This is a genomic window from Delftia sp. ASV31 (assembly GCF_016428765.1).
Classification (GTDB): Bacteria; Pseudomonadota; Gammaproteobacteria; order Burkholderiales; family Burkholderiaceae_C; genus Comamonas; species Comamonas acidovorans.
Map to the genome: position 1 here is coordinate 1 of NZ_JAELTK010000053.1, position 44,014 is coordinate 44,014.

General features: G+C 68.6%; 41 protein-coding genes. 18 read left to right on the forward strand and 23 right to left on the reverse strand.

The features are described 5' to 3' along the window. The 3 genes from JHD82_RS18475 to JHD82_RS18485 all read left to right on the forward strand — a co-directional run. The coding region (locus tag JHD82_RS18475; RefSeq protein WP_199138009.1) for a VRR-NUC domain-containing protein at positions 1 to 1,191 on the forward strand (1,191 nt) is incomplete at its 5' end. After that, on the forward strand, positions 1,188 to 3,560 hold the full coding sequence (locus tag JHD82_RS18480; protein ID WP_199138011.1) for an ATP-dependent DNA helicase: 2,373 nt from the start codon (positions 1,188 to 1,190) through the stop codon (positions 3,558 to 3,560). The genes JHD82_RS18475 and JHD82_RS18480, both read left to right, overlap by 4 nt. Positions 3,561 to 3,627: 67 nt before the next feature. Then, on the forward strand, positions 3,628 to 3,981 hold the full coding sequence (locus JHD82_RS18485; RefSeq protein WP_133073880.1) for an energy transducer TonB: 354 nt from the start codon (positions 3,628 to 3,630) through the stop codon (positions 3,979 to 3,981). 162 nt (positions 3,982 to 4,143) lie between these two features. On the opposite strand, the gene JHD82_RS18490 is transcribed toward JHD82_RS18485, so the two are convergent. After that, on the reverse strand, positions 4,144 to 5,862 hold the full coding sequence (locus JHD82_RS18490; protein ID WP_199138013.1) for a PQQ-binding-like beta-propeller repeat protein: 1,719 nt from the start codon (positions 5,860 to 5,862) through the stop codon (positions 4,144 to 4,146). A 382-nt stretch (positions 5,863 to 6,244) separates the two neighbouring features. Between JHD82_RS18490 and JHD82_RS18495 the strand changes: the two genes are divergently transcribed. After that, positions 6,245 to 6,634: a VOC family protein gene (locus JHD82_RS18495; RefSeq protein WP_199138015.1), complete on the forward strand. Its 390-nt coding sequence runs from the start codon at positions 6,245 to 6,247 to the stop codon at positions 6,632 to 6,634. A gap of 33 nt (positions 6,635 to 6,667) precedes the next feature. On the opposite strand, the gene JHD82_RS18500 is transcribed toward JHD82_RS18495, so the two are convergent. Then, complete coding sequence (locus JHD82_RS18500) at positions 6,668 to 8,452, reverse strand: monovalent cation:proton antiporter-2 (CPA2) family protein (protein WP_199138017.1); 1,785 nt, start codon at positions 8,450 to 8,452, stop codon at positions 6,668 to 6,670. A gap of 142 nt (positions 8,453 to 8,594) precedes the next feature. Between JHD82_RS18500 and JHD82_RS18505 the strand changes: the two genes are divergently transcribed. The 4 genes from JHD82_RS18505 (at position 8,595) to JHD82_RS18520 (ending at position 11,933) form a co-directional block, all read left to right on the forward strand. Next, positions 8,595 to 9,449: an ATP-binding cassette domain-containing protein gene (locus tag JHD82_RS18505; RefSeq protein ID WP_199138019.1), complete on the forward strand. Its 855-nt coding sequence runs from the start codon at positions 8,595 to 8,597 to the stop codon at positions 9,447 to 9,449. Positions 9,450 to 9,454: 5 nt separating this feature from the next. Beyond that, the gene (locus JHD82_RS18510) at positions 9,455 to 10,306 is read left to right on the forward strand and encodes an ABC transporter permease (RefSeq protein ID WP_199138021.1); all 852 of its coding nucleotides are present in this window, start codon (positions 9,455 to 9,457) and stop codon (positions 10,304 to 10,306) included. 5 nt (positions 10,307 to 10,311) lie between these two features. Beyond that, complete coding sequence (locus JHD82_RS18515) at positions 10,312 to 11,127, forward strand: ABC transporter permease (protein ID WP_199138023.1); 816 nt, start codon at positions 10,312 to 10,314, stop codon at positions 11,125 to 11,127. 335 nt (positions 11,128 to 11,462) lie between these two features. Further along, positions 11,463 to 11,933 (forward strand): RidA family protein, encoded by a 471-nt coding sequence (locus tag JHD82_RS18520; RefSeq protein ID WP_012207603.1) that lies wholly within the window; start codon positions 11,463 to 11,465, stop codon positions 11,931 to 11,933. 29 nt (positions 11,934 to 11,962) lie between these two features. Here the strand turns inward: JHD82_RS18520 and JHD82_RS18525 are convergent, their stop codons facing one another. The 7 genes from JHD82_RS18525 to JHD82_RS18555 form a co-directional block, all read right to left on the reverse strand. Next, entirely contained in the window at positions 11,963 to 12,172 is a 210-nt protein-coding gene (locus JHD82_RS18525) for an oxidoreductase-like domain-containing protein (RefSeq protein WP_013800552.1), read from the reverse strand. A 97-nt stretch (positions 12,173 to 12,269) separates the two neighbouring features. Continuing rightward, the gene (locus tag JHD82_RS18530) at positions 12,270 to 16,529 is read right to left on the reverse strand and encodes an IPTL-CTERM sorting domain-containing protein (RefSeq protein ID WP_233174791.1); all 4,260 of its coding nucleotides are present in this window, start codon (positions 16,527 to 16,529) and stop codon (positions 12,270 to 12,272) included. A 29-nt stretch (positions 16,530 to 16,558) separates the two neighbouring features. Then, entirely contained in the window at positions 16,559 to 17,101 is a 543-nt protein-coding gene (locus tag JHD82_RS18535) for a phage tail protein (protein ID WP_012207600.1), read from the reverse strand. Between the two features lie 28 nt (positions 17,102 to 17,129). Next, on the reverse strand, positions 17,130 to 17,630 hold the full coding sequence (locus tag JHD82_RS18540; RefSeq protein WP_012207599.1) for a phage tail protein: 501 nt from the start codon (positions 17,628 to 17,630) through the stop codon (positions 17,130 to 17,132). Positions 17,631 to 17,648: 18 nt separating this feature from the next. Beyond that, on the reverse strand, positions 17,649 to 18,170 hold the full coding sequence (locus tag JHD82_RS18545) for a phage tail protein (protein ID WP_012207598.1): 522 nt from the start codon (positions 18,168 to 18,170) through the stop codon (positions 17,649 to 17,651). Next, a complete protein-coding gene (locus JHD82_RS18550) occupies positions 18,167 to 19,009 on the reverse strand; it encodes an N-acetyltransferase (protein ID WP_199138025.1) in 843 nt (280 codons plus the stop codon). Before JHD82_RS18550 ends, JHD82_RS18545 begins: the two co-directional genes overlap by 4 nt. Positions 19,010 to 19,300: 291 nt before the next feature. After that, on the reverse strand, positions 19,301 to 20,221 hold the full coding sequence (locus JHD82_RS18555) for a LysR family transcriptional regulator (RefSeq protein WP_016452669.1): 921 nt from the start codon (positions 20,219 to 20,221) through the stop codon (positions 19,301 to 19,303). 83 nt (positions 20,222 to 20,304) lie between these two features. Between JHD82_RS18555 and JHD82_RS18560 the strand changes: the two genes are divergently transcribed. The 5 genes from JHD82_RS18560 to JHD82_RS18580 all read left to right on the forward strand — a co-directional run bounded on the left by JHD82_RS18560 (position 20,305) and on the right by JHD82_RS18580 (position 25,403). Continuing rightward, positions 20,305 to 21,540: an alpha-hydroxy acid oxidase gene (locus JHD82_RS18560; protein WP_199138027.1), complete on the forward strand. Its 1,236-nt coding sequence runs from the start codon at positions 20,305 to 20,307 to the stop codon at positions 21,538 to 21,540. Between the two features lie 59 nt (positions 21,541 to 21,599). Then, positions 21,600 to 22,277, forward strand: coding sequence for an RraA family protein (locus tag JHD82_RS18565; RefSeq protein WP_199138029.1), 678 nt, complete (start codon positions 21,600 to 21,602; stop codon positions 22,275 to 22,277). Beyond that, on the forward strand, positions 22,277 to 23,341 hold the full coding sequence (locus JHD82_RS18570) for a hydroxyacid dehydrogenase (protein WP_199138031.1): 1,065 nt from the start codon (positions 22,277 to 22,279) through the stop codon (positions 23,339 to 23,341). The genes JHD82_RS18565 and JHD82_RS18570 overlap by 1 nt, the downstream gene beginning before the upstream one ends. Positions 23,342 to 23,406: 65 nt before the next feature. Further along, positions 23,407 to 24,402 carry a tripartite tricarboxylate transporter substrate binding protein gene (locus tag JHD82_RS18575; protein WP_063328435.1) on the forward strand — a complete coding sequence of 332 codons (996 nt, stop codon included), beginning with the start codon at positions 23,407 to 23,409 and terminating at the stop codon, positions 24,400 to 24,402. 44 nt (positions 24,403 to 24,446) lie between these two features. Continuing rightward, positions 24,447 to 25,403, forward strand: a complete 957-nt coding sequence (locus tag JHD82_RS18580; protein ID WP_034363353.1) for a tripartite tricarboxylate transporter substrate binding protein — start codon at positions 24,447 to 24,449, stop codon at positions 25,401 to 25,403. 90 nt (positions 25,404 to 25,493) lie between these two features. On the opposite strand, the gene JHD82_RS18585 is transcribed toward JHD82_RS18580, so the two are convergent. From JHD82_RS18585 to JHD82_RS18625, 9 genes are all read right to left on the reverse strand, one after another. Next, entirely contained in the window at positions 25,494 to 26,498 is a 1,005-nt protein-coding gene (locus tag JHD82_RS18585; protein WP_233174792.1) for a fimbrial protein, read from the reverse strand. A 272-nt stretch (positions 26,499 to 26,770) separates the two neighbouring features. After that, positions 26,771 to 28,669, reverse strand: a complete 1,899-nt coding sequence (locus JHD82_RS18590) for a family 2A encapsulin nanocompartment cargo protein cysteine desulfurase (RefSeq protein WP_199138033.1) — start codon at positions 28,667 to 28,669, stop codon at positions 26,771 to 26,773. 12 nt (positions 28,670 to 28,681) lie between these two features. After that, positions 28,682 to 29,614 carry a family 2A encapsulin nanocompartment shell protein gene (locus JHD82_RS18595; RefSeq protein WP_013800566.1) on the reverse strand — a complete coding sequence of 311 codons (933 nt, stop codon included), beginning with the start codon at positions 29,612 to 29,614 and terminating at the stop codon, positions 28,682 to 28,684. Positions 29,615 to 29,697: 83 nt separating this feature from the next. Further along, positions 29,698 to 29,970, reverse strand: a complete 273-nt coding sequence (locus tag JHD82_RS18600; protein ID WP_012207587.1) for a helix-turn-helix transcriptional regulator — start codon at positions 29,968 to 29,970, stop codon at positions 29,698 to 29,700. Beyond that, entirely contained in the window at positions 29,967 to 30,881 is a 915-nt protein-coding gene (gene epsC, locus JHD82_RS18605; RefSeq protein WP_012207586.1) for a serine O-acetyltransferase EpsC, read from the reverse strand. The genes JHD82_RS18600 and epsC overlap by 4 nt, the downstream gene beginning before the upstream one ends. Positions 30,882 to 30,893: 12 nt before the next feature. Then, entirely contained in the window at positions 30,894 to 31,373 is a 480-nt protein-coding gene (locus JHD82_RS18610; RefSeq protein WP_199138035.1) for a rhodanese-like domain-containing protein, read from the reverse strand. A gap of 149 nt (positions 31,374 to 31,522) precedes the next feature. Continuing rightward, positions 31,523 to 32,893, reverse strand: coding sequence for an Nramp family divalent metal transporter (locus JHD82_RS18615; protein ID WP_199138037.1), 1,371 nt, complete (start codon positions 32,891 to 32,893; stop codon positions 31,523 to 31,525). 45 nt (positions 32,894 to 32,938) lie between these two features. After that, on the reverse strand, positions 32,939 to 33,181 hold the full coding sequence (locus tag JHD82_RS18620) for a hypothetical protein (RefSeq protein ID WP_192368338.1): 243 nt from the start codon (positions 33,179 to 33,181) through the stop codon (positions 32,939 to 32,941). Between the two features lie 91 nt (positions 33,182 to 33,272). Then, positions 33,273 to 34,244: a ferritin-like domain-containing protein gene (locus tag JHD82_RS18625; protein WP_012207582.1), complete on the reverse strand. Its 972-nt coding sequence runs from the start codon at positions 34,242 to 34,244 to the stop codon at positions 33,273 to 33,275. A gap of 311 nt (positions 34,245 to 34,555) precedes the next feature. On the opposite strand from JHD82_RS18625, the gene JHD82_RS18630 reads away from it, so the two are divergent. Further along, positions 34,556 to 35,119: a fasciclin domain-containing protein gene (locus JHD82_RS18630; protein WP_012207581.1), complete on the forward strand. Its 564-nt coding sequence runs from the start codon at positions 34,556 to 34,558 to the stop codon at positions 35,117 to 35,119. A 41-nt stretch (positions 35,120 to 35,160) separates the two neighbouring features. Here JHD82_RS18630 and JHD82_RS18635 read toward each other — a convergent pair whose 3' ends face one another. The 4 genes from JHD82_RS18635 to JHD82_RS18650 form a co-directional block, all read right to left on the reverse strand. After that, entirely contained in the window at positions 35,161 to 36,120 is a 960-nt protein-coding gene (locus JHD82_RS18635; RefSeq protein ID WP_233174793.1) for a DMT family transporter, read from the reverse strand. 13 nt (positions 36,121 to 36,133) lie between these two features. Continuing rightward, on the reverse strand, positions 36,134 to 36,754 hold the full coding sequence (locus tag JHD82_RS18640) for a GlxA family transcriptional regulator (RefSeq protein ID WP_013800573.1): 621 nt from the start codon (positions 36,752 to 36,754) through the stop codon (positions 36,134 to 36,136). Between the two features lie 93 nt (positions 36,755 to 36,847). Then, on the reverse strand, positions 36,848 to 37,651 hold the full coding sequence (locus tag JHD82_RS18645; RefSeq protein ID WP_199138041.1) for an AraC family transcriptional regulator: 804 nt from the start codon (positions 37,649 to 37,651) through the stop codon (positions 36,848 to 36,850). An 8-nt stretch (positions 37,652 to 37,659) separates the two neighbouring features. Continuing rightward, positions 37,660 to 38,187, reverse strand: coding sequence for a helix-turn-helix domain-containing protein (locus JHD82_RS18650; RefSeq protein WP_012207577.1), 528 nt, complete (start codon positions 38,185 to 38,187; stop codon positions 37,660 to 37,662). 160 nt (positions 38,188 to 38,347) lie between these two features. Between JHD82_RS18650 and JHD82_RS18655 the strand changes: the two genes are divergently transcribed. The 3 genes from JHD82_RS18655 to JHD82_RS18665 all read left to right on the forward strand — a co-directional run bounded on the left by JHD82_RS18655 (position 38,348) and on the right by JHD82_RS18665 (position 40,229). Further along, positions 38,348 to 39,154 carry an SDR family oxidoreductase gene (locus tag JHD82_RS18655; protein ID WP_123695739.1) on the forward strand — a complete coding sequence of 269 codons (807 nt, stop codon included), beginning with the start codon at positions 38,348 to 38,350 and terminating at the stop codon, positions 39,152 to 39,154. A gap of 64 nt (positions 39,155 to 39,218) precedes the next feature. Further along, positions 39,219 to 39,635 (forward strand): tautomerase family protein, encoded by a 417-nt coding sequence (locus tag JHD82_RS18660; RefSeq protein ID WP_043824385.1) that lies wholly within the window; start codon positions 39,219 to 39,221, stop codon positions 39,633 to 39,635. Between the two features lie 99 nt (positions 39,636 to 39,734). Beyond that, on the forward strand, positions 39,735 to 40,229 hold the full coding sequence (locus JHD82_RS18665) for a GNAT family N-acetyltransferase (RefSeq protein WP_199138043.1): 495 nt from the start codon (positions 39,735 to 39,737) through the stop codon (positions 40,227 to 40,229). On the opposite strand, the gene JHD82_RS18670 is transcribed toward JHD82_RS18665, so the two are convergent. After that, the gene (locus JHD82_RS18670; RefSeq protein WP_012207573.1) at positions 40,202 to 41,191 is read right to left on the reverse strand and encodes a tripartite tricarboxylate transporter substrate binding protein; all 990 of its coding nucleotides are present in this window, start codon (positions 41,189 to 41,191) and stop codon (positions 40,202 to 40,204) included. The two genes, JHD82_RS18665 and JHD82_RS18670, sit on opposite strands and share 28 nt — an antisense overlap. 234 nt (positions 41,192 to 41,425) lie before the next feature. On the opposite strand from JHD82_RS18670, the gene JHD82_RS18675 reads away from it, so the two are divergent. Continuing rightward, a complete protein-coding gene (locus JHD82_RS18675) occupies positions 41,426 to 43,636 on the forward strand; it encodes a rhodanese-like domain-containing protein (RefSeq protein ID WP_199138045.1) in 2,211 nt (736 codons plus the stop codon). The last annotated feature ends 378 nt before the right edge of the window (positions 43,637 to 44,014 follow it).

Below are 44,014 nucleotides of genomic sequence, written 5' to 3' on the forward strand. Positions count from 1 at the left end.
GAGCGCTTTCGGCTGATGTTCTTCGGCAACCTCTACCAGGACTGGTCGGAATTCGTGCTGGCCGACCTGGGCGTGTTCCGCTACGAGGCCGTGGCCTTCGATGCGGCGTCGCGGGCCTTCCAGTCGCGTGCCGATGTCGATGGCTACCTGGCCCTGCAGGCCTGCCGCGCGGCGCTGGATGAAGGCGTGGAGATCGATGCGCTGCTGCAGCAGGTGGCCGGCTGCGCCAGCGGCAATGCCTGGCTGGAGCAGCGCCGCGCCAAGGTGCTGCTGCGCATAGGCCAGGCCTGCGAGCGCATGCAGGACTGGGAGCGTGCCGAGCAGGCCTATGCGCAAAGCCGCTACCCCGGCGCCCGCCACCGGCGCATGCGTGTGTACGAGCGCATGGAGCGCTTTGCCGATGCCATGGCGCTGGCCCAGGCCGCCCAGGCCCAGCCCGAGAGCGACGAGGAACTGCAGCGCGTGGCGCGCATGCTGCCGCGCCTGCGCCGCAGCCTGGGGCAGGGCGCACGCGGGCGTGCGGCGGCGCTGGCGCCCGTGGTGGCGCAGATGCGCATGGACGTGGAGCTGGACCTGCCGGCGCGGCCCGCATCGGTCGAATACGTGCTGCGCGACCATTGGCACAGCGACGCCGCGCCGGTGTTCTACGTGGAGAACGCGCTCATCAACTCGCTGTTCGGCCTGCTGTGCTGGCCGGCCATCTTCGCGCCGCTGCCGGGCGCCTTCTTCCACCCGTTCCAGAGCGGCCCGGCCGACCTGTCCGCGCCCGACTTCGTGCAGCGCCGCGCAGCCTTGTTCGAGGAATGCCTGGCGCATCTGGACGATGGCAGCTGGCGCGAGGTCATCGTGCAGCGCCATGCCGACAAGCAGGGCCTGCAGTCGCCCTTCGTGTTCTGGGGCACGCTGAGCGCGCCGCTGCTGGCGCTGGCGCTGGACTGCATTCCGGCCGCCCACCTCAAGCTGTTCTTTGCGCGGCTGCTGCGCGACGTGCAGGCCAACCGCACGGGCTTTCCCGATCTGGTGCGTTTCTGGCCGGCCGAGCGCCGCTACGAACTGGTCGAGGCCAAGGCCCCCGGCGACAAGCTGCAGGACAACCAGATCCGCTGGCTGCAGTACTGTGCCGAGCACGGCATTCCCGTGCGCGTGTGCCATGTGCAGTGGCGCTGCCAGCCGCTGGGAGAGGCCGCGTGAGCTACACCGTGGCCGTGCGCGCGCTGTGCGAGTTCACGGCACGCGCGGGCGACCTGGACCTGCGCTTCACACCCGCGCCCAGCGCGCTGGAGGGCATGGCCGGCCACAGCCTGGTGCAGTCGCGCAGGGGCAAGGACTACGAGACCGAGATCAGCCTGGCCGGTGAATACGGCGACCTGCGCGTGCGCGGCCGCGCCGACGGCTTCGACCCCCAGGCCGGCCAACTGGAGGAAATCAAGACCTACCGGGGCCAGATCGAGGGCGTGCGCGCCCATCACCGCGCCCTGCACTGGGCCCAGGCGCGCATCTACGCCCATCTGCTGTGCCAGGCGCGCGGCCTGCAGCGGCTGCGGGTGGCCCTGGTGTATTTCAACGTGGGCAACTCGGAAGAAACCGTGCTGGTGCAGGAGGAAGACGCGGCCACTCTGCGCGCCTTCTTCGAGCAGCAGTGCGCGCTGTTCCTGGACTGGGCGCGCAGTGAGGCCGCCCACCGCGCGGCGCGCGAGGCGGCGCTGGCCGCGCTGCGCTTTCCCATGCAGGGCTTTCGCGCGGGCCAGCGCGAGCTGGCCGTGGCCGTCTACCGCGTGGCGCGCGCGCAGCAGGGCGGCCAGTGCCTGATGGCGCAGGCGCCCACGGGCATCGGCAAGACGCTGGGCACCATCTTCCCCATGCTCAAGGCCATGCCGGACCAGGGCCTGGACCGCCTGTTCTTCCTCACGGCCAAGGGCACGGGCCATGGCCTGGCGCTGCAGGCGCTGGCCAGCGTGAACCGGCAGATCGCCGAGCAGCACCAGCCACCGCCGCAGGAACCGGCTGCGCCACAACCGCTGCCCTCGCCACCCGCACCGCCCACACCGTCCGCGCCACCCGCAAGGCTGCGCGTGCTCGCCATCCTGGCGCGCGACAAGGCCTGCGAGCATCCCGACAAGGCCTGCCACGGCGACTCCTGCCCGCTGGCGCGCGGCTTCTTCGACCGGCTGCCCGCCGCGCGCGCCGCCGCGCTGCAGCAGGCGCCCTGGGACCCGCCTGCCGTGCGTGCCGTCGCCCTGGCGCACGACATCTGCCCCTACTACCTGTCCCAGGAACTGGTGCGCTGGAGCGACGTGGCCGTGGCCGACTACCACTACTTCTACGACAGCGCCGCCATGCTGTACGCGCTCACCCAGGCCCAGCAATGGAAGGTGGGTGTGCTGGTGGACGAGGCCCACAACCTGCTCGAGCGCGCGCGCCGCATGTACACGGCCGAGCTGTCGCAGTTTGCCCTGGCCGCCGCCCGCAAGGCGGCCACCGGCGCGGTGCGCAAGGCGCTGGACCGGCTCAGCCGCAGCTGGAGCGCGCTGAACAGGGAGCAGACCGCCAGCTACCAGGCCCATGAGGAAGTGCCCGCAGGCCTGCTGGGCGCCGTGCAGCGCGCCGTGGCGGCCATCGGCGATGCCAATGCCGACAGCCCCATGCTGCCCGGCGACCCCGTGCTGGAATTCTACTGGGAGGCGCTGCAGTTCATGGCGCTGGCCGAGCAGTTCGGCGGCCATGCGCTGTTCGACGTCCATGTGCTGCCGGGGCGCAGCGGCCCGAACAGGACGCCGGCCTCCACGCTGTGCATACGCAACGTAGTGCCTGCGCCCCACCTGACGGCGCGCCATGCGGCGGCCCATGCCTCGGTGCTGTTCTCGGGCACGCTGAGCCCGCCGCACTTCTACCGCGACATCCTGGGCCTGCCCGAAGGCACGCACTGGCTGGAGGCCGACTCGCCCTTCCAGGCCGACCAGCTCGATGTGCAGGTGGTCGGCCACATCTCCACGCGCTACCGGGACCGCGATCGTTCGCTGCGGCCCATCGCCGACCTCGTGGCCGCGCAGTACGCGCGCCGGCCCGGCAACTACCTGTGCTTTTTCAGCAGCTTCGACTACCTGCAGCGCGTGGCCGAATGCCTGCAGCGCGCCCATCCCGATCTGCCGGTCTGGCTGCAGACCCCGTCCATGGACGAGGAGGGTCGCGCGGCCTTCCTGGCCCGCTTCACCGAAGCCGGGCAGGGCGTGGGCTTCGCCGTGCTGGGCGGGGCGTTCTCCGAGGGCGTGGACCTGCCCGGCGAGCGCCTCATCGGCGCCTTCGTGGCCACGCTGGGCCTGCCCCAGGTCAATCCCGTGAACGAAGAGATGAAGCGCGCCATGGACCGCCAGTTCGGCGCGGACAAGGGCTATGACTACAGCTATCTCTACCCGGGCCTGCGCAAGGTGGTCCAGGCCGCAGGCCGCGTCATCCGCAGCGAGCGCGACCGCGGCGTGGTCTTTCTCATCGACGACCGCTATCGGCGCGGCGAGGTGCAGGCGCTGCTGCCGCGCTGGTGGCGGGTGGAGGGCATGCGATGATCCGGGGCCGCACCAGTCCACGACTGCCATCCCATACCCATCCCGTCCCCATCCAGGAGCCTTCCGAATGCCCCGCATGCGCTGCGCCATCCTTGCATTGACCCTGGGCCTGCTGGCCGGCGGCCCGGCTGCGGCAGGCGTGGTGCAGCCTGTGCCTGACAGGCAGGCCAGCGAGAACAAGATGCCGGCCTATCCCAAGGAAGCCAGGCGGCTGGAGCAGGAAGGCAAGGTGGTGCTGCGGGTTCTGGTGGGCGCCAGCGGAAAGGCACTGGCCGTGGATGTGGCAGACAGCAGCGGCTATCCTCTGCTCGACCAGGAGGCGCTGGACGCCGTGCGGACGTGGCGCTTTGTCCCCGGCACGCGCGACGGCGTGCCGGACAGCATGTGGACGCGCGTGCCCGTCGTCTTCCTGCTGAAATAGCGGGCCTGCCAAGTGTGTGCCGGGTCTGAGCCATGCGGGGGCTGATGTTGTAGAGGGTGCAAGCCTCAACAAGGGTTGTCGCTTCCCGGGCATTCACTGCATGGCCCACTGCATTGCTCCCTGCAGCGTCCGCCTGTTCGGCGCTGTAGGTTCACCTTTACCTCACTGCAGATTGATGGCCAGCAGGCTCTTATTGGGTCTGGCGATGTAGAGCAGGCCGTTGTCGGATACGGCCAAGCGTCCGCTGGCCGGCAACTGCCAGACTATCTTGCGGGTCGCTGGGTCCACTGCGTGGGTGTAGTTGCCCTTTTCGGCTGACAGATTGGATATGAAAATCAGGTTGTTGACGGCAACGACTTGGTAGGTGAGGCCGTTGATGTTGATGGGATTGTTGTCGCCCGTCAGCGGCATGGACCACAGCAGAGCTCCGCTATCGCCCGCATAGGCGTGCAATTGCCTTGGCTCGCCTGATCTGAACGGATCGAAGACCAGATAAACCACTCCGTTGGCCACGATCGGGACGCTGAGGAAGTTCTTCTTCATGGTCCACAGGCGCTTTTTCTGTGAGATTGAAAAGCTGCTGATCGTGATTTCGCTGTAGCCGTAGCGCGCGGCGAGTACCCGGTCAGCGCCATCCAGCACCGTGGTGCTGGGGGCTTTCTCCGTGAAGGCGTACGGGATGTTCTGGGGATCGTCCAGCACGATGGCCCGACCGCCGTCCTCGCGCCGCTTGATCACCAAGCTGGCTTCCGCTTGAGCCGAGACATTTTTCTGCATCGAATAGACATGCTGGGCATCGACGGCGTCCACGCGCTCGCCTTGATAGAAGATGGGAAGCTCAGGCTCCATCCAGCGCACCGTGGCGGTCGCGGCATCCACACGGCGCTGCTGCTCGCCAACATAGACGGAATCGGCATCTCCGGTAAGCCAGAGGCTGGATTCACGGCCGGTTGTCACCGGCTTTTCCTCTGCCACGATGGCTCCGGTAGCGGCATCCAGAGTCTTCAGTGACGATTGGAACGACCGCACCTGGGACACGACATGGCCGGCGGAAAGCACCGGATTACCGAAAAAGGGGAGAGGCCGTGTCCAGGCGACGTTGCCGTCGGCCTCGTTCAGCGCTACGACGGCCTCGTCAGCGCCTGAGCCGCCGTTGAAGACCACGTGCGAACCGGTGGTCAGCATTTCACTGCTGGAGCCATCCGCTCCCGTGGACTTGGCCCGCATCCAGCGCAGGCTGAAGTTCGCAGGATCAAGCCACTTGCTCGTTGCGACATAGCCTGTGTGCCCCGCATTGCCTTGGAAATTGGACCAGGTCGAGGCGCCATCGAGCTTGCTCAGCGGCTTCAGATTATCTGAAGTCGAGATGATGTTGAGTTGGTAGGGCAGCTTCCAGGGCGATCCTGGATAGGGGGAGGCGCAGACAGTGGGGTCATCGCGGCAGAGAGATACGTTGATGAAGCCTGAGCGCTTGCCGCTGGCTGCGCTCTCGGAGATCTTGAGTCGGGCCCGATACTGGCGGGCACCCAACTGCTCCAACGCCACTTCGGGAGAGAAGTCAGCCGTGACTTCCAGCCGCAGATTCAATTGTTCCTGGATGCTGGAGGAGGCGGTGCCGACGACTTGCAGCGTCAGCGACTCTGCCTGCATGACAGTAGCCTCCAGCCGGGGAGGGTCGAATGTCAGAATGCCATTGCCGCCATTGCCGCCATTGCCGCCATTGCCGCCATTGCCGCCATTGCCGCCATTGCCGCCATTGCCGCCATTGCCCGGCTCGGTGGGTGGATTGACCACGGGAGGTGGATTCTCGGTGCTGCCTCCGCCTCCACCACCACAAGCCGTCAGAATCAGGGCAATCAAGATACCTATTGCATTTTTCATTTCATTTGCCTTCGTCGCTCACGCCAAGTCGTCCCTAGGTCGCTACTTTCGGGAATGAAAACACGGTCATGGCGCAAAGCCGCGATTGTGCCTCGATATTGCCGAGTGGCCTCCCTCCAGACTGCCCCAGGCGTCCAGGCCGGCGCTGGGCATCGCGTCGTTGATTAGCGGTTGGCGCCGACCTGCTTTCAGTTCAGGCTGGTCGAGGACCAGAAGCGGGTCAAGCTGTCGGGAGCAACGATTGACTGATGCCCAAGCCCCGGTGACCCTCTCTGCTTGCGTGGGGACGGGTCAGTGCTGTTGGAGCACTCCGCATGATGAAAGGCCGGTCCACTACCATAGTCCCCGTCGGTCGCCCCGCGTGCGACATAAGGACTGCCCCATGAAGATCGTCATCACCAGCGTGCTCGTCGACGACCAGGACAAGGCCCTGGCCTTCTACCGCGACGTGCTCGGCTTCGTTCTCAAGCACGACATTCCCATGGGCGGCGATGCGCGCTGGCTCACCCTGACATCGCCCGGCGATGCCGATGGCGTGGAGCTGCTGCTCGAATCCGACATGCACCCGGCCGCCAGGCCGTTCAAGACCGCCCTGCATGCCGACGGCGTGCCGGCCACCTTCTTCGGAGTGGACGACGTGCAGGCCGAGTACGAGCGCCTGAGCGCGGCCGGTGTGCGCTTCACCAGGCCGCCGACGCATCTGGGGCCGGTCACGATTGCGGTGTTCGACGACACCTGCGGCAATCTCATACAGATCAACCAGCGGCATTGAGCGGGGCCTGCGGCCCCTGCAGCCCTTTCGCGCTCAGTCCCTGGCGGTGGGCTTGTCGTGCCGGGGCGGATCGATGCGCTCGATGTTGCCCAGCAGCAGTGCGCGCCCCGCAAAGTTGCCGCCGGCGGTCTCCAGCGCAAAGCGCTCGGTGTCGCGGCCGCGCACTTCGGCCTCCAGCGTCTGGGCCTCGTCCTCGGTGGCGCCCAGGGCCAGCACGGCATGGCGGCCCATGAGCAGGGCGGACTCGAAGCTTTCGCGCACGACATGGTCGGCGTCCTTCTGGATGAGCTCCAACGCGTGCTCGCGGTCATAGGCGCGCACGATGAGGCGGGCGTGCGGGCATTCGTGGCGCACGTTCTCCACGATGCGCGTGGCGGCGGCCTTGCTGTCCACGCAGACCAGGATGGCGCTGGCATGGCTGGCGCCGGCCGCATGCAGGATGTCGGCGCGCGCGCCGTCGCCGAAGTAGACCTTGAAGCCGTAGGGCTCGGCGTTGCGGATCACGTCGGGGTCGTTGTCGATGATGGACAGCTTGGCGCCACGGGCCAGCGGCCCTTGGCTGGCGATCTGGCCCACGCGGCCGAAGCCGATGACCAGCACGTTGCCGCGCAGGTCCTGCGGCGCCTCCACGCCGTCCAGCGACACGGCCTCGGCGCCTGCCAGGCGCTTGTGCAGCACCACCACCAGCGGCGTGATGGCCATGGACAGCACGACGATGGCCGTCATGTTGGCATGCACCTCGGGGTCGAGCACGCCGAGCTTGAGCGCCTCGGCAAACAGCACGAAGGCGAACTCCCCGCCCTGGGCCATGAGGATGGCGCGGTCCAGCGCATCGGCATGGCTGCTGCGTGCCACGCGGGCCACGGCGTAGATGCACAGCGCCTTGCCCAGCATCAGAGCGACCACGCCCAGGCCCACGATGCGCCAGTTCAGCGCCACCACCTCCAGGTTCAGCGCCATGCCCACGCCCAGGAAGAACAGGCCCAGCAGCAGGCCGCGGAAGGGCTCCACATCGGCCTCCAGCTGGTGGCGGAACGAGGATTCGGACAGCAGCACGCCCGCCACGAAGGCGCCCATGGCCATGGACAGGCCGCCCATCTCCATCAGCAGGGCGGCGCCCAGCACCACCAGCAGCGCGGCGGCCGTCATCACCTCGCGCGCCTTGGCCTTGGCCAGGATGCGGAACAGCGGGTTCAGCAGCCACAGGCCCGCGCCCACCAGCGCGCCCAGCGACAGCAGGGCCACGCCCGCGCGCTGCCACAGCGGCGAAGTCGCCACGGGCGCCGCATCGGCCGGCGCAAGAAAGGCCACCACGGCCAGCAGCGGCACGATGAGCAGGTCCTCGAACAGCAGGATGGAGACGATGCGCTGGCCGCGCGGCGCCAGGATGTCGCCACGCTCGGCCAGCACCTGCATGACGATGGCCGTGGAGGTCAGCACGAAGCCCGCGCCGCTGACGAAGGCCACCTGCCACGGAAAGCCGAAGGCCATGCCCACGCCCGTGAGCAGCAGCGCGCACACCACCACCTGCAGGCTGCCCAGCCCGAAGATCTGGCCGCGAAGGTCCCACAGGTGCGAGGGCTTCATCTCCAGCCCGATGACGAAGAGGAACATCACCACGCCCAGCTCGGCCACGTGCAGGATGGTCTGCGCGTCCGTCACCAGGCCCAGCCCGTAGGGGCCTATGGCCAGGCCAGCGGCCAGGTAGCCGAGCACGGCGCCCAGGCCCAGCCGCTTGAACAGCGGCACAGCCACCACGGCGGCCCCCAGCAGCGTGACGATTCCTACGAGCTGGCTTGCATTGCCTTCAGCTGCCATGTTGTGTTTCCTTTGTGTGAGCGTGCGTGCGGCAAGGCGGATTTCCATCCGCGAATTTGCGCGCAGGATAGCAAAGCCCGGTCCTGTGTAGAATCGCGCCCCCTCTGTGCCCCCCTCTGCGCTTACCTCACCGCCCAGCGCCATGCCCCAGATCCTCGTCCACGACCTCCGCAAGACCTACCGCATCCATGAACGCGACCCCGGCGTGATGGGCGCGCTGCGCGCGCTGGTGCGTCCGCGCCATCGCACGGTGCAGGCGCTGGATGGCGTGTCGTTTGCGCTGGAGCGCGGCGAGCTGCTGGGCTTCATCGGCCCCAACGGCGCGGGCAAGTCCACCACCATCAAGATCCTGTCGGGCATCCTGCGGCCCGATGGCGGGCGCGTGGAGGTGGACGGGCGCGACCCCTTCGCCGACCGCCAGCGCCATGTGGGCCGCATCGGCGTGGTCTTCGGGCAGCGCTCGCAGCTGTGGTGGGACCTGCCCGTGGGCGACGGCTTCAACCTGCTGCGCGACCTGTACCGCGTCGATCCGCTGCGCTTTGCGCGCACCCGCGACGAGCTGGTGGCCATGCTGAACCTGGAGCGGCTGCTGGACCAGCCCGTGCGCCAGCTGTCCCTGGGCCAGCGCATGCGCGCCGAGATCGCTGCGGCCCTGCTGCACGAGCCCGAGATCCTGTTCCTGGACGAGCCCACCATCGGCCTGGACGCACCCTCCAAGCTGTCCGTGCGCGACTTCGTGCTGCGCGCCAACCGCGAGCGCGGCACCACGGTGCTGCTGACCACGCATGACATGCACGACATCGAGGCGCTGGCCCGGCGCGTCATCGTCATCGGCCATGGCCGCGTGCTGGCCGACTGCGCGGTCGATGCGCTGCGGGCACAGGTGGTGGCGGCGCAGCGCGATGGCACGGGTGAAGGCGAGGGCGAGGGGCAGGACATGGCCATCGAGGCCGTGATCGCCCGCTTCTACGCCATGCATGGTGCCTCGGAGGTCTGAGCGCCATGGGACCGCGCCACCGCCTGCGACACCTGCTGCGCCCCTACAAGGCCGCCTTCGCCTCGCGCTTTCTGCTGATGCTGCAGTACCGCACGGCCGCCTACGCGGGCTTTGCCACGCAGTGCTGGTGGGGCGCCATCAAGACCATGGTGCTGGCGGCGTTCTACGGCAGCGCCTCGGCATCGGCCGGCGCGCCCATCTCGCTGGAGCACGCCATCACCTACACCTGGCTGGCGCAGGGCCTGTTCGCGCTGCTGCCCTGGAGCGGCGACCCCGACGTGGCCCTGGCCGTGCGCACGGGTGCCGTTGCCTATGACCGGCTGCGGCCCGTGGATGCCTATGCGCTGTGGTTCGTGCGCTCGGCTGGCTGGATCGCCGCGCGCGTGCTGCCGCGCGTGGCGCTGATGGTGGCGTTTGCAGGGCTGGCCCTGCCGCTGACGGGGCTGGGCGCCTGGGGCTGGCAGCCGCCGGCCGGCTGGGCCGCAGGCCTGGGCTTTGCCGCCTCCATGCTGCAGGCGCTGCTGCTGTCCACGGCACTGGTCATGCTGCTGAACGTTGCCGCCGCCGCCGCGCTCAATGAAAAAGGCATCAACACGCTGGCCGCGCCCGTGGTCATCGTGCTGTCGGGCAACCTGCTGCCGCTGGCGCTGATGCCCGACGCCTGGCAGACCGCGCTGCTGCTGCAGCCGCTGGCCGGCGTGATGGACATTCCTGCGCGCATCTATTTCGGCCAGATGGCCGGTGCGCAGATGCTGGCCTGCCTGGCGCTGCAAGCCCTGTGGATTGCCGTGATCGTGGCCCTGGGCCGCGTGGCCATGGCGCGCACCATGCGCGGCCTCGAAGTGCAGGGCGGGTGAGCGCCATGGCCAAGCAAAAAGGATCGCTGTCCATGTTCCTGCGCCTGGCGCTGGCCTCGCTGGGCGGGCAGGCGCGCTACCCGGCCTCGGCGCTGATGCTGACCCTGGGCCAGTTCCTGGTCACGGGCATCGAGGTCATCGCCGTCTGGGCGCTGTTCCACCGGTTTGGCGAGGTGCAGGGCTGGCGCATCGGCGAAGTGGCCGTGTTCTATGGCCTGGTGAACTGCATGTTCGCCCTGGCCGATGCGCTGGGCCGGGGCTTCGACGTGCTGGGCACGCAGTTCCTGCGCACCGGCGCCTTCGACCGCCTGTTGCTGCGTCCGCGCCCCGTGTGGCTGCAGCTCATGGGCCATGACGTGCGCATCAGCCGCCTGGGCCGCCTGCTGCAGGGCCTGCTGGTGCTGGGCTTTGCCACGGCCCAGGGCGCCGTGGCGTGGACGCCCCAGGCCGTCGCCGTGGCGCTGTTCGCCGTGGCGGGTGGCGTGACGCTGTTCCTGGGCATCCTGGTGCTGCAGGGGGCGCTCTCGTTCTGGACCGTGGAAAGCCTGGAAGCCGCCAATGTGCTGAGCTACGGCAGCGTCGAGGCCGCCCAGTACCCGCTGGCCCTGTACGCACAGTGGTTCCGCCGCCTGCTGACCTTCGCCGTGCCGCTGGCCTGCGTGGCCTACTACCCGGCGCTGGCCGTGCTGGGCAAGCCCGACCCGCTGGGCGCGCCGGCCTGGCTGGGCTGGGTCTCGCCGCTGGCCGGCTTTGCCTTCCTCTGGCTGGCCTCGGGCGCCTGGCGCATGGGGGTGAGGCATTACGCGTCCACGGGCAGTTGAAGCCGCTGCAGGCGCCGGTGCACCACAGGCTCTAGAGCGTGTTATGCACTTTTAAGTACCCGCGTTGGTTCTGCGCGCTGGTGATCGCAAGGCGCAGTGCGCAGCCAAGGCTCATGCCTTGGCAAGCGCTGCAACGCCGCGAGCGCCTGCGCGCAGAGCCAACCCGAAGGGAAAGCCGGGAAAGGGGCCCGGCCCTTCGTTGCAGCCCGCTTGCGGTGTGGCAACCGCGGCGCGTGCTACGCCTCGTTCCGGGCCCCTTTCCCGGCTTTCGCGGGCACGTAAAAGTGCATAACACGCTCTAGACTGCGCGCTTGCCTTACTCCGGACACCAGACCATGACAGCAGATGAACGCTTCGCCCAGGCCGCCCTCGAGCTCGGCCACCGCTTCGATGGCGAGATCAAGATAGGCGGCAACTACAGCCCCGTCGTGCGCGACGGCCAGCAGCTGTTCGTCAGCGGGCAGATTCCCCGCGTGGGCGATGAAGTGCTCTACGTGGGGACGGTCGGCGCCGGGATCGACCTGGCATCGGCCAGAACGGCCGCCGCCATCTGCGCCATGCGCGCCCTGGCCTTCGTGCAGCGCGCGGCCGGCTCGCTCGATGCCGTGCGCGCCGTTGCACGCATCACCGTCTATGTGCGCTCGGCGCCCGATTTCACCCAGCAAAGCGAGGTGGCCGATGGCGCCTCCGACCTCATCGCCCGGGTGCTGGGCCCCGTGGGTGCCCACACGCGCACTTCGGTGGGCGTGCTGCAGCTGCCCAAGGGCGCAGCCGTGGAGCTGGACCTGATCGCCCGCGTGGACTGATCTCGCTACCCCGATCCCTATTCCTATTCCTACCCCTGGCCCGCTGGCGTTTCGTTGCGCGCCTTCCAGGCCCGCAGCGCCTGGCGGTACTCGTCCATGGCCAGGTCATAGCTGTCGAAAATGCAGGGGTCGCAGCCATTGCCGCAGCAGGCGTCCAGGTCGGGCTGCTCGGGCGGCTGGGGCATGGGGTCGGCGGAGGCGGCGGGATCTGCGGAAACGGGAATCGGCGCGGTGGTCATGGGGGCGATTGTCTCGCGCCACGGGGCTTTCTGTAGAGCACCAAAAGCAAACCCGCGCTGCCGACATGCAGCAGCGCGGGTTGCTTGTTGACGCGTATTAACGTCCGGTACGCTGCCTGCGCGCCATGCCCATGAAGCCGGCGGCTCCCGCCATCAGCGACAGCAGCAGCAGGCCCCAGCGGTCCAGCGTGGGAATGCTCTGTGCCGATGGGGGAGCCGGCACGGCCAGGATCACGGGGTCCACGAACTCGCCGTTGACCGTCTTGTCGTCATCGCGCAGGCCGCCGTCCACGATGGTGTAGCTGACCTGGTTGCCACTGATGGTGGGCGTGAAGGGCTGCCACTTGGGCGTTGCGGTGGCGTCGTACTTCATCAGCTGCGCGTTGGCGGGCACGGGGGACGTGAAGGTGAGGGTCACGGTCAGCGTGCTGCTGGGGGCGCACTGCTTGGCCGTGAAGTCCACGGCGGCCTGCGGGTAGGCGAAGGCCGCCGGCAGCGGGCCCAGCGAGCCGGCCACGGCAGAAGGCGAGGTGAAGTTGGCCGCAGTCAGCGTGCAGGTGGGGCTGCTGTTGGCAATGCCCAGATCCACACCCGAGCCCGAGGCGCTTTGCCTAGCCTCGCGCGTCACCGTCACCACATAGGTTTTCTTGGTCGTGCCGTCCTGCGCCGTGACTTCGATGGACACGGTATTGCTGCCCACATTCAGCGCCACCGGGGTGGAAGCCGCTGCGCCGTTGACCAGGATCGTGGCGCCCGCATCGGCTGCGGTGGCCGTCACTGTGACGGTGCTGCTGCTGTTGGGCACGGTGGCCGTGTAGGCCAGGGTGCCTGCACCAAAGCCCGGTGCGAGCGTGCCGCTGCTCAGTGCCAGGGCGCTGAGGTCGGCGTTGGTGGAGTTCACCACCAGGGTGTAGCTGGTGCTGCCCGAGGTGAACGGAGCGCCCGTGCCCGTGGAGGAGTCCGTGGCCGTGATGGTGAAGGTGAAGCTTCCCGCAGCGGTGGGCGTGCCGCTCAGAACACCGGTGCTGGCGTTGAACGTCATTCCGGTCGGCAGCGTGCCGCTGCTGGCGTAGGTGTAGGGCGCCGTGCCTCCGCTGGCAGTGAAGGTCTGCCCTGCATAGGCCGTGTTCAGCCTGGCAGCCGGCAGCGTGGAAGCTGCAGGCGTCAGCACCACCGTGGCTGCCGTCACGCTGCCACTGTAGGTGCGCTGGCCGCTGATGCTGCTGTTGTCGGTCGCCTGCACCGTGAAGCTGAAGGCTCCGGCCGCCGTGGGCGTGCCGCTGATCACCCCGGCGGGCGACAGCGACAGGCCTGTGGGCAGCGTGCTGCCGCTGGCCATTGCAAAGGTGTAGGGGGTTGCGCCGCCGCTGGCGGTCAGGGTCTCGTTGAACGAGACGCCTACCTTGGGCGTGCCGGCCAGCGTCGCGGGCGTCACCGTGATGGCCACATAGGTGAATTGGCCTGCCGCGCCGGTGGCGCTGGTGCCGCCAGTCGTTGTGACGCGCACATCGACCGTGCCCGCCGATCCCGCAGGCGCTGTGGCCGTGATCTGCGTGGCGCTGTTGACCGTGAAGCCCGTGGCGGCCGTGCCGCCGAAGGTCACGGCCGTGGCGCCGGTGAAGTTCGTGCCGGTCAGGGTGACCGTGGCGCCACCAATCGAAGAACCGCTTGCGGGCGAGACCGAAGTCACCGTGGGTGCGGGCACATAGGTGAACTGGTCGGCCGCGCTGGTGGCGCTGGTACCGCCTGCGGTGGTGATGCGCACGTCTACCGTGCCCGTGCCGGCAGGCGCGGTGGCCGTGATCTGCGTGGCGCTGTTGACCGTGAAGCCCGTGGCGGCCGTGGCGCCGAAGGTCACGGCCGTGGCGCCGCCCAGGTTGGTGCCGGTCAGGGTCACCGTGGTGCCGCCCGCTTGTGGGCCGCTGGTGGGCGAGATGGACGTCACCGTGGGCGCAGGCACATAGGTGAACTGGTCGGCCGCGCTGGTGGCGCTTGTACCGCCCGCGGTGGTGATGCGCACGTCTACCGTGCCCGTGCCGGCAGGCGATGTGGCCGTGATCTGCGTGGCGCTGTTGACCGTGAAGCCCGTGGCGGCCGTGGCGCCGAAGGTCACGGCCGTGGCGCCGCCCAGGTTGGTTCCGGTAAGAACCACCGTGGTGCCGCCTGCCTGCGGGCCGCTGGTGGGCGAGATGGAGGTCACCGTGGGCGTGGCCACGTAGGTGAACTGGTCTGCCGCGCCGGTGGCGCTGGTGCCGCCAGTCGTTGTGACGCGCACATCGACCGTGCCCGGCGACCCTGCAGGCGCGGTGGCTGTGATCTGCGTGGCGCTGTTGACCGTGAAGCCCGTGGCGGCTGTGCCGCCGAAGGTCACGGCCGTGGCGCCGGAGAGGTTGGTGCCGGTGATGACCACCGAGGTTCCTCCTGCGGTGGGCCCTGCCGTGGGCGAGACGGAAGTCACCGTGGGCGTGGCCACGTAGGTGAACTGGTCTGCCGCACTGGTGGCGCTGGTGCCGCCCCCCGTGGTCACGCGCACATCGATCGTGCCCGCGGCCTGGGCAGGCGCGGTGGCAGTGATCTGGGTGTTGCTGTTGACCGTGAAGCCGCTGGCGGCCGTGCCGCCGAAAGTCACGGCCGTGGCGCCGGAGAAGTTGGTGCCGGTGATGGTCACCGTGGTGCCCCCACTGGTCGGGCCGCTGGTGGGCGAGATGGAAGTCACCGTGGGTGCGGGCACATAGGTGAACTGATCGGCTGCGCTGGTGGCGCTGGTGCCGCCCACCGTGGACACCGTCACATCGACCGTGCCGGCGCTGCCCGCGGGCGTGGTGGCGGTGATCTGGGTGTTGCTGTTGATGGTGTAGGTGGCGGTCGTGGCGCCGAAGCGCACGGCGCCGGTGCCAGGTGCTGCGGCGAAGCCGGTGCCCGTGATGATGACCGTGGTGCCGCCGCCGGTGGGACCTGCCGTGGGCGAGATGGAGGTGACCGACGGTGCCGCCACATAAGTGAACTGGTCAGCGGCAACGGCGGGACTGGTGCCGACGGAGTTGCTGACGCGGATGTCCACGGTGCCCGTTCCGGGCGGCGCCGTGGCCGTGATGCTGGTGGCGCTGTTGACCGTGAAGCCGGTCGCTGCCGAGGCGCCGAAGTTCACGCCCGTGGTGCCGATGAAGTTCGTGCCTGTGATGTTGACCGCCGTGCCGCCCGCCTGAGGGCCTGCCGTGGGCGAGATGCTGGTGATCGTGGGCGTTGCCAGGTAGCTGAATTGATCGGCCCCGCTGATGGCGCTGGTGCCGCCCGCCGTTGTGACGCGCACATCGACCTGGCCTGTGCCCGCAGGCGAGATGGCGGTGATCTGGGTGGCGCTGTTGACAACATAGCTGGTGGCGGTTGTCGCGCCGAATAGCACGGCGGTGGCGCCGGACAGGTCGGTGCCGGTGATGGTCACGCTGGTGCCGCCTGCCTGCGGGCCAAAGTTGGGCGAGACGGATGTCACCGTGGGCGCGGGCAGATAGGTGAACTGATTGGCTGTGGCAGTGACGCTGGTGCCGCCTGCCGTCGTGACGGTCACGTTCACCGTGCCCGATCCTGCCGGTGCCGTGGCCGTGATCTGGGTGGCGCTGTCGACCGTGAAGCTGGTCGCCGGCGCGCCGCCGAAGCTCACGGCGGTCACGATGGAGCTGCCGATCACGTTGGTGAAGTTGGCTCCGGTGATGGTGACCGGATATCCGCCAGCGGCCAGGCCGCTCGCGGGCGACAGCGCCGTCGCCGTGGGTGTGGCTGGGGGATAGACATCGACGGCCAGATCATCGAAGGCGAAGTTGAATGGTTCCGTGGCGCCGTTGTTGGACACGCGCACTTCATCCACGTCCACCAATGCGCCGAGGCTGACCGTGACGAATTGCGTGGTCATTTCGGGCGTCCTGGGGACGTTCACGACTGCGCTAGGTGCAGGGCTGCCGCTCCGATAGCCGGTGAACGTGAATGAAGTCATGTCACCGTACGCAAAGATGCGCACCTGGGCGAGGCTGAAGCGGTCCGTGCCATTGACTGCCATGATGCGGGCTTTGCCGTCCAGGGCGGTGGCTGTGATCGCATCGCCAGAGGTGACGATCCCCGGAGAGCCTGTTGTCAGGTCCACTTCAGCGAAATAGGACCAGTCGCTGATGAAGTCCAGCCCGTTGTAGTTAGAGGTGACCGCAGGGTAGCCAGAGGCGGCGCCGGTCCCGAAGCCGATGATCCCCGAAGTCACTGCGGCATGGGCCGGAGCCGCCAGCGCCATCACCAACCCTATGAACCACGCAAACCACATGGACAGCATGCGTGAAGCGGACTTGGGCCTGGGGGTGTGGTTGGTGGGCATGGCGGGCAATGGCTGGAGGTGGAAGAACGTCAGGACCTGACGGGGAATTCGCCGTACAGGCAGATGCAGAAATTCAGCGCCAGAACGGGTTGCATATTGCTGTGGGCCTGGTTGCCGCCGACGGGCAGCAGCGCTGTCGGCGCCATGGCCGAAGTGGCCGGTCCCGCTGCATAGGTGGGCCTGGCGCTGCCCCGGGGCGGTACGCCTTGCATGCCCTGCGCCAGCAAGTTGCCGCTGGGGATGGCGGTCGTGGCGCCGGCCCCCTGGGCGCTGATGCCGTGGCTATGCGGCGGTATCTGCGCAATGGTCAGCGTTTCGGTGGCTGTGCCCATGGTTTCACCGATGTCGCGGGGGCTCAGTCCAGGTCCCGTGCCGGCGCCCATGGCGGCCCTGCCTTGCAGATTGGGCAGCATGAAATTGGTGGTTCCGTTACCGCCGAACCGGTTTCCGATGACCGCAAAAAGTGCCTGATTCTGCTGCAGCAGGATGGTCTGGCCTGCGCAAAAGGCCCAGTTGACAGGGGCGAAGGAGAAGCCGAATGCGCGGACCTCGCCGTAGAAGGGATCTGCCATATGGATGTTTCCTTGGGGGGAGGCTTGTTCAGTTGCGGGGCGGGAAGATCCCGGAGCTGGCGATGCACCAGTTGATGACCAGCGAGGGCTGCATGTTCTCGTGAGGCTGGCTGCCGCCGCTGGTGCTCACGGCGGGGGCAGCCATGAAGGAATTGGTGGGCGCGCCATAGGCAGACAGGCCATTGGCGGCCTCGGCCATCACATTGCCGCCGGGGACATTGGTGGTGGCCACCGCGGCGCTGGACAGCAGCTGGTGGGTGTGCAGGGGCATCTGGCTGGGGATCAGCGTGACGCTTTCCGTGCCGTCGATCAAGCCGAGCACAACGCCGCCGCCGTATCCAATGGGCGCGCGACCACGCAGATCGGGCAGGGCGAAGTTCGAGGTGCCATTGCCGCCGTATTGGGTGCCCAGCAGCGCAAACAAGGCCTGGTTCGTACTGATCGGCAGAATCGCTCCGTTGCACAGCAGCCAGCCCCTTGGGACCTGGCCAAAGGCGAATGCGCGGATCTCTCCGAGAAAAGGGTCCATGAAGTGCTCCTGTCCGTGCTATGCGAAGCTGGGGAAAATGCCGAAGAGGCAGATGATGTAGCTCAGCACCAGGCTGGGCATGACGTTGTTGTGCGGCTGCCCGCCGCCGACGATCTGCATCGAGCTGGGTCCCAGGGTGGCGGCAGTCGTGGCGGGTGAGGGGGCGTAGAGGTTGAACCCCGTGACGGCTGCCGGTACCTGCTGTTGTGGCTTGCTGGTGCTGGCGGCGCCAGCCACCGAGAACTGGTGGGTGTGCCCGGGCAACTGGCTGATGCTCAGCGTTACGTCTTCCGCACCCATGTGCTGGCCCAGAACGCGGTTGCTCCCGCCCGGCAACTGGCCTTGGCCAATAGGAAGTCGGCCCTGCAGGTTGGGCAGTGCGAAGTTGGTGACGCCGTCGCCGCCATAGGTGGTACCCAGCAGCGCGAAGAGTGCGTCGTTCTCGCTGATGGCAATCAGCCTGCCGTCGCACAATGCCCAGTTCTGGGGGGCATAGTTGCCCGCAAAAAGACGGATTTCTCCAATATATGCCTCGCTCATGGCGTCTCCTCCTCCTTGATCGACGTGTTCATGCGTGTGATGAGTGCCTGGTAGCTGGTTTGCCCCGGCTCCGCATCCACGACGGGCCCCAGAAAAAGAGCAAAGCGTCCCAGGCGTTCGTGGGAAAGCAGGTAGGTGTCGTGGGCCGGACGGCCGATGTCAGGCCCCTTGAAGCGCAGCGAGCAACGCGAGGCCAGCAATCCCTGCGTGACCGTGGCCTTTTCCAGGCGCAGCGCCACGGGGGCGGCACCGGGAAGCTGCAACGCGAAATCGGTGCCGACCAGGCCGGTGAAATCCTCAGGGCCGGGCATGCGCGCAGGCTGCGGCGCACGGCGCATATACCAGTACACGCCGCGATCGGCCTCGGTGACAAAGCCCAGGCGCTGGTAATGACCGAGGATGGGGTTGTTCTTCTCCACATGCAGGCCCAGGTCAATGCCCAGGGCATCTGACTCATCCGTCAAAGCCTGCAGCAACTGCCGCCCCACGCCCTGGCGACGGTGCCTGGGAAGCAGGGCGATATCCACCACGCGGATTTCCTGCGGGCTGCGGTCCACATACAGCCGGCCCGCTATCTCGCCATCGCGCAGCACCAGATCGAAACTGGGGTTGGCGTAGGCCGTCGAATACTGGGTGTGCTGCGCCATGAACTGCTGGCGAATGAAGGCATTCCATTGCTCCTCGGGCCAGCCGAATTGTTCGCGCTCCTGCTCGCGTGTGGAGGCGAAGATGGCCAGGAGAGCGGCTTCGTCGCCGGAACCAATGGGTTGAAGCGCCAGCGCACCGCAGGATTCGGCGTGAGGGCTGCGGAGACTGGTATGGGCAGGCGCAGTGCTCATGAATGGAAATCGACTGGAAACGCAGAAGTTCCAGTCGGGAACAATAGAAAAGAGTTGTTAAATCATAGGCAGATTTTGCAAAGGATTGTCAAATTTCTTTGAGAAAGGATTTTCAGTATGCCAAGAAATTCATGCGAAAGATGAGTGTTCCCATAGGGAAGGAACTGAATCGATTGATATTTGAAATTGACAATGCCCTATCAATGCATTGAAGTCGTTTATTGTTGATATTGATTGTTCATTCAAATACTACAGGATTGCTATTTTGAATATCCCTGAAATCAGTGATATTCAACTCAAACAGCGCGGCGCCGGGAAATCGATCACGCTGCGGATGATCTCGCGCATTTCCGTGATTAGCGGCCGGGCATCGTCGCGGCGCCATTGCACGGTGTAGGTCAGCGGGGCCAGCGCGCTGTGCTTTGCGGCCTCGGCGCTGCCGTCCAGCACGCGCAGGCGGCCGCGTTGCTGCAGGGCCAGGGCCCATTGCTCGGGCATGTAGGTGAAGCCCAGCCCGTCCACCACCATGCCCACCACGGCGCCCCAGCTGTTGCAGGAAAGGCGCCGCTCCACGGCCAGGCCGTGGCGGCCCAGCCAGTCGTCCAGCGTGCGCGTGGCGCCCGAGCCGGTGGGCAGGGCGATCAGCAGTTGCTCGCGCACCAGGCGCCGGGGCAGGCCGGTGCCGGCGCGGGCGATGAAGTCGTCGCTGGCGGCCCAGACGAAGCGCACCTGGGCGACCTGCTCGAAGGCCAGGCTGCTGCGCGATGATGGCCCGGCAATGACCACGCAGTCCAGCTCGCCATCGACGATGCGCTGCTCCAGCACCTGGCCGATGTCGGTGTGGGGCTCCAGCTGCAGGTCGGGGTGCAGCTCGGCCACCTTCTGCACCAGCCGGGGCAGCCAGGTCAGGCCGCTGAGCTCGCCAAAGCCGATGCGGCAGCGGCCCTGCAGGCCCACGCTGCGGCCCGCCGCCTCGCGAAGCTGGGCGGCGCCGTGCAGCAGCTCGCGGATGCGCGGCAGCAGCTGCTCGCCCTGGGGCGTGAGTTCGGCGGCGCGGCCGCTGCGGTCGAACAGCTGCACGCCCAGCGAGGCCTCCAGCTCCGCAATGCGCTTGGACAGCGATGAGACCGACAGGTGCACGCGGTCGGCGGCCACGCTGAAGTTCAGGCAGGTGGCGGCCCAGTAGAAGGCTTCGAGCTGTTTGAGGGTCATGGTGACATTCTTCCAAAATCGAAATATCGATTCCTATTTATTTCGCTTTTCTTTGCAGGTTGGCGCTTCTACATTGGCCGGCAATGCCTGCCAACACCGTCCCCTCCACCACCGCTCCTGCAGCCGCTGCACCAGCCCCTGCCCGGCCGCCGCGCCGCCTGCGCCAGGTGCTGTCGCTCGATGATTTCGAGCGGCTGGCGCGGCGCCATCTGCCGCGCCCCATCCATGCCTACATCAGCGGCGCGGTGGAGGACAACGCCTCGCTGGCGGACAACCGCCGCGCCTTTGCCGAGCTGGCCTTCGTGCCGCGCGCGCTGGTGGGCGTGGCACAGCGCGACCCCTCCTTCGAGCTGTTCGGGCGCCGCTACGGCGCGCCCTTCGGCGTGGCGCCCATGGGCATTGCCGCGCTGTCGGCCTACCGAGGCGATCTGGTGCTGGCCCGGGCCGCACAGCAGGCGGGCGTGCCGGCCATCATGAGCGGCTCCTCGCTGATCCGGCTGGAGGAGGTGATGGCGGCCGCGCCCCATACATGGTTCCAGGCCTACCTGCCGGGCGACCAGGGCCAGATCGATGCGCTGCTGGACCGCGTGGCCGCCGCCGGCGTGCAGACCCTGGTGATCACGGTGGACACGCCCGTGGCCGCCAACCGCGAGAACAATGTGCGCGCCGGCTTTTCCACGCCGCTGCGGCCCGGGCCAAGCCTGGCCTGGCAGGGCATCAGCCACCCGCGCTGGCTGTTCGGCAGCTTTCTCAAGACCCTGTGGCGGCACGGCATGCCGCATTTCGAGAACAACTATGCGCACCGGGGCGCGCCCATCCTGTCGGCCAGCGTGATGCGCGATTTCTCGGACCGCTCCCACCTGGCCTGGCCGCATCTGGCCGCCATCCGCCAGCGCTGGCAGGGGCAGCTCGTGGTCAAGGGCATTCTTTCGGCCGCAGACGCCGTGCTGGCGCGCGACCACGGCGCCGACGGCCTCATCGTCTCCAACCACGGCGGGCGCCAGCTCGATGGCGCCGTGGCACCGCTGCGCGTGCTGCCCGGCATCGTGCGCGCCGTGCCCGGCCTGCCCGTGATGCTGGACAGCGGCGTGCGCCGGGGCACCGACGTGCTCAAGGCCCTGGCCCTGGGCGCGCGCTGCGTGTTCGTGGGCCGGCCCTTCAACTACGCGGCCTCGGTGGGCGGACCTGCGGGCGTGGCCCACGCCATGGCCCTGCTGCGCGAGGAGGTGCTGCGCGACATGGCCATGCTGGGCGCCACGCGCCTGGACCAGGTCACGCCGGCCTGCGTGCGCCATGCGCAGGCCTGGGATGCGTTCTGAGCGGCAAGACAACGGTATCGACACAGACAACAGACACAGACACAGACGGAGACACAGCAGTGAGCAAGATTCCCGGATTCCATATCCACGCCCGGCCCGAGGCCGCCCTTGGCGATGCGCTGCTGCAGCGCTACCGCGGCTTTCCGGTCGCCAATGTCAGCGACGCCATGAGCCGCACCACGGGCACCTCGGCGCTGCGGCCCTTCCATCGCCGCCAGGGGCCGCTGGTGGGCCGTGCGCTGACCGTGCGCACGCGGCCCGGCGACAACCTCATGGTGCACCAGGCCATCGACATCTGCGGCCCCGGCGACGTGATCGTGGTGGACGCGGGCGGCGCCGGGCCCAACGCCATCATTGGCGAGATCATGCTGGCGCTGATGATGGCGCGCGGCGCGGCAGGCATCGTCATCGACGGGCTGATCCGCGACAGCGACACCATCGGCCAGCACGGCCTGCCCGTGTATGCCCGCGGCGTCTCGCACCGTGGCCCCTACAAGGACGGCCCCGGCGAGCTGCACGTGCCCGTGAGCATCGACGGCATGGTCGTCCACCCGGGCGACCTGGTGCTGGGCGACGGCGACGGCCTGCTGGCCGTGCCCGCCGCCGATGCCGCCGCCATTGCCGACCGCGTGGAGGCCATACAGCGCGACGAGGCCGATGTGCTCGCCGCCATTGCCGCAGGCCGCGCCGACCGTTCCTGGGTGGTGCGCACGCTGGCCGCCAAGGGGGTGCTGTGATGGATCGCCGCGTTGTCCGCTTCGACTACTGGCTGGACGCGGCCTTTGACCGCATCGTCTCGGCCGCGCCCGGTGTGCAGCTGCTCACCTGCCGGCGCGAGGGCGATGATGCCGCCGCCTGGCAGGCCCTGGCGGGCGCCCAGGTCTACCAGATCACGGCCGCCAAGGACGAGCTGCCGCGCCACTGGTTCGCCACGGCGGATCTGCTGGCGCGCTGCCCCGATCTGCTGGCGGTATCTTCCAGCGGATCGGGCTGCGACACCGTCGACATCGAGGCCTGCACGCGCGCCGGCGTGGCCGTGATGAACCAGTCGGGCGGCAACGCGGATTCGGTGGCCGAGATGGCCATCGGCCTGATGCTGTCCGTGCTGCGCCGCATCAACGAATCCGACCGCCTGCTGCGCGCCCCGGCCAGGGGCTTCAGCCGGGAAGACGTCATGGGCCACGAGCTGCGCGGCCGCACCCTGGGCCTGGTCGGCGTGGGCGAGGCCGGCAGCCGCGTCGCGGCCCTGGGCCGGGCCTTCGGCATGCAGGTGATCGGCTGCGACCCGGCCTATGACGCAGCCGGCCTGGCGGCGCGCGGGGCCGAGGCCGTCGGTTTCGACGAGCTGCTGCAGCGCGCGGACATCGTCTCCCTGCACTGCCCGCGCGATGCCTCCACGCTGGGGCTCATGGACGCCGCTGCCTTTGCGGCCATGCGGCCGGGCGCCGTTTTCGTGAGCACGGCGCGCGGCGGTATCCATGACGAGGCCGCCCTGCACGCCGCCCTGGCCAGCGGCCACCTGGCCGGCGCCGGGCTCGATGTCTGGGACCAGGAGCCGCCGCCCGCCTCCCATCCGCTGCTGGCCCTGCCCCAGGTGGTGGCCACCTTCCACACCGCCGGTGTCACGCACGAGGCCCGGCGCAACAACGCCGAGCTGGCCGCCACCCAGATCGTGCAACTGCTGGCCAATGGCCAGCGGCCCGCGCGCCTGGTCAATCCCGAGGTCTGGCCGCATGCGCGCGAGCGCATCGCCAGGGCCTTGGACCCGTCCCGTTCCCCGTCCTTTTCCCCATCCCGTTAGCCGCTTCCTTCACCATGACTAAAAAGCCTCTCAGACCACTGCAAGAGGCGACCCAGGAGACAAAGATGACACAGCAAGCAAGGCGCGCATTGTGCGCAGGCCTGGCCGCCGCCTGCATGGCGCTGCCGGCCCTGGCCCAGGCCCAGGCGCAGAGCGAGGCTCCCTATCCCTCGCGCAACATCGAGATGATCGTGGCCTACGGGCCCGGCGGCGGCACCGACCTGGTGGCGCGGCTGCTGGCCCGCCATCTGGAAAAGAAGCTGGGCGGCAGCGTGGTCGTGCTCAACCGCCCCGGCGCGGGCGGCGGCATCGGCTTTGGCGAACTGGCGCGGGCCAAGCCGGATGGCTACACCATCGGCTTCATCAACACGCCCAACGTGCTGACCATCCCCATCGAGCGCAAGAGCAGCTTCCACTGGAGCCAGTACGACCTGCTGGGCAACCTGGTGGACGACCCGGGCGGCTTTGCCATCCACAACAGCAACGCCATCACCACGCTGGCCGGCCTGGCCGCCTACGCCCGGGCCAACCCCGGTGCCGTGACCGTGGGCACCACGGGCACGGGCTCGGACGACCACCTGGCCATGCTGCTGTTCGCCAAGGCCACCGGCACGCAGCTCACCCATGTGCCCTACAAGGGCGCGGGCGAGGTGCGCGCCGCCGCCACGGGCCAGCAGATCACCATCGGCGCCATCAACGTGGGCGAGGTGCTGGCCTACCAGAAGGGCGGCACTCCCATCCGCCTGCTGGGCCAGATGTCGGCCGCGCGCAGCTCGCTGGCGCCGCAGGTGCCTACGTTCAAGGAGCAGGGCATCGATATCGAGCTGGCCTCCCTGCGCGGCCTGGCCGCGCCCAAGGGCTTGCCCGAAGGCGTGCGCAAAAAGCTGGTCGATGCCGTGGCCGCCATCGCGGCCGACCCGCAGTTCAGGCAGCAGGCCGAGGCCATGTACGCGCCGCTGCGCTACCTGGCGCCGCCCGCCTACGCGGCCGAGCTGGAGCGCACCGAGGCCGGCTTTCGCAAGCTCTGGACCGAGATGCCCTGGCAGGACGGCAAGCCCTGAAGGCCATGCCCATGCCAACCTTTGAATTCACAAGGACGACCGCCATGCACTGTCTGCCGCGCCGCAGCCTGGCTGCGCTGGCCCTGTGCGCCCTGGCCCTGCCGGCCCTGGCGCAAGGCCCCATCACCCTCATCGTGGGCTGGCCTGCGGGCGGCCCCTCCGACAACGTGGCGCGGCTGGCGGCCACGCGCATGAGCGAGGCCCTGGGCCAGCCCATCACCATCGACAACCGGGCCGGCGCGGGCGGCAACCTGGGCAGTGACGCGGCGGCCCGCGCAAGGCCCGATGGCAACACCATCATGCTGGCCACCGTGGCCTCGCACGGCCTGAACTCCGCGCTCTACGCCAAGCTCAACCACGACCCGCTCAAGGACTTCGCGCCCATCGGCATGATCACCACCTCGCCCAGCGTGCTGCTGGTGCCCGTGGCCTCGCCGCTGCGCTCGGTCAACGATCTGCTGGAGGCGGCGCGCGCCAGGCCGGGCCAGCTCAACTACGGCTCGGGCGGCGTGGGCTCCAGCCAGCACCTGGCCGGCGCCAGCTTCAAGCAGCTCACGGGCGTGGATGTCACCCACATCCCCTACAAGGGCACGGCCCCGGCCATGACCGACCTGATGGCGGGCCGCGTGGACTTCGTGCTCACCACGGGTGCCATCCCCTTCATCCGCTCAGGCAAGCTGCGCGCCCTGGCCGTGGCCTCGCGCCAGCGCCTGCCGGCCCTGCCCGATGTGCCAACGTTCGAGGAAGCAGGCGTCAAGGGCTTCTACACCGACTCCTGGTACGGGCTGGTTGCCCCGGCCGGCACGCCGCGCGCGGCGCTGGAGCGCCTGAACGGCGCACTGGCCACGGCGCTGCGCAATCCCGAGGTGCAAAAGCAGTTCATCGACCAAGGCTCGCTGCCCGTCAAGCCCATGGGCGTGGACGCGTTCTGGCGCTTCGTGCGCGAGCAGATGCCCGTGGCGGCCGAGCAGGTGCGGGTGTCGGGGGCCAGAGCCGAGTGAGCGCAGCCGGGTGCGGCAGTGCAGGATCGGCGCGGGGGCGACTGCACAGCCGCAATGCAGCCAGCGTGTCACTGGCAGGTCACTGGTAGGTCACTGGTAGTTGAGCGTGAAGGTGGCCCGTCCGTTGGCCAGGCCTGTGGTGACGGAGGGCTGGGTCTGGACATAGCGCGCCGTCAATGGAATCACGTGGTTGCTGGTGTTTGGGGTGATGGTGCCCGCCTGCCACTGGTTGGGATTGCCGAAGTTGGCGGAGTCCTCGCCGTAGCTGATGACCTTGTCGCTGCTGCGGATCTGGATGCCGATGCCGGCAGCCCCTCCGGTCACCGTCAGCACATCGGAGCGGTTGGCGGCATCGTTGGCATCCGTGAGCGTGACGAACGGGCGCAGGGTGGAATTGGCTTCGCCCCCGGTGCAGATCAGTTCCAGATCGAATGACTGGGGCGCGGAGGTAGCGCCTATCCCGTTGAACTGTGACCTGTTGACTCGCTGCAGTTTCACGGCGATGTTGCTCGTCTTCACCCGGCAACTGGCGCCTGTGCGCACCACGGTGCTGCCGGCCGCCATCACGATCCAGCTATTGCAAAGGCTATTGCAGTCAAACCGGGCGGATGCATAGCTGCTGACGCTGAAAGTGCCCGATTGAACGGCGCCTGTCTTGATGAGTTGCATCCATATGGTTTGCTCATGTACATCATCCTTTTGCCATCCCGTGGCTCCTGCATTGTTGGACGTAGTGGTGATGGACATGGTTTTGCCATTGGGGAAATTCCTGGCTTTCCATATGGCACGCCAACGGATTCCTATTCCGCGCAAAGATGTGGAGTAGATATCGCCGTCCAGCGTAGTGGCGTTCATGATTTGGGGCCATATTTCTGAAGATGGCCCCGAAAGCACACTGTAGGAAATTGTGTCGAGGGTGGATTTGACCATGGGCGATTCCCATAGCACTGATCCATTCATGATATTTCCTGCGGGAACGTTGATGCTTTCCGGTAATTGGATGATGGATGCTGCCGGGGTAAACATGCCTCCATAAATGGAGCTTACAGAAAAGCAAAGCGTTGCCGGAATGAGAAAATATCTGATTTTTTTCATATGAATGAAACCGGAAACGATGCAGGAGAGTTTGATGGGCGTGCTCCAAAGTCTATTCCTATGATTGATGAAAATCCATAGGATCATTCTGATATTGGCAATGCTTTTTCATGACTCCAATGCCGTGTTCCGTGCGCTGCTGTTGCGCGGCATTGCCACCGGGTCCGGCCTGCGGCACACCTGGCGCAAGCGGCGCCAACGACGTGGGCGGCCGCCTGGGCACGGCCACCACGGGCGACGCCTTTGCAAGACGCCTGGGCTGAGCCCGTGGCTCAACCCCGCCTGCGCGCCGCCAGCCCCTGCACCACGGCCGCCAGCCGGTCGATTTCCTCGGTGGTGTTGTAGAAGGCCAGCGAGGGCCGCACCGTGGTCTCCACGCCGAAGCGCCGCAGGATGGGCTGGGCGCAGTGGTGGCCGGTGCGCACGGCGATGCCTTCGGCGTTGAGCGCCTCGCCCACCTCGGCCGTGGTCCAGCCCTTGAGCACGAAGGACAGCACGCTGGCCTTGTCGGCGGCCGTGCCGATCAGGCGCAGGCCGGGGATGGGCGCCAGCGCCTGCGTGCCGTACTGCAGCAGATCGTGCTCGTAGCGCGCGATGCGCTCCATGCCCAGGGCCTGCACGTAGTCGATGGCGGCGCCCAGGCCCACGGCGTCGGCAATGTTGCCGGTGCCGGCCTCGAAGGTGTTGGGCAGGGGCTGGTAGACGGTTTTCTCGAAGGTCACGTCGGCGATCATGTTGCCGCCGCCCTGCCAGGGCGGCATGTCCTCCAGCACCTCGCGCCGTCCCCAGACCACGCCGATGCCCGTGGGGCCGAAGACCTTGTGGCCCGAGAACACGAAGAAGTCCGCGCCGATGGCCTGCACGTCCACGGCCATGTGCGAGACCGACTGCGCGCCATCGACCAGAGCCCGGGCGCCCGCCTGGTGGGCCAGCTCCACGATCTGCCGCACGGGCACGACCGTGCCCAGCGCGTTGGAGACCTGGGTGACGGAGACGATCTTGGTGCGCGGGTTCAGCAGCCTGCGGTATTCATCGATGAGCACCTGGCCCGAGTCGTCCACCGGGATCACGCGGATCTTCGCGCCCTTGGCGGCCGCCAGCTGCTGCCAGGGCACGATGTTGGCGTGGTGCTCCAGGTGGGAGACGATGATCTCGTCGCCCTCGCCCACATGCTGCCAGCCCCAGCTCTTGGCCACCAGGTTGATGGCCTCGGTGGTGCCGCGCACGAAGATGACCTCGTTCACGTCGGGCGCGTTGATGAAGCGGCGCACGCGCTCGCGCGCGCCCTCGTAGGCGTCGGTGGCGCGCGCGGCCAGTTCATGGGCTGCGCGGTGGATGTTGGAGTTCTCGTGTTCGTAGAAGTGGCGGATGCGCTCGATCACCGCGCGCGGCTTGTGCGTGGTGGCCGCGTTGTCCAGCCAGGCCAGCGGACGGCCGTTGACGCGCTCTGACAGGATGGGAAAGTCCCGGCGCACGGCATGCACGTCGAAGGGCGCCTGCACGCTGGCCGCTCCATGCCTTGCCCCGTGCGAAGCCTGCTGGCGCTGCAGCGGATGGGCCGGCGTGGTGTAGCCGGCGGGCAGCACCACGGGATCGACAAAGTAAAAGCGCGGCTCGGCCGAAGGCACGGTGGACGCAATGCCGGGCCCTTCGGTGGGCCCGCCGATGCGCGGCACGGCGGGCGCCGCAGGTGCAGCAGGTGCCGTGAACGGGAGCGCGGCCAGCGCATCCAGCGGATCGCCTTGGCGCTGGGGCACGCCCAGCACCTGCGATCCCAGGCGCGGCTCGTAGGCGGGCAGGGCGCTCACGACATGGTCGGGCACGCCGTTGCCGGCCTGGGCATGGGGCAGCAGCGCGGGCGCGCGGTGGGCCAACGAGGCCAGCGGCGCGGGCGAGGCCGGCAGCAGGTTGCTGCCCGGCGCCAGGCCCTGCGGGATGGGCGTGCCCGGCACGCCGGGGCCCAGGCCTGCCGGGCTGGCCAGCGGCGAGCCCGGGGGCGCCACGTTCACGGGTGCCTGCACGCCAGCAGGCAGGCCGGGAAGACCCGCAAGACCCGGCAGGGCAGGAGCCGATCCCGGTGCGGCGGAGAACAGGGCGTTGGCCATGCGCGCCAGCGCCTCGGGGTCGAAGGGCGCCTGGGGCGCCACGGAGGTGATTGCAGACACGGTCAACGCCCGGCCTCTTTACTTGTAGGTGTCGGGATAGTCGTGGTACTTGCCGATCTCGACATCGTCGAGCACGGCCAGCGCGTCGGGCGTGAGCACGGCCAGCGAGCAGTACAGCGAGATCAGGTAGGACGCGATGGCATGGTTGTTGATGCCCATGAAGCGCACCGACAGGCCCGGGCTCTGCTCGCCCGGCAGGCCGGGCTGGTACAGGCCGACCACGCCCTGGCGCTTGTCGCCCACGCGCAGCAGAAGGATCTTGCTCTTGCCATCGGCCACGGGCACCTTGTCCGAGGGGATCAGCGGAATGCCGCGCCAGGTGATGAACTGCGAGCCGAACAGGCTGACCGTGGGCGGCGGCGTGCCGCGGCGCGTGGCCTCGCGGCCGAAGGCGGCAATGGCCAGCGGATGGGTCAGGAAGAAGGCGGGCTCCTTCCAGACCTTGGTCAGCAGCTCGTCCAGGTCGTCGGGCGTGGGCGCGCCGGTCAGCGGGAAGATGCGCTGCTCGTCCGTGACCTGGGCCAGCAGGCCGTAGTCGGGGTTGTTGATCAGCTCGCTTTCCTGGTTCTCCTTGATGGTCTCGATGGTCAGGCGCAGCTGTTCCTTGATCTGGTCATGCGGGCTGCTGTAGAGGTCGGAGATGCGCGTGTGCACATCCAGGATGGTGGAGACGGCGTTGAGGAAGTACTCGCGCGGCTGCTCCTCGTAGTCCACATAGGTGCGCGGCAGCTGGTTGTCTTCCTGCTTGGCCGTGCAGGTGACCTTGATGGCCTCCGGGTTCTTGACGCGGTTGAGGCGGTAGATGCCCGCCTCCACCGGCGACCATTGCAGCAGGTGCGTCAGCCAGCGCGGGCTGATGGTCGAAAGCTGGGGAACGGTTTTGGTTGCGTTGGCCAGTTGCCGCGCGGCGTTGTCGCCTAGCGCGGTCGTGCCGCCCACTGTTGCCGACATGTGCAGACTCCGTGATCAGTTCAGGAAAAAGGGAAGGGGAAGGAGGGAAAACAGGGCCAGTGTCCCGGCCCGCGCACATGTCTTCAACATGCTATAGCCGCCAACCGCAGGCCGCGCACCAGCTGGTCGTGGGCCACGGTTTCGCCGCGCATCACCAGGGCCGAGGGCTGCACGCCCAGCGAGACGGCCAGCTTCTCCACGGTCAGCAGCGAGGCGATGACGCGGCCGCGCTCTATCTCTCCCACGTAGGAACGGTTCAGGTCCGAGTGCTCGGCCAGCCGCTCCTGCGACCAGCCATGGGCCTCGCGCGCCTGGCGCACGGCAATGCCGAAGCTGGTGACAAGACGGGTGCTCATAGGGCCACCTCCCGGGGCTGCTGCGCGTGCTCGCGCGCATGGGCCTGGGTGACATGGGCGCCGGGCGGCACGTCCTCGGTCACCCAGACATTGCCGCCGATGACGGCGCCGCGCCCCAGCGTGACGCGGCCCAGGATGGTGGCGCCCGCGTAGATGACCACGTCGTCCTCCACCACCGGATGGCGCGCCAGGCCCTTGCGCAGGTGGCCGTGCTCATCGGTGGGAAAGCGCTTGGCGCCCAGGGTGACGGCCTGGTACAACCGCACGCGCTCGCCGATCACCGCGGTCTCGCCGATCACCACGCCCGTGCCGTGGTCCATGAAAAAGCCCCGCCCGATCTTCGCGCCCGGGTGGATGTCGATGCCCGTCTGCGCATGCGACAGCTCGGCCACGATGCGCGCCAGCAGCGGCTGCTCCAGCAGGTACAGCTGGTGGGCCAGGCGGTGGTGGATCATGGCCAGCACGCCCGGATAGCACAGCAGCACCTCGTCCACGCTGCGCGCGGCGGGATCGCCGTGGAAGGCGGCCAGCACATCGCTGTCTAGCAGGCGGCGGATCTGGGGCAGGGACTCGGCAAAGGCGCGTGCGATGTCCAGCGCCATGGCATCGGCGCCCGCTGCCGTATGGGGCGCGGACAGCCTCAGCTCCAGCCGTATCTGGCCCAGCAGCGCATGCAGGGCCGAGTCCAGCTGGTGGGCCACGAAGATGTCCTCGCTTTCCTGGCGCAGGTCGTGCGGGCCCAGGCGCATGGGAAACAGGGCTGCCTTGAGCTGGTCGATGAGGGTGGAAAGCGCGTCGCGGGAGGGAAACTCGCGTGCCCCGGGCTCCTGGGTGCGGCCGTGGGCCTCGCGCCATTCGCGGCGCGCCGCATGCAGGTTCTGGGTGAGTCCGGCAATGTCGAAACTGGCCATCTGCGTGCTCCTTCAGTCTTGAATCCAGGGCAGGCCGTGGAAGCGCCAGCCGTCGTTTTTGCCGCGCTGCTGACGCGCGTCGATCTCGCCCTCGAAGCCTTCGAGCACGTTGAACACATGGGCGAATCCGGCCTGGGCGGCCGCCTGGGCCGCCAGCACCGAGCGCTTGCCGCTGCGGCACAGCAGCAGGGCCACGGCCTCCTTGCCGCCGTGCGGGGCCAGGCGCGCTTCCAGCTCGCGGGCAAAGCGCGGGTTGCGCGTCAGCGCCGTGCCCGTGGCCCAGGGCACGTGCAGGGTGTCGGGCACCTGGCCGACGAACTTGCGTTCCTCGGCCGTGCGCACATCGACCAGCACGGCCTGGCCGGCCTGCACCAGCGCCCAGGCCACGGGCGGGTGCACGCCGCCTGCGTGGCCCAGCCCCTGTGCGCGGGCGTGTTCCTGCGCCTCTTCCAGAGCCTGGGGCAAGGCGGTTTCCAAAGTGAGGGCTGTCATGTCGTCGTCCTTGCGGAGAATTCGCGGGTTGGTGGCTATAGGCACCAATCTAAGAACTTCGCGGCAAGCCACCAACGAACAAGAGCGGCGTTTGATAGAAGCAAAACGTCTATGAAGGCGCCGCGTGGCGCCATGCCCGGTTCGGGCGATCAGGCCGTCAGCAGCCGCTGCAGCATCCACAGGTTCAGCGACACCACCATGGCCGCGCAGCCCCACAGCACCGCCGACATCCTGGGGCCAAAGGCCAGCTCGCCCAGCGTCTTGCGCCGCGTGGTGAACAGCAGCAGCGGCACGATGGCAAACGGCAATTGCAGGCTCAGCACCACCTGGCTGAACACCAACAGGGCGCTGGCGCCGGTGCTGCCGTACCAGGCGGTGGCCACCACGGCGGGCACGATGGCAATGCAGCGTGTCAGCAGGGCGCGCAGCGCAGGCGACAGGCGGATCTGCAGGAAGCCTTCCATCACGATCTGCCCGGCCAGCGTGCCCGTGACCGAAGAACTCAGCCCCGAGGCCAGCAGCGCCACGCCGAACACCGCGCTGGCGATGCCCACGCCCAGCAGCGGCGACAGCAGGTGGTAGGCGTCCGACAGCTCGGTCACCGGCGCCTGGCCGGGCCGGTTGAACGCGCCGGCCGCCACCACCAAAATGGCGGCGTTCACGAACAGCGCCAGCCCCAGCGCCACCGTGGAGTCCAGCGTGGCCAGGCGGATGGCCTGGCGCGTGCCCTGGGGCGTGGTGTCATGCCGGCGTGTCTGCACGATGGACGAATGCAGGTACAGGTTGTGCGGCATCACCGTGGCCCCCACGATGCCCACGGCCAGGTACAGCATCTGCGGATTGGCCACGATCTCCATGCCCGGCAGCAGGCCGCGCAGCACGGCCGCCACGGGCGGCTGCAGCCACACCAGCTGGGCGGCAAAGCACAGGCCGATCACGGCCACCAGGGCGATCACCACCGACTCCAGGCAGCGAAAGCCCCGGCTTTGCAGCGCCAGGATCAGCATCACATCCACCACCGTGATGCACACCCCGGCCACCAGCGGCAGGCCGAACAGCAGGTTCAGGCCGATGGCCATGCCCAGCACCTCGGCCAGATTGCAGGCCACGATGGCGATCTCGCAGAAGAACCACAGCACCAGGTTGATGCGCGGGGAAAACTGCGCGCGGCAGGCCTGGGCCAGGTCCCGCCCGCTGGCCAGGCCCAGGCGCACGGCCGCCGCCTGGAACAGCATGGCCATCAGGTTGGAGGCAAAGATCACCGCCAGCAGCGAGTAGCCGAACTGCGAGCCGCCCGCGATGGAGGTGGCCCAGTTGCCCGGGTCCATGTAGCCCACGGCCACCATGTAGCCGGGCCCGGCAAACGCCAGCACGCGGCGCGCGTTGTCCGAGCGGCTGTCGCCGCGCGGCACGGCGATGCTGCGATGCACCTGCGGCAGGCTGGGCGTGCCCGCGTGGCCGTGGTCCGGCTCGATGGCGCCGAAGCGGCCCTGTTCTGCCGCAAGCACGGTGTCGTTCATGGGGGCCTTTCCGCCAGCAGGGGCACGCGGTTGCAGGGGGGATGCCTATCGGGCGGTTGGCACCACGCCGCTGGCGGGCGCAATGGCTGCGGCGGCGGGTGCGGCATCAGTGCCTGCGCCGCGCCACAGCGCCACGAGATCTCCGGTCAAGATGACCGCGCCGGCCAGCAGAATCAGGCTGCCCACGCAGCGGCGCGCCACGGTGGCAGGTTTCAGGCGCCGCGGCGTGCGGGCCGGCGTGTGAGCCGGCGTGCGGGGGGCGGATGAGGAAGGCAGAAGGGACATCATGGCAACTCCTTGGCAGGGGAACGCTTGTCTCGGGCCAGCCCCGGGGGAGCCCGCCTGCCCCGGCCGGCGCGGGGCAGGCGGGCGGTCCGCGTCAGGCGTAGGCGCTGCTCATCACCAGCGAGCCATTCACGCCGGCCGGGAAGAACCCGCCCTTGGTCGCCGTGTCCTTGGTCAGGTACACGATGTTCAGCACGTCGCCCGGCGAGCGGCTGAAAGCGATGCCGTTGGAATCCAGCGGCACGATGTTGGACGTGGTGGCGTCCCCCGTGATGCCCTGGTCCACGTCGGTGGAGCCATCCAGGCTGTCGCGCGCATCCGAGATGGCGCCGGCCGCCGTGCGCAGCGCGGGCGTGGCCAGGCCCTTGGCGTACAGTACCGTGCGCACCAGACCTGCGTGGTAGGCCTCGGCGGCCAGGATGCCGGCGGCTGCCTCCAGATAGGTCTTGTTGGTGATCAGCGGCGATGCGCCCTTGTAGGCGGTGACGCCCACGTCCTCGAAGATGAAGGCCCCCAGCAGGAAGTTCTCGTCACTCGCATAGGGATCGAAGGCCGTGCCCGCCCCCACCAGCCCGGCCGCTCGCGCGGCCACCGAGAAGGCGCCGTTCGGGTCGGTTCCGCCGATGTCGATCTGCGGCTGCGCCACCGCGGCCGAGCCCAGCGCCGCTCGCAGGAAGGCCACGTGGGCGATCTCGTCCTGGGCGATCTCCTTGGCGTACTGCGCCACCACGGGGTCCTTGAAGGCCACCGCACGGCCGCCCGTGATGGCGCCCTGCGTGCCCACGCCCGACTGCAGGTTGGCGGGCAGGCCGGTGCCGAACACCGCGTAGTGATAGAACTGCGACTCCAGATACTCCAGGTTGAGGGCGAAGTTCAGGATCTCCGCATCCGTGGGCCCGTTGGCCTGCGCATTCGCATCGCCTCCGCCGCCGCCGCAGGCGGACAGGATCACCCCGCCCGCCATGCCCACGGCCACGCCGCTGGTCTTGCGGAAGAACTGGCGCCTGTCCTCCAGCTTCTTGGCACGTTTTTGCAAAACCCCGATCAACACTGATTCGTCAGACATGATGGTTCCTCTCGGTTCGCGGCAGGCGCGAACGGTCAACGTGAAGAATGCGCCTCCGGCCGAAAGCACACGGGTGTGGCGAAAGCGCGTTCCACTGAAGAGGTGGCCACCTGCTCCAGGGGAATGGGATGCGTCCCCGCTATCCGGCAGTACGCAGGCCGCGCAGGTCTGGATGTGCCGCAATTGAAAGTGGGTGTAACTTTTTGTGTTTGACGTCGATCGCCGTTTTTTTTGAATCCAGACCCCGCTGCGCTGCGTATCCAGATCAGCCGGAATCGTTCGGCTTGTCATCAACCCGCTAGGAGCATTCCATGATCTCGATTCAAAACACCCGCAAGCTGGCCTCGTTCGGCCTGGCCATCGTGATGTCGGCTGCCTCCGTGGCTGCCATGGCCGATGTGATGGTGGGCGGCGCACCCATGCTGCCGTCCAAGGACATCATCGACAACGCCGTCAACTCCAAGGACCACACCACCCTGGTCGCAGCCGTCAAGGCGGCGGGCCTGGTCGATACGCTCAAGGGCCCGGGTCCGTTCACCGTGTTCGCGCCCACCAATGCCGCCTTCGAGGCCCTGCCCGCAGGCACGGTGGACACCCTGCTCAAGCCCGAGAACAAGGGCACGCTGACCACCGTGCTGACCTACCACGTGGTAGCCGGCAAGTGGGATGCGGCGGCGCTGTCCAAGATGATCAAGGACGGCAAGGGCATGGCCAGCATCAAGACCGTCAGCGGCGGCACGCTGGTGGCCAAGTCCAGCGGCTCCAAGATCATGCTGACCGATGAAAAGGGCGGCACGGCCACGGTGACCATCCCCGACGTCTACCAGTCCAACGGCGTGATCCACGTGATCGACAAGGTGCTGCTGCCCAAGTGAGCGGCACAGGCAGCGAGCGGGCCGGCCACTGACCGCCGTGGTCAGTGGCCGGAGCCTTGCGCCTTCGCCATGCGCCTTGCGGGCGCTCCGTCGGAGGGCGCGCCGCCAGAGGGCGCTCCGCCATAGGTCGATCCCGCATAGATGGCCGCCAGCGTCAGCGCCATGCCGGCCAGCGCCATCGGCGTGGGCCGGGCGGTGAAGAACAGCACGTCGATGGCATAGGTGCCTATGGGCTCGGCCAGCAGGATGAGGCCGGCCAGCGAGGCCTTCACATGCGGCACGGCCGTGCTCACCATGAGCCAGGCCACGCCCTGCACCAGCAGGCCGTACAGCAGCAGCGTGCCGAAATCGGCCGCGCCGGCAATGGCCAGCGATTCGCCCTCCAGCCACGCGGCCGCCAGCAGGCAGGGCGCGGCGGCGGCGCACAGCACGGCCATGTTGACGGCCGGATGCGTGGCGTGCGGCGGGGTCTGCCCCTTCTTGATGAAGACCACGCACAGCGCATAGGCCGCAGCCGATGCCAGGCCCAGGGCCACGCCCAGCCAGTGCTCGGATGCCGAATCCGGGCCTGCGGCCACGGGCAGGCCCGCACCCGACACCATGAGGATGCCGGTGGCCGCCAGCACCAGCGCCACGAAGTAGACGACCGTGATCCGCTCGCGGAACACCGCCCAGGCCAGCCCCGCCAGAAAGAACGACTGGCAGTTGGTCAGGATGGCGCCCAGGCCCGGCCCCACCATGCGTATGCTCTTGTGCCACCAGTACAGGTCCAGCGCCAGCGCGGCGCCGGCCAGGCAGGCGTACAGCAGGGCCTGGCGCGTCATGCGCCAGCGCAGGCCCCGCCACAGGGCAAAGCCGGCCAGCCCCAGGCCGCCCAGCAGCATGCGGTAAAAGCCCATGGCGCTGGTGCCCATGCTGCTGAAAGCCACGGCCACGCCGGACAGGCTCAGGATCAGCCCGCCCACGGCCAGCAGCGCCAGGTAGCTTGTCTTTCCGTTCATGCGCATGGCCCCGTCACGCTTGCCGGTCGGCGGCATCGCGCCGCCGGTATTCGAGCTGGCGCGCCGTCTCGGCCGCGATCTCCGCGCCCAGCAGGCGCTCCACCAGGTGCAGGGCCATGTCGATGCCCGCCGCAAAACCGCCCGAGGTGACGATGGCGCCCTCATCGATCCACAGCCTGTCGGCGCTCACGCGGGCGGCCGGCGCAATGGCGCGCAGGTCTTCCGTGTCCTCGAAGTGCGTGGTGGCCTCGCGCTGGTCCAGGAGCCCTGCCCGCCCCAGCAGGAAGGAGCCCACGCAGACGGAGCCCGTCACCTCGCTGCTGCCGGCCACCTGCCGCAGCCAGGCGGCGACCTCGGGTGCGGCCAGTTCGGCCTGCAGGGCGCCGCCGGCCACGATCACCAGGTCCAGCGGGGGATGGTCCTGCAGGCTGGCCTGTGCCTGGATGCCCACGCCTTCGCGCGTGCGCACGGCGGCGCCGCTGCGGCTGATCACCACGGGCTGAAACGGGGGCGAGGCCGCCAGCCCGCGCCGCACGGCCACGCGCGCGGCCACGTCGAATACCTGCAGCGGCCCTGCAAACTCCAGCAGCACCACGCCATCAAAGACGAAAAATCCAACGGTCCGGGTCTTCATCCACCACTCCTGTCTGTCGAGGAGTGGCAGCTTAGGCAGGCCGCAGCGCGCGGTCTTGGACGGAATTGATCAGGCCGTGCCGCTCAAGGCCGCTCAGGGCCGCATGGCCTGGCGGTACTGCGAAGGCGCCACGCCATGCGCGCGGCGGAACCAGTTGGAGAAATGGCTCTGGTCGTAGAAGCCCAGCGACAGTGCCACCTCGCTCAGCGCCAGCGTGCCGCGCAGCAGGCCGCGGGCGCTTTCGGCGCGGCGGGCCTGGTGGTAGGCATGGGGCGTGATGCCGTAGCGGCGGCTGAAGCTGCGGATGGCGTGCTCGGGACTGAGCCCGCAGACGGCGGCCAGCCGCGCGGCGCCCAGCTCCTGGTCCGCATGGGCGTCGATGAACTCGCGCAGCAGCGCCGCGCTGGCGCCATCGGGCGCATGCGGCCGGCCGGAGCTGTGCACCACGCGGCGCAGCAGCGCCAGCAGGGCCTCGTCGGCGGCCAGGCCGTCCTGCGGGCCTTGCAGCAACTGCCGGGCGCAGGCCCGGGTCTGCGGGTCGCGCAGGCTGACGGCGTCGAACCAGCCATCGCGCACGCCCAGCAGCGCGTGCATGCGGGCGGGCTCGACATGCAGCATGTCGTAGGTCCAGCCCTGCTCGCCGCCCGGGCGCCCGTCGTGGATCTCGCCGGCGTTGAACAGCGCGATATCGCCACCCGTGAACTCGCGCTCGGCGCCCCGGCTCCAGCACAGCTCGCGCCCGCCGTGGATGACGGCAATGCCCATGGTGTCGTGGAAGTGGCGCGGATAGCGGTGCTGCACGGCATGGCCGCTGAGAATCTCCACGCCGCCCAGCGCGCAGTGGCGGCGGTAGGTCAGGGCGCGCTGCGGGCGCTTGCCGGGTAGGGGCGCGGCCATGGCCGGTCTCAATCCGCGCCGGGGGCCGCTGCCGGCGTCCTGGCCTGCGCGGCCAGCTTGGACAGCCGCCAGCGCGTCAGGTCGTCCGCGCCGGGGCCGGCCTCCACGCGCAGCTCGGAAAAGGGCACGCTCTGGCCCGATTCCTCCTCCACCAGCGCCAGCCGCAGGGGCGTGCCCGATTGCGCGCGCACAAAGCGCATGGGCGGCTGGGCCTGCTGCTGCAGGCGCCACCGGTCGCCGACCTGGGCCAGCGCCTGGATCACCAGGGACAGGTCGCGGCCCTTGGGCGTGAGCAGGTACTCGTAGCGGTCCGGGCCGCTTTGGTAGAGGCGGCGCTCGACCAGGCCGGTCTGCTCCAGCTGGCGCAGGCGGTCGGTCAGCGTGGCATTGGTGATGTCCGTGGACTTTCTCAGGTCGTCATAGCGGCTCAGGCCCAGCATCAGGTCGCGCAGCACCAGCATGGCCCAGCGGTCGCCTACGGCCTCCAGCGCGGTGGCGATCGAGCAGGCCATGCCCTCGAAGCTCTTGGATCGCATGGGGTTTCCCTTGTGTGTTCGCGGTTGTCGCAGGCCTGGAGTGTCTCAGCAAAACGCAAGCCCGGCCCGCAAAGGTGGATTGCGCGCTTGTAACTCTAATAATTGGAGTTTATATTTGGAGCCACTATCAACCACGGCTTTTCAAGCAAGGACTTCCTTCATGAGCACGCATCAAGGCACCGCCATCGTCACTGGCGCCTCATCCGGCATTGGCGCCGTCTACGCAGACCGCCTGGCCGCCAGGGGCCATTCCCTGATCCTGGTGGCCCGCCGCGAGGACCGGCTGCAGGCGCTGGCGCAGCGCCTGCGCAGCGCGCATGGCCGCGAGGTGGAGGTAGTGGCCGCCGACCTTGCTGACGCCGCCGGCCTGCAGCGCGTGGCGGCGCTGCTGTCGGGTGAGCGTGACATCCGCATGCTGGTGAACTGCGCCGGCCTGGGCGCCCTGGGCCCGGCCGCCCAGGTGGATGCAGGCGAGGTCGATCGCATGGTCATGGTCAACATCCATGCGCTGACGCGGCTGTCGCTGGCGGCGGCGCGGCTGTTCGCCACGCGCGGCCGGGGCACGCTGATCAACATCGGCTCCATCCTGGCCGTGATGCCGGTGCCGGGCGCCTCCAGCTACGGCGCCTCCAAGGCCTATGTGCTGAACTTCACGCGCTCGCTGCAGGCCGAGCTCGCTTCCAGCGGCGTCATGGTGCAGGCGGTGATGCCCAGCCTGGTGCACTCCGAATTCTTCGGCGGCAAGCCCGCGCCGTTTCCCGAGCATCTGTTCATGTCGCCCGAGTCCTTGGTGGATACGGCCCTGGTCGCACTCGACCAGGGCGAGGCCATCTGCTTTCCCACGCTGGGTAGCACGACCGCCTGGCTGGACTTTGACCAATCGCGCGCCAATCTCGTCAAGGCGCTGACGCTCAGCGGCGTGCCGGCAGCGCGCTACCAGGGCGCGGATGCAGGCCAGCCCGCCTGACGGCCCGCCGTGTCGCCAGCCCGGATTTCCCGAAACCTCCTCTTTTTTGCACCCGGAGAAAACCATGCCCCTGTGGAAGATCTACCACCCCGAAAACGCCTTCAGCGATGAAGACAAACAGGCCATCGCCCAGCGCATCACGGCCGTCTACGGCGACCTGCCGCGCTTTTACGTGGGCGTGGTGTTCGAGGCCGTCGCCCGCACTTCGTTCTTCATCGGCGGCGAGCCTGCGGATGATTTCGTGCGCATCTCCGTGGACCACATCGCGCGGCAGATACGCGACGAGGAGACCAAGACACGGTTCCTGGAAGGCGTGCGGCGGCAACTGTCTCCCTTCATTGCCGACCGTGGCCTGCGCTGGGAGATGCATGTGGACGAGACGCCCTTCAGCCTGTGGAGCATCCAGGGCCTGCGCCCGCCCGTGCCAGGCACGCCCGAGGGGGAGAAATGGCGCCTGGACAATCGGCCTGCCGCCTACTGAGAGGCTTGCGGGGGAGGGACCGGGGACAGGCCCCGTGGCCTTTCCACCTCCGGCCCTTGCACCTCCGGCCCTTGCACCTCCGGCCCTTGAACCTTTCCCATGCACATTCGTCCCGCACACATCGAAGACGCCGAAGAGATCAGCGCGCTGGTCTCCAGCGTGTCGCACCTCTTCACCCTGGACTCCGGCAGCCAGGGCGCGCAGGAATTCCTGAAGGCCCTGGGGCCGCAGGCGTTCCAGGCCTACCTGCAGGACCCCCGCTACCTCTTCATCGTTGCCAGGCAGGGCGATGCCCTGGCAGGCATGGCGGCCCTGCGTGACGGGCGCCATCTGTTTCATCTGTTCGTTGGCCTGCCGTTCCAGCGGCAGGGACTGGCCAGGCGGCTGTGGCAGGCGCTGCAGCCTGCCATCCACCCGGACGCCGGCAGCGTCACCGTCAACTCCACGCCGTTTGCCGTACCCGCCTACGAAAGGCTGGGTTTTCGGGCCACCAGCGCGCCCCTGGAGAAGAATGGCGTGGCCTTCGTACCCATGCAGATCGCCGTGGCCGCAACCGTGGGCCAGCCTCAGCGCAGCGACAGCCCCGCCGACTGAATCGCCCGGGCGTAGCGCGGGCGCTCGCTTTGCAGGCTCTGGCCCAGGTCGGCCGGTGAGCCGCCCGCCACCTTGAAGCCCATGTGCTCCAGCTGGGCGCGCACATCGGGGGCCTGCAGCACGGTCTGCAGGTCGCGGTTGATCTTGGCGACGATGGGCGCGGGCGTGCCGGCCGGCGCGAAGTAGCCCTGCCAGCTTTCCACCGAGAAGCCGGGCACGCCGGCCTCGGCCATGGTGGGTACCTGGGGCAGGGCGTCGGAGCGGTAGGGCGTGGTCACGGCCAGGGCGCGCAGCTTGCCGGCGCGCACGTACTCGGTCACGGCGGCCAGCGTGATCAGCGTGGCGTCGGTATGGCCGCCCAGCACGTCCAGCGAGGCGGGACCACCGCCCGGGTAGGGGATGTAGTTGACCTTGGCGCCCGTCTCCTGCGTGAGGATTTCATGCGCCACATGGGCAATGCCGCCATTGCCGGGCAGGCCCAGGCTGATGCTTTGCGGCTTGGCCTTGGCGCGGGCCAGGTAGTCGCCCAGCGTGTTCAGGCCCGTGGCGGGGTTGACCACCAGCACCTGCGGATTGACCACGGCCTTGATGATGGGCGTGAAGGCCTTTTGCGTGTCGTAGGGCAACTGGGCGAACAGCAGGCCGTTGAGCGTGAGGCCCTCGCCCTGCTGCAGCAGGGTGTAGCCGTCGGGCGCGGCCTTGGCCACCTTGGCCGCGCCGATGGTGCCGCTGGCCCCGGCCACGTTCTCCACCACCACCGACTGGCCCCACAGCGCGGCCAGCTTGTCGGCCAGCGTGCGCGTGAGCTTGTCGGCGCTGCCCCCGGGCGCCACGGGCACGATGATGCGCACCGGCTTGTTCGGAAAGCTGTCGGCCGAGGCCAGGGCCGCAGGCGCGTGCAGGGCCAGGGCGGAGAACAGGGGAAGCAGCAGTGCGCGCAGCGCAGACGGGGTGCGGATCATGGGAGTGCCGGAGTGCAGAGAGTCGATGCCCGCAGTCTGGGAGGCTCCTGGCGCGGCGTGAACTAAGCATTGCGGCTATGCATATGCGGCTGCCGCACAACGTGCGTCACGCTTGCGCCACGCATGCGCGCGCAGTGCCCAAAGCTCATATCCATATCTGCAATGCGTCGTTGGCGCCGGGGCGGGAGAGGCCTAACTTCGTGTCCTCCCGCGAACGTCCTCCCAGGCACTCCCATGACACAGACCCATCTCTCCATCGACTTCAGCGGCAGCGACGTGGCCAGCCGCCGCGCAGCCGCCATCACCGGCTTCATCGCCACGGCCCGGCGCCTGCTCCCCGATCCCGAGCGGGCCACGCCCGAGCAACTGCAGGCCGTGGCCCGCGAGCTGGAGGCGCTGGGCCTGCAGCGCGAACTGTTCCCGCATGCGCACTTCCCCGTCTCGGCCAGCAACCCGGCCCAGGTCTACCGCCTCAGCGAAGACCTGGGCGGGCGCTATGCGCTGTACCTGTCCACCGGCCTGCCGGGCAAGTCCCAGCCGCCGCATGACCACACCACCTGGGCCATCATCGCGGGCGTCGAAGGCGTGGAGCGCAACGTGTTCTTCACACGCGGCAAGACCGACGACCCGCTGCGCGACACCCTGGCGGTGGGGCGCAGCGTCGATGTGGGCAGCGGAACCTCGGTGGTGCTCACGCCCACCGATGTGCACACCATCGAGCTGATCGGCGAGGAACCCGGCCTGCACCTGCACTTCTACGGGCGCGGCCTGGAGCGCATGCCCGAGCGCGTGGTCTTCGAGGGCCTGGAGGGCGGCACGTTCCGCACCTTCGGCCCGCCCAAGTCGATTCGCCATGCGCTGGTCACGCCCGCCGCGCTGCGGCAGGCCCTGGCCGACGGCGAGGAAATCGCCGTGCTCGACGTGCGCGAGGCCGGTGTCTTCGCGCACCGCCACATCCTGTTCGCGGCGCCCGCCCCGGCCTGGCGGCTTGAGCAGCTCATCGACCGCCTGGTGCCGCGCCGGGGCACGCGCATCGTGCTGGTGGATGGCGACGGCACGCTGGCCCATGAAGCCGCCGCCAAGCTCGTGCGCCTGGGCTGGCCCAATGTCTCCGTGCTGGAAGGCGGCACCGAAGGCTGGGCGGCCGAGGGGCTGGAAATCTTCAGCGGCACCAACGTGCCCAGCAAGGCCTTCGGCGAAGTCATCGAGCATGAAAAGCACACGCCCTGGATCACCTCGGACGAGCTGGGCGCGCGCGTGCAGCGCGGCGACAACATCGTCGTCGTCGACAGCCGCACGCCCGAGGAATTCGCGGCCTTCAGCCTGCCCTTTGCCCTGAGCGTGCCGGGGGCCGAACTGGTCTACCGCATCGGCGAAATCGCCCCGGACCCGCAAACCCTGGTCGTCGTCAACTGTGCGGGCCGCACGCGCTCCATCGTGGGCGCGCAGACCCTGATCGACGCCGGCATCCCCAACCAGGTCGTCTCGCTGCGCAACGGCACCATGGACTGGCTGCTCACCGGCCGCAGGCTGGCCCATGGCCGCCGTACCCCGCTGCCCGAGCCCGGCGCCGTCGCCCTGGCCACGGCACGCGAACGCGCAGCCAGCGTGGCACAGCGCGCGGGCGTGCAATCCATTGATGCGGCCGAACTGGCCCGCTTCGAGTCCGAAGCCACCGAACGCACGCTCTACCGCTTCGACGTGCGCACCCGCGAGGAATACCAGGCCGGCCACCTGCCCGGCTGGCGCTGGGCGCCGGGCGGCCAACTCGTGCAGGCCACCGACGAATACGCGGCCACGCGCGGCGCACGCATCGTGCTGGCCGACTGGGACGGCGTGCGCGCCCTCACCACCGGCGCCTGGCTGGCCCAGCTGGGCTGGGAAGTCTTCACCTACGTTCCGCCCGCGCTGGCCACCCTGGAGGTCGGCGCCGAACCCGTGCGCGTGCTCGCCTCCCACGCACCCGCGCCCCAGCTGTCCGTGCAGCAGGCGCAGGAACTGCTGGGCGAAGGCCGGGCCATCGTCTTCGACGTGGACAGCCGGCCCGCCTTCGAGAAGCAGCACATCGCCGGTGCGCGCTTTGCCGTGCCTGACCGTCTGCCCTCCTTCGTGCAGGCCCTGCCGCCGGCCCAGGTCGTGGTGCTCACCTCGCCGGACGGCGTGCTGGCGCGCAGCGTGGCGGCCGAACTGGCGGCGCGCACGGGGCGCGATGTGCGCTCCGTCGTTGGCGGCACTTCTGCCTGGGCTGCTGCCGGGCTGCCGCTGGGGCAGGGGGATGCGGATGTGCTGACGGGGGATGATGACCAGTGGTACAGCCCTTATGGGCATCGGGATCTGGGGTTGAGGGATGCGGGGTTTCGGGCTTATCTGGATTGGGAGCTTGGGTTGGTTGAGCAGTTGGAGCGGGATGGTTCTGCTGGGATTCGGCTGCTGGCTGCTGTTTGAGTCTGGCTGTTGGTCTGCTTTTTGCCCCTGCCGGGTGGTTGTTTTTCGGGGCCGGGTTTCGGCCCGGCGGCCGACCTACTTTCTTATCGCGCGATAAGAAAGTAGGCAAAGAAGCGCGCCCCGCACTGCCCACGACCCTTCGCTTCGCTGCGGGCGACCTGCGTTGGGCGGGATGCGGGGTGCGCCGTGAAACTCGTTGCGCGCTGCGCGCTTCACTCAAACATCACGGCGAGCTAGACAACGAAGCAAGCCTGTCCTTCGGCAGGCTTGCCACCCCGCATCTGTCTCTTATACACATCTGACGCTGCCGACGAAATGCGAACAGTGTGGGTCTCGGGGGGGGCGGGGGCGGGAGGGGGGGGGGGGGGGGGGGGGGGG

Excerpts from the sequence above, each read along its gene's own strand:
- JHD82_RS18485 (WP_133073880.1), top strand. The coding sequence starts at position 3,628 with ATGCCCCGCATGCGCTGCGCCATCCTTGCATTGACCCTGGGCCTGCTG.
- JHD82_RS18490 (WP_199138013.1), bottom strand. The coding sequence starts at position 5,862 with ATGAAAAATGCAATAGGTATCTTGATTGCCCTGATTCTGACGGCTTGT.
- JHD82_RS18495 (WP_199138015.1), top strand. The coding sequence starts at position 6,245 with ATGAAGATCGTCATCACCAGCGTGCTCGTCGACGACCAGGACAAGGCC.
- JHD82_RS18500 (WP_199138017.1), bottom strand. The coding sequence starts at position 8,452 with ATGGCAGCTGAAGGCAATGCAAGCCAGCTCGTAGGAATCGTCACGCTG.
- JHD82_RS18505 (WP_199138019.1), top strand. The coding sequence starts at position 8,595 with ATGCCCCAGATCCTCGTCCACGACCTCCGCAAGACCTACCGCATCCAT.
- JHD82_RS18510 (WP_199138021.1), top strand. The coding sequence starts at position 9,455 with ATGGGACCGCGCCACCGCCTGCGACACCTGCTGCGCCCCTACAAGGCC.
- JHD82_RS18515 (WP_199138023.1), top strand. The coding sequence starts at position 10,312 with ATGGCCAAGCAAAAAGGATCGCTGTCCATGTTCCTGCGCCTGGCGCTG.
- JHD82_RS18520 (WP_012207603.1), top strand. The coding sequence starts at position 11,463 with ATGACAGCAGATGAACGCTTCGCCCAGGCCGCCCTCGAGCTCGGCCAC.
- JHD82_RS18525 (WP_013800552.1), bottom strand. The coding sequence starts at position 12,172 with ATGACCACCGCGCCGATTCCCGTTTCCGCAGATCCCGCCGCCTCCGCC.
- JHD82_RS18530 (WP_233174791.1), bottom strand. The coding sequence starts at position 16,529 with ATGCCCACCAACCACACCCCCAGGCCCAAGTCCGCTTCACGCATGCTG.
- JHD82_RS18535 (WP_012207600.1), bottom strand. The coding sequence starts at position 17,101 with ATGGCAGATCCCTTCTACGGCGAGGTCCGCGCATTCGGCTTCTCCTTC.
- JHD82_RS18540 (WP_012207599.1), bottom strand. The coding sequence starts at position 17,630 with ATGGACCCTTTTCTCGGAGAGATCCGCGCATTCGCCTTTGGCCAGGTC.
- JHD82_RS18545 (WP_012207598.1), bottom strand. The coding sequence starts at position 18,170 with ATGAGCGAGGCATATATTGGAGAAATCCGTCTTTTTGCGGGCAACTAT.
- JHD82_RS18550 (WP_199138025.1), bottom strand. The coding sequence starts at position 19,009 with ATGAGCACTGCGCCTGCCCATACCAGTCTCCGCAGCCCTCACGCCGAA.
- JHD82_RS18555 (WP_016452669.1), bottom strand. The coding sequence starts at position 20,221 with ATGACCCTCAAACAGCTCGAAGCCTTCTACTGGGCCGCCACCTGCCTG.
- JHD82_RS18560 (WP_199138027.1), top strand. The coding sequence starts at position 20,305 with ATGCCTGCCAACACCGTCCCCTCCACCACCGCTCCTGCAGCCGCTGCA.
- JHD82_RS18570 (WP_199138031.1), top strand. The coding sequence starts at position 22,277 with ATGGATCGCCGCGTTGTCCGCTTCGACTACTGGCTGGACGCGGCCTTT.
- JHD82_RS18575 (WP_063328435.1), top strand. The coding sequence starts at position 23,407 with ATGACACAGCAAGCAAGGCGCGCATTGTGCGCAGGCCTGGCCGCCGCC.
- JHD82_RS18580 (WP_034363353.1), top strand. The coding sequence starts at position 24,447 with ATGCACTGTCTGCCGCGCCGCAGCCTGGCTGCGCTGGCCCTGTGCGCC.
- JHD82_RS18585 (WP_233174792.1), bottom strand. The coding sequence starts at position 26,498 with ATGAAAAAAATCAGATATTTTCTCATTCCGGCAACGCTTTGCTTTTCT.
- JHD82_RS18595 (WP_013800566.1), bottom strand. The coding sequence starts at position 29,614 with ATGTCGGCAACAGTGGGCGGCACGACCGCGCTAGGCGACAACGCCGCG.
- JHD82_RS18600 (WP_012207587.1), bottom strand. The coding sequence starts at position 29,970 with ATGAGCACCCGTCTTGTCACCAGCTTCGGCATTGCCGTGCGCCAGGCG.
- epsC (WP_012207586.1), bottom strand. The coding sequence starts at position 30,881 with ATGGCCAGTTTCGACATTGCCGGACTCACCCAGAACCTGCATGCGGCG.
- JHD82_RS18610 (WP_199138035.1), bottom strand. The coding sequence starts at position 31,373 with ATGACAGCCCTCACTTTGGAAACCGCCTTGCCCCAGGCTCTGGAAGAG.
- JHD82_RS18615 (WP_199138037.1), bottom strand. The coding sequence starts at position 32,893 with ATGAACGACACCGTGCTTGCGGCAGAACAGGGCCGCTTCGGCGCCATC.
- JHD82_RS18620 (WP_192368338.1), bottom strand. The coding sequence starts at position 33,181 with ATGATGTCCCTTCTGCCTTCCTCATCCGCCCCCCGCACGCCGGCTCAC.
- JHD82_RS18625 (WP_012207582.1), bottom strand. The coding sequence starts at position 34,244 with ATGTCTGACGAATCAGTGTTGATCGGGGTTTTGCAAAAACGTGCCAAG.
- JHD82_RS18630 (WP_012207581.1), top strand. The coding sequence starts at position 34,556 with ATGATCTCGATTCAAAACACCCGCAAGCTGGCCTCGTTCGGCCTGGCC.
- JHD82_RS18635 (WP_233174793.1), bottom strand. The coding sequence starts at position 36,120 with ATGAACGGAAAGACAAGCTACCTGGCGCTGCTGGCCGTGGGCGGGCTG.
- JHD82_RS18640 (WP_013800573.1), bottom strand. The coding sequence starts at position 36,754 with ATGAAGACCCGGACCGTTGGATTTTTCGTCTTTGATGGCGTGGTGCTG.
- JHD82_RS18645 (WP_199138041.1), bottom strand. The coding sequence starts at position 37,651 with ATGGCCGCGCCCCTACCCGGCAAGCGCCCGCAGCGCGCCCTGACCTAC.
- JHD82_RS18650 (WP_012207577.1), bottom strand. The coding sequence starts at position 38,187 with ATGCGATCCAAGAGCTTCGAGGGCATGGCCTGCTCGATCGCCACCGCG.
- JHD82_RS18655 (WP_123695739.1), top strand. The coding sequence starts at position 38,348 with ATGAGCACGCATCAAGGCACCGCCATCGTCACTGGCGCCTCATCCGGC.
- JHD82_RS18660 (WP_043824385.1), top strand. The coding sequence starts at position 39,219 with ATGCCCCTGTGGAAGATCTACCACCCCGAAAACGCCTTCAGCGATGAA.
- JHD82_RS18665 (WP_199138043.1), top strand. The coding sequence starts at position 39,735 with ATGCACATTCGTCCCGCACACATCGAAGACGCCGAAGAGATCAGCGCG.
- JHD82_RS18670 (WP_012207573.1), bottom strand. The coding sequence starts at position 41,191 with ATGATCCGCACCCCGTCTGCGCTGCGCGCACTGCTGCTTCCCCTGTTC.
- JHD82_RS18675 (WP_199138045.1), top strand. The coding sequence starts at position 41,426 with ATGACACAGACCCATCTCTCCATCGACTTCAGCGGCAGCGACGTGGCC.